Here is a 57,671-nt window from a genome sequence, read left to right as displayed (position 1 = left end):
CGGCACGACCTGTCCGACGACCACGATGTGTACGGCGTGCAGAAGGTCATGGCGGACATCGAGGCGGTACTGCGGCAGCAATCCACGCAGCACGGGGGGACCATGGGACCGGTGACGGCACCGGTGTTCTCCGCCGTGTTCGGAGTCGACAGCCCTCGCCGGGACGACGCCACGCGTGCCGTGCGGACGGCCTTCGCCCTCCGGGACCGGATCGATGACAGCCGGCCGCGTACCAACCCGTCCTTCATCCGTGTGCACGTCGCTGTGGTCACCGGTGATGCCTGCTTGTCGTACCTGCCGGCGCACAGCGGCGTCCCGACAGTCACGGGGGACGTGGTGGACCGGGGCATCCGGCTGCTGGCGATGGCGCCCCGAGGGCAGGTGCGGGTGTGTGAGATCACGCGCCAGGCGACGGAATCGCACATCTCGTACCACCTGGGCCCCGAGCCGCCGGATGGCTGGGAAGCGCTCCGCATCCGGACCGGCGCAGGTCATGGCCTGCAGGATGTGCGTCCACCGGAGCCGTCCGAGCCACCGGACGGACCGGGCCTGCCGCAGCTCACGGCTCGATCTCCCTGAAGAGGTGCCTCGAAGCGGCGGCGCACCTGACGTGCTCTTGGTCACGGTGGGCCGCCGACGCGTCACCTCGTGGTTTTCCCCGGGCCCGGGCGGGCCTCTCAACCAGGCAGTGGGACAGCGGAGAGCCGCTCGGCGACGAAGCCGGTGACATCGGCGACGTTCTCGCTGATGAAGAAGTGACCACCGGGGAACACCCGCAGTGCGAAGGCGCCAGTGGTGTGCTCCTGCCAGGCGGCTGCCTCATCCCGGGAGGTACGGGGGTCGTCGGCGCCGGTCAGAACGGTGACCGGGCAGCGGACGGGCGGTTCCGACACGAACCGGTAGGCGCCCAAGGCTTGGTAGTCGGCGCGCAGCGGCTCCATGATCATTTCAAGCATCTCGTCGTCTCCCAGCAGCCGGGGATCCGTGCCACTCAGCTCCCGGATCTCGGCGAGCAGGCTCTCGTTGCTGCTCAGGTCGACGTTCTCGTCCCGATGGCGGGACGGAGCGCGCCGCCCGGACAGGAAGAGCGCCACCGGTGAGGTGTTGAGTTCCCGCTCGAACCTCCGTGTCACCTCGAATGCCAGGAGTGCCCCCATGCTGTGGCCGAAGAACGCCATCGGGCGGTCCGCGAGTTGCCGCAGCCGGTCGAACAGGAGGTCCGCCAGGACGTGCAGATCGGTCACACAAGCCTCATCGCGCCGGTCTTGACGCCCCGGATACTGCAGGGCGAGCGCGTTGAACCGGTCCGACAGGGAGGTACAGAAGGGCCGGTAATAGCTGGCGGAACCACCTGCATGGGGAAAGTGGACGAGATGGAGCGCCTCGGCGGGGCCCGGTAGATAGCTGCGGATCCATCGGTCCGACTCGGTGGCTGTTTCTGAACTCAACTCATTACACCTTCCGCCGCTGTGGTGAAGTTGCGCCTTGCGTTGAAGTATTCAGAGAATCGCAGTCGCCTTCTGCCGATTCAACCCCCGCCCCGCGGAGCTTTTTAAGTCAGGGGCCATAGGGGGTGGTTAGGGGATTGTCCTGCTGCTGCGGACCGGTGAACCCTTCTTGCGGAACCCGCAGCGTCAGTGGAGAGAACGGATGGTCATGACAGGTGAAGGTCGGTCGGACCAGCTGGTGACCGCGCTCCGGAAGGTCACGCGGGACCTGCGCGATACCCGGCGACGGCTTCAGGTGGAAGAGGACAGGAACGGCGAGCCCATTGCCATCGTGGGAATGAGCTGCCGTTTCCCTGGTCATGTGGACTCCCCGGAAGCGCTCTGGGAGTTGGTGTCGGCAGGGAGGGTAGCGAGCGGCTCGTTTCCTGTGGACCGGGGCTGGGATCTGGACGCGCTCTTCAGCGAGGCGGCGGACGGAAAAGCAGCGTCGTATGTTCGCGAGGGCGGATTTCTCTACGACGCCGGATGGTTCGATGCCTCGTTCTTCGGGATATCTCCGCGCGAAGCCGTGACAATCGATCCCCAGCAGCGACAGCTGCTGGAAGTCGCCTGGGAAGCCTTGGAAAGGGCCCGGATTTCTCCACAGGCCTTGCGCGGCAGCGACGTCGGCGTCTTTGCCGGGGCCATGAACCAGGACTACGCCGTCCGACTGCACGAGTCCATCGAGGATTTCGAGGGTTTCCTGACAACTGGCAACACCGGCAGCGTGGTCTCCGGTCGACTGTCCTACACCCTCGGTCTGGTCGGCCCGGCCGTAACCGTCGACACCGCCTGTTCCTCGTCGCTCGTGACCATGCACCTGGCGGCCCGGTCGCTGCGCAGTCGGGAATGCTCGCTGGCCCTTGCCGGCGGGGTGACGGTGATGTCGATGCCCACGACATTCACGGAGTTCTGCAGGCAACGCAATCTTGCCCCCGACGGCCGGGCCAAGTCCTTCGCCGCCGCTGCGGACGGCACCGCGTGGGCCGAGGGCGTCGGCGTACTCGTGCTGGAGCGGTTGTCCGACGCCGAACGCAACGGCCATCCCGTCCTCGCGTTGATACGTGGATCGGCGGTGAACCAGGACGGGGCCTCCAACGGCCTGTCCGCCCCGAACGGGCCCTCCCAGGAGCGAGTCATCTGGCAGGCCTTGCGCGACGCCCGGCTGACGGCCGATGAGGTCGACGCGGTGGAGGGCCATGCGACGGGGACGCGGCTGGGTGATCCGATCGAGGCGCAGGCGTTGTTGGCGACGTACGGCCAGGGCCGGTCCGCCGATCGGCCTTTGTGGCTGGGGTCGTTGAAGTCGAACATCGGACATGCACAGGCTGCCGCGGGTGTCGGCGGCGTGATCAAGATGGTGATGGCGTTGCGGCACGGGGTGCTGCCGCAGACGCTGCATGTGGATGCGCCGACGCCGAAGGTGGACTGGTCGGCGGGTGAGGTGCGGTTGCTGACACAGCGGCGGGAGTGGCCGCGTGCGGGCCGGCCGCGCCGGGCCGGTGTGTCCTCCTTCGGGGTCAGCGGCACCAATGCCCACCTCATCCTCGAAGAAGCCCCACAAGCTCCTCCACACGACACTGCCAGGGACCGCACGGACACCGGCGGCGGCGCAACGCTGCCGTTGGTCCTCTCGGCCCGTACCGCCGCCGCCGTCCGGGAGCAGGCCCGCAGGCTGCACAGCCACCTGACCGACCACCCCGAGCTCGCACCCGCTCAGGTCGCCGGCTCGCTGGTGACGACCCGGAGCACGTTCGACCAACGGGCCGTCGTCCTCGGCACGGACCGGGCCGAACTGCTGGACGGACTGGACAGTGTCGCCCAAGGCGTTCCGGACGCACGGACGGTCACCGGTTCCGCCGTCGGCGGCCGAGAGGTGGTCTTCGTCTTCCCCGGTCAAGGAGGCCAGTGGGCAGGCATGGCCCTGGAGCTGATGGAGGAGTTCCCGGTCTTCGCCGAGACCCTGCACTCCTGCGCCGACGCCCTCGCCGACCACGTCGACTGGTCCCTGCTGGACGTCCTGCGCGAGGCTGAGGGGGCGCCGGGCCTGGACCGGGTCGATGTGATCCAGCCAGTGCTGTTCTCGGTCACGGTCGCCCTCGCCGACCTGTGGCGTTCCCTGGGCATCGAGCCTTCGGCCGTGGTGGGCAGTTCCCTGGGTGAGATCGCGGCCGCCTACACGGCCGGCACGCTGTCGCTCGCCGACGCGACCAAGGTGGCGGTGCTGCGCAGCCGAGCCCTGCTGGAACTGTCCGGACGCAGCGGCATGGTGTCCGTTCCTCTCGGGCGAGTGCAGGTCGAGGAGTTGCTCGCCGCCTGGCCGGACCGGCTGTTCGTCGCCGGGGTCAACAGCCCGTCCATCAGCGTGGTCTCCGGCGACAACGAGGCGGTGGACGAACTGCTGGCGGTCTGTGCCGAGCGGGGCGTACGTGCCCGGCGCGTCGCCACCGACTGCGCCTCCCACTACCCCGCCGTCGAAGCCCTCGAAGAGCGGCTGCTGACGGACCTGGCGGACGTGGCGCCGACGCCGGCGCGCATCGCCTTCCTGTCGACGGTCTCCGGGGAGTCACCGGAGACCGAAACGGTCCCGGACGCCGCGTACTGGTACCGCAACACCCGCCGGACCGTCGAGTTCGGGCCGGCCATCCAGCGGCTCGCCGCCACCGGGAGCAAGGTCTACATCGAGATCAGCCCCCACCCGGTGCTACAGGTGGCGCTGTCCGAGATCGTGGAGGGAGAGAGCCGGGAGGCAGCCGTTCTCAGCACCTTGCGACGCAAAACGAGCGACCGGCGGGCCTTCCTCACCTCCCTGGCCAAGGCATACGTCAGCGGCGTCACCGTCGACTGGGCGGCGCTGCCGGACCTGGCCGGCGCTGCGCACGTCGACCTGCCCACGTACGCCTTTCAGCGCGAGCGCTACTGGCCCCGTCCGGCGGCCGCTGCGAACGGCGGCCGTGGACCGGGGGCGGGCGCCCCCGCGACCGTCGGCCAAGGGACGGTGGACGCCCACTTCTGGGAGGCCGTGGAGAACGGGGACCTGGGCAGCCTCGGTCCGGACGTACGGTTCGACCACGAGACCCCGCTCAAGGACGTCCTCCCGGAGCTGGCCTCCTGGCACCGCCAGGGGCTCGAACAGGCCAGAGTGGACGGCTGGCGGTACGTCGAGAAGTGGCGACCGCTCGACGTACCCACCACAGGGCCGCACGGCAGGTGGCTGCTGGTCCACCCGGGCGGCACGGAGTCCGACGCCACCACGGAATGGGTGCGGGACGGCCTGCTGGAGGCGGGTTGCTCGGTCGACGACCTCCTGGTCGACACGACGGACACCGACACCGCGGCGGTCACCGAGCGCCTGAAGCAGGCCTGCGCGGGCGGCGGGCCGGAGCCGGTCGGAGTGGTGTCCCTGCTGGCCTTCGACGGGCGGCACGACACCGCGTGTCCCTCGGTGCCCCGAGGCACGGCGGCGACCCTCGCGCTCGTCCGGGCGCTCGGCGCCGCCGGGATCACGGCGCCCCTGTGGTGCCTGACGCAGGGCGCGGTCACCACCGGAACCAGCGACCGGCCCGGTGCTGTCGAACAGGCCCAGATCTGGGGCCTGGGCAGGGTGGTCGCGCTGGAACACCCCGACCGCTGGGGCGGACTCGTCGACCTGCCGAGCACCCTCGACCCGCACGTACGAACCCAGCTGTGCGCGGCCTTGGGCAGCGCGCACACGGGCGAAGACCAACTGGCGCTGCGCCCGGTCGGCATCCTCGGACGCCGACTCGTCCCGGACGGCGGCGATCGCGCGGCCGCTCGGACCGCCCCCTGGCGGCCGGCCGGAACCGTCCTCATCACCGGCGGTACCGGCGCTCTGGGCGCCCACGTCGCCCGCTGGGCCGCCGCCCAGGGAGTCGGCCATATTCTGCTGACCAGCCGACGCGGGGCCGACGCGCCCGGCGTGGCCGAGCTCAGGGCCGATCTGGAGGCGTCGGGCGCCGGCGTGACCGTCGCCGCCTGCGATGTCGCCGACCGCCAGGCCGTACAAGAACTACTCGACGGCATTCCGGACCGGCATCCGCTGACGGCGGTTTTCCACGCTGCCGGAGTACTCGACGACGGCATGACCGCCGACCTGGACACCGAACGCCTGGAAACCGTCCTGGCGCCGAAGACCGAGGGCGCCCGGCTGCTGGACGAACTCACCCGCGACACCGAACTGTCGGCGTTCGTGCTGTTCTCCGGCTTCGCCGCCACCGTGGGCAGCAGCGGCCAGGCCGGTTACGCCGCCGCGAACGCTCACCTCGACGCCCTGGCCCAGCGGCGTCGGGCCGACGGACTGCCCGCCACCTCGATCGCCTGGGGGCCGTGGACCGGAGGCGGTCTCGTGGACGAGGGCATCGAGGAGCGCCTGCTGCGACGCGGCCTCACCGCCATGGAACCCCGTCTGGCCGTCCTGGGGCTGTCCGCGCTGCTTTCCGACGGCCCCGACGGCCCCGCGAACGTGGCGCTCGTCGATGTCGACTGGCGGCGGTTCCTGTCCTCGTTCACCGCCTCCCGGCCGAGCCCCCTGCTGAGGGAACTGACCCAGCCCTCGCAGGCGGACCCCGGCGCGACCGACGGGCGCGACGCCACACCCGGCGGCGGGGCCGGCCCCACGCTGGCCGAACGGCTGCCGGGCCTCACCGGCGCGGAGCGGGACCGGCTCCTGCTCACGACGGTCCGTGCCCAGGTGGCCGGCACGCTCGGGTATCCCGGGCCCGACGCCGTGTCCCCACGGCAGCAGTTCAAGGAACTCGGTATCGATTCCCTCACCGCCCTCGAACTGCGCAACGGGCTGCAGGCCGTGGCCGGAGTCGCTCTCCCGGCCACGCTGGTCTTCGACCATCCGACACCGGAGGCGGTCGCCGGCCATCTGAGCCGGACCCTCCTCGGTGACGGGGCACACACGTCGTCCTCCCTCTTCACCGAGATCGAACGCCTCGGCTCCGCGCTCGGCTCCGCCGACCTGGACGAAGCGGAACGGAACCTCGTCGCGACCCGACTGCGCTCGCTGGCCTCCCGATGGGACGTCGGCCCGTCGAGCGGCGCCGAAGACGTCGCGCAGACGCTGGCGGACGCCGACCAGGCCGAGGTCCTCGCCTTCATCGACCGAGAGCTCGGCCTCTCGTAGCCAGGAACCGTCGTCGGCCCATATTCCAGAGATGAGCAGGACATGCGATCCGAAGAACAATTGCTGGACTACCTGAAGCGCGTGACCGCGGACCTGCACGACACCCGGGTGCGGCTTCAGGCGACCGAGGAGGCGTCCCGCGAGCCGGTCGCGATCGTCGGGATGGGGTGCCGATACCCGGGCGGCGTGTTCTCGCCGGAGGATCTGTGGCAGTTGGTCGCCGAAGGACGCGACGTCATCGGAGATCTGCCCACCGACCGTTCCTGGAACCTTGACACCCTCTACGACCCCGATCCGACGGCACCCGGTACCACGTACGCCCGCGGCGGTGGGTTCGTCGACACCGCCACCCATTTCGACGCGGGGTTCTTCGGGATTTCACCGCGGGAAGCCGCCGCGATGGACCCGCAGCAGCGGCTGGTCCTGGAGACGGGCTGGGAGGCGTTGGAGCGCGCCGGAATCCCCCCGGCGTCGCTCGGCGGGAGCGACACCGGTGTCTATATCGGTACGGGCATGCAGGACCACATCATCCACCTCCAGAAGTCCCGGCAGGAGGCCGAGGGATTCGTCGGCACCGGTAACGCCATCTCGGTGGTGTCCGGCCGGCTCGCCTACACCCTCGGTCTCGAAGGCCCCGCCGTCAGCGTGGACACGGCCTGCTCGTCCTCACTGGTGGCGCTGCACCTCGCGGTCCAGGCACTGCGCGCCGGAGAGTGCTCGCTGGCCCTGGCCGGAGGGGCGACGGTCATCAACACCCCGGTGATGTTCGTGGAGTTCAGCCGCCAGCGCGGACTGTCCCCGGACGGCAGGTGCCGGTCCTTCGCGGCGGACGCGGACGGCACCGGCTGGTCGGAGGGCGTGGGTGTCCTCGTACTGGAGAGGCTGTCGGACGCGCGGCGTCACGGGCACCAGGTGCTCGCCGTCGTCCGTGGGTCGGCGGTCAACCAGGACGGCGCCTCGAACGGTCTGACGGCGCCGAACGGACCGTCGCAGCAACGGGTGATCCGGCGGGCACTGACTGCGGCCCGGCTGACGGCCGATGAGGTCGATGCGGTGGAGGCGCACGGTACGGGAACGCGGCTGGGTGATCCGATCGAGGCGCAGGCGTTGTTGGCGACGTACGGCCAGGGCCGGCCCGCCGATCGGCCTTTGTGGCTGGGGTCGTTGAAGTCGAACATCGGGCACGCGCAGGCTGCCGCGGGTGTCGGTGGTGTGATCAAGACGGTGATGGCGTTGCGGCACGGGGTGCTGCCGAAGACGCTGCATGTGGATGCGCCGACGCCGGAGGTGGACTGGTCGGCGGGCGAGGTGCGGCTGCTGACGGAGCGACGGGACTGGCCGCGTGCGGGCCGGCCGCGCCGGGCAGGCGTGTCCGCCTTCGGGATCAGCGGCACCAACGCCCACCTCATCCTCGAAGAAGCCCCGGAAGAAGCCCCGGAAGAGGCTCCCCAAGATGCGGCTGACCGAGCGCCCCGCCTCCGGGGCATGCCGTGGGTGGTGTCCGGCCGGGGCAGGCAGGCGCTGCGGGCTCAGGCGGCCCGATTGCGGCACTGGGCCGCGGGACACCCGGACGTGGCGCCGGAACAGGTGGGCCTGGCCCTGGCCACGCGGCGGTCGGTGTTCGAGCACACGGCGGTGATCACCGGCGCCGGCCATGACGACATGCTGAGCGGGCTGTCGGCCCTGAGCGAGGGCCGGCCGGCGCCGGGCGTACGCCTGGAGACGGCGGCCGGGGGCGGTCTCGCCTTCGCGTTCACCGGGCAGGGAGCCCAGCGCCCGGGCATGGGACGCGGCCTGTACGAGACCTTTCCCGCGTACGCCGAGGCGTTCGACGAGGCGTGCGCGGCACTGGACCCGCACCTGGAGCGCCCGTTGGCGTCGGTGGTCTTCGCTGACGATCCCGCCGCCGCCGAGGCGCTGAAGACGACGGCGTACGCACAGCCGGCCCTGTTCGCCGTGGAGACGGCGCTGTTCCGCCTGATGCAGTCGATCGGCGTCCACCCGGATCTGCTGATCGGGCATTCCGTGGGCGAGCTGTCCGCTGCGCACGCGGCCGGGGTGCTCTCCCTTCAGGACGCGGCACGGCTGGTGGCGGCCCGTGGGCGGCTGATGCAATCCCTGCCCGAGGACGGACGGATGCTCGCGATCCAGGCGTCGGAGGACGAGGTGCTGCCGTTGGTCGCCGAGCTGTCGGAGAAGGCCGGTGGCTTGGCGGTGGCCGCGGTGAACGGTCCCGAGTCGGTGGTGGTCTCGGGCCGCACCGAGGCCGTGCACGAGCTGGAGAAGGCGTTCGCCGGGCGTGGCCGCCGCGCCCGGTACCTCGACGTGAGCCACGCGTTCCACTCCCCGCTCATGGATCCGGTTCTGGACGAGTTCGCCCGGATCGCGGCGTCGGTCACCTTCCGGCCGGCGACGATCCCCGTCGTCTCCAACGTGACCGGGGACCTGGCCGGCGACGACCGGCTCGCGGACCCCGCCTCTTGGGCGGACCACATCCGCGCCACGGTCCGGTTCGCCGACGGAGTACGGGCGTTGGCCCGCGAGCAGGTGGACACCGTGGTCGAACTGGGCCCGGACGCCGCACTCACGGCGCTCGGCGGCGAGATCCTCGACCAGGACACCGCCGCTTTCGTGCCCACCCTCAGCCGCAAGCACGACGAGACGTCCACGTTCCTGACGGCGCTGGCCCGGCTGCACGCCCGTGGCATCCCCGTCCGCTGGACCGCCGCGACCACGCCGGTCGAATCGCCGGACCTGCCCACCTACGCCTTCCAGCGGGAGCGCCACTGGCTGGACGGCGTGGCGGAGACCGATGTCGCGGGCACGGGCCTGACCGGCATCGGCCATCCGCTCCTGCCGGCGGAGACCGCGCTACCGGGCACGGACGGTGTCGTCCTCACCGGCAGCCTGTCGCTGCGGGACCATGCCTGGCTCGCCGACCACGCCGTGCTGGGCGTGGTGCTGGTGCCCGGCGCGGGGCTGCTGGACATGGCCCTGACCGCCGCCGAGCACGCGGGCTGCACCCAGGTCGAGGAGCTCACGCTGGAGAGCCCGCTGATCCTCCCCGAACAGGGAGCCCGCTCCGTGCAGGTCCTGGTCGGCGCGGCCCAGGACTCCGGGCAGCGCGCGATCACGATCCACTCGCGGCCGCAGGACGGCGACCCGCACGCTGATTGGACGCGCCACGCCACCGGGCTGCTCGCCACAGGCCCGCAGGAGGAGCCGGCCACCTCTTCGGAAGCCTGGCCGCCGACCGGGGCCGTCCCCGTCCCCGTCGACGACCTCTACCTCCGCCTGACCGAGGGAGGCGTCGACTACGGACCGTCGTTCCGGGGACTGCGGGCCGCATGGCGGCTCGGCGAGGACTTCTACGCCGACATCGACCTTCCCCTCCTGTCCGACGCGGAGCGGTTCACCCTGCACCCCGCGCTCCTGGACGCCGCCCTGCATTCCCTTGCCCTGCCCGGCGCGATCCTGCACACGGGCCAGGCACACCTGCCGTTCTCCTGGAGCGGGGTACGGCTGCACGCCTCGGGGGCCGACGCGCTGCGCGTACGGGTCCGGGGCACGGGACCGAGCAGCGTCAGCCTGGAGCTGGCCGACGGTACGGGCCGGCCCGTGGCGACCGTCGGTGAACTCGCCCTCCGTCCGGTGTCCCAGGAGCAGTTGCGGACCCCCGGCGCCGACGCCACCTCTCTGTACACGGTGGAGTGGCCCGTGAAGGAGCTGCCCGAGGGCGCGGACGGCTCCGCGGCGCGGACCTGGGCGCTGATCGCAGCCGCCGAGTCCGACGGGTACGAGGTCAAGGGCGTCGAGCTGAGCCACTGCACGAGTCTCCCGGCGCTCGCCGCCGCCCTCGACGCCACGGACGCACCCGTGCCCGAAGCGGTCCTCGTCCCCTGCTTCCTCCCCCACTCCCCCGGCTGCCCGCCGGACGACTCCGCCGACCTCGTCGAGCGGGCGCACGACTACGCCGCGACCGTCCTCGATCTCGTGCGCACATGGCTGGGGGATGCGCGTTTCGAGGCTTCCCGACTCCTCCTGCTCACCCGAGGCGCGGTCACGCCCGATGCCGGCCACCATCCCCTCAGCGACGCAGTGGGCAGTCTCGCCTGGGGGCTCGTCCGGACCGTGCAGAACGAGCATCCCGGGCGGGTCCTGGTGGCAGACCTCGACGACGATCCGGCGTCCTGGTCCGTGCTGCCCGGTGTACTCGCCCACCAGGAACCCCAGGTGGCCGTGCGCCGTGGTGTCGCCCACGTGCCCCGCCTCACCCCGGCCCGCGCCGCCGCGGAGCGGCCCGCCCCCTTCGACAGCATGGGAACCGTGCTGGTCACCGGCGGTACGGGAGGACTGGGCAGTCTGCTGGCCCGTCATCTCGTGGTCGAGCACGGTGTGCGGCATCTGCTGCTGACCAGCCGACGTGGTCCCCAGGCGCCCGGAGCCGCTGAACTCGCCGCCGAACTCACCGAGTTGGGAGCGCAGGTGACGGTCGCCGCGTGCGACATGGCCGACTCCGCCGCCGTCGAGGAACTCCTCGGCTCGCTCCCCGCCGACCATCCGCTCACCGCGGTGATCCACACGGCCGGCGTCCTGGACGACGGTCTCGTCGAGGATCTGACACCGGAGCGGCTGAACACGGTACTGCGTCCGAAGGCCGACGCCGCCGTCGTCCTGGACCGACTGACACGTCACCTGGATCTGGCCGCGTTCGTGCTCTACTCCTCCGTCGGAGGCACCTTCGGCGGTCCGGGTCAGGGCAACTACGCTGCCGCGAACGCCTTCCTGGACGCGGTCGCCCAGCGCCGCCGCGCCGAGGGGCTCCCCGGGCTCTCGCTGGGCTGGGGGCTGTGGAGCGACACCACCGGCATGGCCGCCGAGATCGGCACCACGCACGTCGACCGCCTGAACCGCTCCGGACTGGTGACGATGTCCCCCGCCGAGGGGCTGGCGTTGTTCGACGCGGCGATCAGCGGGGAGTACGGCCCCGTGGTCCTGCCCGTCCGTCTCGACCTGCCGGCACTCAAGGCCCGCGCCACCTCAGGAGCGTTGCCGTCGGTGCTCGCCGACGTGGTCCGCACACCCGCGGGTCCGGCCCGCGCGGCGAAGAGCGGCACGGTGTCCGGGGCCGCGCTGCGGACGAGCCTGTCGGAGCTGTCGGAGGACGAGCGCCGCCGGATGCTGCTGGACGTCGTACGCGAGAACGTGGCAGCCGTGCTGGGCCACCATCAGGACGGGACGGTCGACGACGAGCAGCCGTTCAAGGACCTCGGGCTCGACTCCCTCACCGCTGTGGAGCTGCGCAACCGCCTCGCCTCCGCCACCGGTCTCACCCTCCCGGCGACCCTCCTGTTCGATCTGCCCTCGCCGTCGGCGCTCGCCCACCATCTGCTCACCCGCATGGGGGCGCAGGAGAGCAAGTCCCCGGTGGCCGAGGCCGTCGATCACCTCACGGCGCTGCTCACCACCCATGACGTGGGGGACCTGGAACGCGGCCGGGTCACCGCCCGACTGCGCTCCCTGCTGTGGCGGCTCGACGACGGCGGGGCGGAGAGTACGGACGACGCCGCGGACCAGGCGGAGACGGACGACGACATCTTCGCGCTCGCCGATCGGGAGCTGGGTCTGGCGTGAGCCCGGCTCCGCGTCCTTCGAGCCCGGCCGCCCTCCGGCTTCCCACCGAAACCACAAGGAGCCCCCCGTGTCCACCGATCCCACCGCGTCCGAGGCACCCGGTCCCTCCCGCGAGTCCGCCGGGTCCACCCCGTCCCCGCAACCGACCGAGGAGAAGTACCGCGACTACCTCAAGCGCGTGACCGCCGATCTGCGGCAGACCAAGCAGCGTCTGCGGACCGAGCGTGAACAGGCCGCCGAACCCCTCGCGATCGTCGGCATGGGGTGCCGTTTCCCCGGGGGCGTGCAGTCGCCCCAGGACCTGTGGGAGCTGGTGGCCGCCGAGGTCGACGCCATCGGCCCGCTGCCCGCCGACCGGGGCTGGCCGCTGGACACCCTTTACGATCCCGACCCGGACCGCCCCGGCAAGAGCTACGTCATGGAGAGCGGGATTCTGCACGACGCCGCCGGATTCGACGCCGAGTTCTTCGGGATCTCACCGCGCGAGGCACGGGCGATGGACCCGCAGCACCGGCTGCTGCTCGAAACCTCCTGGGAGGCACTCGAACACGCGGGAATACCGCCGACCTCGCTACGGGGCAGCACCACCGGCGTGTACGTCGGGCTGTCGCCCTTCGGCTACGGACCCCAGTCGGCGGAGGTCCCCGCCGACGCGGAGGGTCACGTCGTGACGGGCGGTGCGCCGGCCGTCGCCTCGGGACGGATCTCGTACCTCTTCGGTCTCGAAGGACCGGCGATGACCGTCGACACCGCCTGCTCGGCGGGGCTGGTCGCCCTCCATCTGGCCGGTGAGTCGCTGCGCCGGGACGAGTGCGACCTCGCTCTGGTCGCCGGGGCGGCCGTGATCGCCACCCCGATGGTCTTCACGGAGTTCAGCAAGCAGCGAGCGCTGGCCCGGGACGGCCGGTGCAAGGCGTTCTCGGCCGACGCGGACGGCACCAGCTGGTCGGAGGGGTGCGGTGTGCTCGTCGTGGAGCGGCTTTCCGCCGCCCGCCGCAACGGCCACCAGGTACTGGCCGTCGTCCGGGGCTCGGCCCTCAACCAGGACGGGGCGTCGAACGGCCTGACGGCACCGAACGGCCCGTCGCAGCAGCGGGTGATCGAGGCCGCGCTCACCGCCGCCAGGGTCGCCGCCGACCAGGTGGACATGGTGGAGGCGCACGGCACCGGCACCCCGCTCGGCGACCCCATCGAGGCGCAGGCACTGCTCGCGACGTACGGCCAGGGCCGCGGCGCCGACCGCCCGCTGCGGCTCGGCTCGCTGAAGTCCAACATCGGCCACACCCAGGCCGCCGCCGGCATCGCCGGGGTCATCAAGACCGTCCTCGCGCTGCGGAACGGGGTCATGCCCAAGACCCTGCACGTGGACCGGCCGACCACCCAGGTCGACTGGTCGGCCGGCCGTGTCGAACTGCTCCGCGAGGCGCTGACCTGGCCGGAGGTCGACCGGCCCCGCCGGGCCGCGGTGTCCGCGTTCGGTGTGAGCGGCACCAACGCGCACGTCATCCTCGAATACGACGCTCGCCCCGCCGAGCCCGACACCGACACCGGCACCGGCACCGGCACCGGCACCGGCACCGAAGCAGAATCCACCGCACCGCCCGCGTCGCCGGGGCCCGTCCCCGTCGTCCTGTCGGCCAGGACGTCCGCCGGTCTCGCCGCACAGGCGGCCAGGCTCCGCCGGCACCTGCTGGCCACGCCCGACGCGGAGCCGGCCGACGTCGCCTGGTCGCTTGCCATGACCCGCGCGCACCTGCACCACCGGGCCGCGGTGGTGGCCCCGGACCGTACGGCTCTGCTGGCCGACCTGCAGTGCCTGGCGGACGGACTCGACCTGCCGCGGAACGTCGTCACCGGCACGGTGACGGCGAGCCGGAAGGTGGCCCTGATGTTCCCCGGCCAGGGCTCGCAGTGGCCGGGCATGGCCCGCGAACTGCTCGCGTCCTCCCCGGTGTTCGCCGAGTCGCTGCACGAGTGCGCCCGGGTGATCGACGAGATGGTCGACTGGTCGCTGATCGGCGTCGTGACCGGCGCCGACGAACAGCGCCTGGACGAGGTGGACGTCCTGCAGCCCGCGTTGTTCGCGGTCATGGTCTCCCTGGCGAAACTCTGGCGTTCCTACGGCATCGACGTGCACGGCGTCGTCGGCCACTCCCAGGGGGAGATCGCGGCCGCGTACATTTCGGGCGCACTGTCGCTGGCCGACGCCGCACGGATCGTGGTCACCCGGTCCAGGCTCCTGATCAAGGTCGCCGGCCGCGGTGGCGCCCTGGCGGTCGGGCTCTCCGCACAGGCCGCCACGGACCGGATCACGCCGTGGAACGGAAAGCTGTCCATCGCCGCCGTCAACGGGGCGGATTCGGTCGTCGTCTCGGGCGAGGCCGGGGCGTTGCGCGATTTCCAGGAAAGCTGCCAGGCCGACCGGGTGTGGTCCCGGCGCGTCGACGTCGCGGGCATCGCCGCGCACTCGGCCGAGATCGAGTCGGTACGCGACGAACTCGTCGCCGCCCTCCAGGGGATCGAACCGCGCGAGGCGGCCGTGCCCTTCTACTCGACGGTCACCGGCACCCGGCTCACGGGCCGGGAGCTGGACCCGGAGTACTGGTACCGGAACCTGCGGGAGACCGTACGGTTCCTGGACATCACCGAAGCGATGGTGGCCGACGGGTTCGGCTTCTTCGTCGAGGCCAGCCCGCACCCGCAGTTGACGGTCGGCACGAACCAGACGCTCAAGGCCGCCGAGTCCGACGGCACGGTCCTCGGCTCGCTGCGCCGCGACTCGGGCGGTCCGGAGCAGATGCTGCTCTCCTTGGCGGAGGGTTACGTTCACGGCCTCCCGGTGGACTGGACCCGCGTCCTGGAGCCGGGCGAGCGGGTGCCGTTGCCGACGTACGCCTTCCAGCACGAGCACTACTGGCTCACCGCCGCGGACACCGTCGGCGCCGTGACAGAGACCGACGCCCGGTTCTGGGACGCCGTGGAGCGCGAGGACCTGGAGCAGCTGGCCGACGAACTCGGCACGGACGCGGGCATGGCCGAGGTCTTGCCCGCGCTCGCCCGCTGGCGGCGCGAGGGGCGTCGCCGGTCGCGCCTGGACTCCTTGCGCTACCGGATCGCCTGGCGGGCCGTCACCGAACCGCCGTCCGCGGCCAAGGTCCCGGGCCGTTGGCTGCTGGTGGGCGACGACGACCGGACCAAGGAGCTGGCGCGGCTGTACGAGGCGGCCGAGGTGCTGTCCCCGGCCGGCGCGGACCGTGCCGAACTCGTCGAACGGCTCGGCGGGGCGGGCCCGTTCGACGCCGTGGCCTACGTCGGCCGGGACGCCGAACGGCTGCTCGTACTCGTCCAGGCCCTCGGCGACACGGACGTCACCGCACCCCTGTGGTGTCTGACGACGGGCGCGGTCAGCACCGGCCCGTCCGACCCGCCGGCCGACCCCCACGGTGCGGCCCTCTGGGGACTCGGCCGGGTCGTCGCGCTGGAACGGCCGGACCGCTGGGGCGGCCTGGTGGACCTGCCCGACTCGCTGGACGACCGGAGCGCCGGACTGCTCGCCGGGGTGCTGGTGACCGCCGGCGATGAGGACCAGCTCGCCGTCCGGTCGAACGGCGTCTGGGCCCGGCGGCTGGCCCACGCCGCCACCGCCACGTCGCCGGGCGAGTGGAAGCCGTCCGGCACCGTGCTCGTCACGGGCGGGACGGGTGCCATCGGATCGGCGGTGGCCCGCTGGCTCGCCGAGCAGGGCGGCTGCTCGCTGGTCCTGCTCTCCCGCCGTGGCCCGGACGCCCCCGGCGCGGCGGAGCTCGCGGCCGAACTGGCGGACACGGGCACGCCGGTCCGGATCATCGCCGCCGATGTCGCCGACCGCGCTGCCATGGAGCGCGTGCTGGGCGACGTCACCGAGGAGTTCGGGCCGTTGCGGTCGGTGTTCCACGCCGCGGGTGTCCCGCAGAGCACCCCGCTGGAGGACATGACGGCCGACGAGTTCCAGGAGGTCGTCGCGGCCAAGGTCGACGGGGCCCGGGTGCTCGACGAGCTCCTCGGCGACACCGAGCTGGACGCGTTCGTCGTGTTCTCCTCGATCGCCGCGGTCTGGGGCAGCTCCCGCAGCGGCGCCTACGCCGCCGGCAACGCCTTTCTGGACGCCCTCGTCGAGCAACGCCGCGCCCGCGCCGCGGCCGGCACCTCGGTCGCCTGGGGATTCTGGGGCGACGGTGGCATGGTGGACGCCGAAACGGCCCCGCTGCTGCGTCGCATCGGCCTCGTCCCGGTGAGCCCGCAGGACGGCATCGCCTCGCTCCACCTCGCCCTCGCGAACGACGACGTGGCGGTGACGGTGGCCGAGGTCGACTGGGAGCCGTTCGCCGCCACCTACACCGCGGCCCGGCCCCGCCCGCTGATCGAGGACCTGGCGGAGGTGCGGCAGGCCGCCCTGCGCGGTGCGGCCGGGCCGCAGGTGGAGTCCGTACCGGCAGAGGTCTTCCGCCGCGAGATGCGGGCTATGGGACCGGCGGAACGGCTGACGGCGATGACCGACCTCGTGCGCACCGAGGCGGCGGCGCAGCTGGGGTGGAGCGACGCCGAGCGGATCGAACCCCACCGCGCCTTCCGGGACCTCGGTCTGGACTCCCTGGCCTCGGTCGGCCTGCGCAAGCGGCTGGACGGCAAAACGGGGCTCAGGACTCCGGTGACCCTCGCGTTCGACCACCCGACGCCCGCCGAGGCCGCCGCCTTCCTGCTCACACTCCTGCTGCCGGAGGGTGCCGACGGCGACCCGGCGGTGAGCGCCGAGAGCGAACTCGACCGTCTGGAGGCGGCTCTCGCCGGCTGGGACGCGGGATCGGTCGGCCGGGCCCGGATCACCATGCGCCTGTCGAGCATCCTCGCCCGCTGGAAGGAGACCGGGCCGTCCGCCGACGAGGACGCCGCGGACGCGGATCTCGCCGACGCCTCCGACGACGACATGCTCGACGCCCTCGGCCGCGAGTTCGGCATCTCCTGACGCGCCGTCTCCCGGCCCGACATCCGTGTGTCCCGAACAGGCACCGTCACGAAAGGCTTTCCCCGTGCCCCAAGAAGAGAGCGCGTCCGCCGACGGACGGATGCGGCATTTCCTCACCGAGCTCACCGCGGAGCTGCGCCAGGCCAAGAAGCGGATCAGCGCGTACGAGGCCGAGGAGAACGAGCCGGTCGCCATCGTCGGGATGGGCTGCCGGCTGCCCGGCGGCGCGAGCAACCCGGCCGAACTGTGGGAACTGGTCTCCAGCGGCACGGACGCCATCGGAGCCTTTCCCACCGACCGCGGCTGGGACATCGAGCGGCTCTACGACCCGCTGGGCGAACAGCCCGGCACCACCCGGGTCCTGGAGGGCGGCTTCGTGTACAACGCGAGCGGCTTCGACGCGGGGTTCTTCGGCATCTCACCGCGTGAAGCGGTCGGCATGGACCCGCAGCAACGGCTCCTGCTGGAAACGACCTGGGAGGCGCTCGAGGACGCCGGGATCCTCCCCGCCGACCTCCGCGGCAGCCGCACCTCGGTCCATGTCGGCGCCGGCACCCAGGGCTACGGCTGGAACATGTACGCCGACGACCGGGACACCGACACCGAGGACCACAGCATCATCGGCGTCACCACCTCCCTCGTCTCCGGGCGCATCGCTTACACCCTCGGCCTGGAGGGAGCGGCGCTGACCATCGACACGGCCTGCTCGTCCTCGCTGGTGGCGCTGCACCTCGCCTGCCAGTCGCTACGCCGTGGCGAGAGCGACCTGGCACTGGCCGGCGGGGTGACGGTGATGGCGGCACCGAGCGTGTTCGTCGAGTTCACCAAGCAGGGCGGCCTGGCCGCCGACGGCCGGTGCAAGTCCTTCTCCGACGACGCCGACGGTACCGGCTGGGCCGAGGGTTCCGGCGTCCTCGTCCTGGAGCGGCTCTCCGACGCCCGCCGCAACGGCCATCAGGTCCTTGCCGTGATCCGTGGCTCCGCCGTCAACCAGGACGGTGCATCCAACGGCCTGACCGCCCCGAACGGTCCTTCCCAGCAGCGCGTCATCCTCGACGCCCTGGCAAGCGCGCGACTGGAACCGCGGGACATCGACGCCGTGGAGGCGCACGGAACCGGCACGACGCTGGGTGACCCGATCGAGGCCCAGGCACTGCTGGCGACCTATGGCCGGGACCGGGATCCCGCCAAGCCGCTCTGGCTGGGCTCGCTGAAGTCGAACATCGGGCACAGCCAGTCCGCGTCGGGCGTGCTGGGCGTCATCAAGACGGTGCAGGCCATGCGGCACACCACCCTGCCGCCGACCCTCCACGCGGCGACCCCGACCACAGCGGTGGACTGGAGCGCGGGAGCCGTCCGGCTGCTGACCGAGTCCCGTCCGTGGCAGAGCGAGGGGCGCCCGCGCCGGGCCGGGGTCTCCTCCTTCGGGATCAGCGGCACCAACGCGCACGTCATCCTCGAAGAGACCGAAGCCGCACCCGAGGCGCACGAGCCTGCCCCGGAAGGTCCGGTCCCGCTGCTGCTCTCCGGCCGCTCGGAGCAGGCGGTGCGGGACCAGGCGGAGGCGCTGCGCGCCCACCTGCTGCGCCGCCCCGCGGACGAACTGAGCGATGTGGCCAGGTCGTTGGCCACCACGCGGACCGTGTTCGCACACCGCGCCGTCGTCGTCGGCGAGACCCGGGAAGCCCTGCTCGACGCGCTGCCGTCCGTGACCCCGGTGCTCTCGGGCCCCGGGCGGGTGGCGGGCCTGTTCTCCGGTCAGGGTGCGCAGCGGCCGGGGATGGGGCGTGAGTTGGCGAGGCGTTTCCCGGTGTTCGCCGGGGTGCTGGACGAGGTGTGCGCGGTGGTCGACCCGTTGTTGGGGCGGTCGTTGCGGGAGGTGATGTGGTCGGAGCCTGCGGAGGTGTTGGAGCGGACGGAGTTCGCGCAGCCGGCGTTGTTCGCGTTCGAGGTGGCGATGGCTCGCCTGTGGCAGTCGTGGGGCGTGCAGTTCTCGGTACTGGCTGGGCATTCGGTGGGGGAGATCGCCGCCGCGTGTGTGTCGGGGGTCCTGTCGTTGCCGGACGCGGCGCGGATGGCGGTGGCACGGGGCCGGTTGATGCAGGCGCTGCCGGAGGGCGGAGCCATGGTCGCGATCGCCGCGAGCGACGTCGAGGTCGAACTCCTCACCTCGGGGGAGCCCGCGGCCACGATCGCCGCGGTCAACGGCCCGGAGGCGGTCGTGGTCTCCGGTGCCGAGGCAGCCGTCCTGCGGATCGCGGACTACTGGCGCGAACAGGGCCGCCGTACCTCCCGGCTGAGGGTGAGCCACGCCTTCCACTCGCCGCTCATGGAGCCGATGCTCGACGACTTCGCGGCGGTCCTCGGCGAGCTGACCTTCCACCAGCCGTCCCTCCCCGTCAGCCCGTCGGCCGACACCTCGCGGCCCTTCGCCTCCGCGGAGTACTGGCTCGACCACGCCCGCCACGCCGTCCGCTTCGCCGACGCGATCCAGGAGATGCCCGCGGTCGACCTCTTTCTCGAACTGGGACCGGACACCGCACTGACCCCTCTGCTGGACGGGGACCGCCCCGCGGTGGTCACCGCCCGCCGGGACAGGCCCGAGGTGCTCACCCTCCTCCAGGCCGCGGGCCGGGCACACGCCCACGGTGTGGCGCTGGATTGGCCGGCCCTGCTGGGCGCCGGACGGCGGGTGCCGCTGCCCACGTACCCCTTCCAGCGCCAGACGTACTGGCTCGGCGGCACGGCCTCCCCCACCGCCTCGAACGGCGCCCGTTCGGGAGCCCGCAACAGCCAGGAAGAGCGATTCTGGGCAGCCGTCGCGCAGGAGGACGAGCAGACGCTCACCAGCCTGGGCGCACCGGCCGAACTCGCCCCGGCTCTCCCGGCGCTGGCCCGGTGGCACCGTGCGGCCCGGTGGCAGAGCACGCTCGACTCGTGGCGCTACCGGATCGTCTGGCAGCCCATGGCCGAGCCCCGGTCCGTCGCACAGGTTCCGGGTACCTGGCTGGTGGTGGTGCAGTCGGGCGACGACGCCGGGGAGACCACCGCGGCGCTGCGCGTCCTGACGCGGATCCTCGCCGACACGGTGCTCGTGGAAACCGGGACCGACCGCGCGGAAGCAAAGGCAGCGCTGGTCGACGCCCTGGCCGACGCGCCCATGCTGGCCGGAGTGGTCAGTCTGATCCAGCACCCGGACGCGCTCCTGACCCTCCTGCAGGCACTCGGCGACGCGGGGACGGGCGCCCGGCTGTGGTGCCTGACCCAGGGCGGGGTGGGCACGAGCGACGGCGAAGCGCCGCGCAGCGCCCACGCGGGGGCGTGCTGGGGACTCGGTCTGGTCGCCGGCCTCGAACACCCCGACCGCTGGGGCGGTCTGCTCGACCTGCCGGCCCGGCTCGGCGAGCGTGCCACCGGCCGGCTCGCCGGCATCCTCGCGGGCGACGTGGTCGAGGATCAGGTGGCGTTGCGGGACAGCGGCGTGCTGCTGCGCCGGCTGGTGCCGGCTCCCGCCCTGCCCGCGGCCCGTGCCTGGAACCCGTCCGGCACCGTGCTGATCACCGGCGGCACCGGCTCACTCGGCGCGCACGTGGCCCGCTGGCTCGCCGAGCGCGCCAAGTGCTCCTTCGTCCTGCTCTCCCGCAGCGGGCCCGACGCACCCGGGGCCGCCGAACTCGTCGATGAGCTGGAGAGAGCCGGCGCCCGGGTCAGCGTCGTCGCGGCCGACGTCGCGGACCACGCGCGGATGTCCTCCCTGGCGGCCGAACTCGCAGCCAGGGGCGAACCGGTGCGCGCGGTCTTCCACGCCGCAGGCGTCGGCCAGAACACCGCGCTCATGGACATGAGTCTGGAGGAGTTCCGGACCGTCTACTCCGCCAAGATCACCGGCGCCACAGTGCTCGACGAGGTGTTCGACGATGCGGAGATCGACCTGTTCGTCCTCTTCTCGTCCGTCTCCGGGGTGTGGGGCAGCGGTCGCTACGCCGGCTATGCCGCGGGCAACGCCTACCTCGATGCCCTCGCCCAGATGCGCCGCGCCCGCGGGCTGGCCGCGACGTCCGTCGCGTGGGGAGTGTGGGCCGACTCCCACATGGTCACCCCCGAGGCCGAACAGCAGTACCGGCGACGCGGCTTGATACCGATGCCCGCGTCCGAGGCGATCGCCTCGCTGGAACGGGTTCTCGACGCCGACGAGCTCACGGCAGTCGTGGCCGACATGGACTGGGACCTCTTCATGACCGGCTACGGCGCGGCTCGTCGGCGCCCGCTGCTGGAGGAGCTGCCGCAGGTGCGGGCGCGGCGTCCGCAGGAGACGACCACCTCCGCCGCAGACCGGAACGACCTGCGGGGCAGGCTCGCCGGGCTCTCGCCGGCCGAGCGGGGGACCCTCCTGGACGACTTGGTGCGCGCCACTCTCACCGAGGTGCTCGGGCACACCGACCCGTCCGCCATCGCTCTGGACCAGCCCCTGGTGGAACTCGGCTTCGACTCGCTCTCCGCCGTGCAGGTGCGCAACAAGCTGGGCCTCGCCACCGGGCTCTCGCTGCCCGCGATGCTCGTCTTCGACCACCCCACGGTGACCGCCGTACGCGACTTCCTGGCTGCCGAGCTCGACGGCGCGGGCCACGACCGGACGGCACAGAAGACGGGTGAGGGGCACGAGGACCTGGTGTCCGGCGCTGACGAGTCCTTCGCCGCCATTTACCGCAAGGTCGCGCTGCGGGGTCGTATGGAGGAGGTCGAAGACCTACTCGGCAGCGCGTCAGGCCTGCGTGCGCGCTTCTCCGATGCTTCCGAGGCTCCGGACGGCACTCGCTTCGTACGGCTCGCCACCGGCGGGCAGGGGCCCGCTGTCATCAGTTTCCCGCCGTTCGCACCGGTGGAGCAGACCCTGCAGTTCGTCCGCCTGGCCAGCTTCTTCCGTGACCGACGGGATCTGAGCATGGTGACCGTGCCGGGCTTCCTGAAAGGCGAACCGCTGGCCGAGAGCGTCGAGGTGCTCATCGACGTCCTGGCCGAGTCGGCCATTCACTGCGCGGCCGGCTCGCCCTTCGCACTGCTGGGGTACTCGTCGAGCGGCTGGCTCGCGCACTGCGTCACGGCCCGTATGGAAGCTCTCGGCACCCCGGCCCAGGGGCTGGTGCTGCTCGACACCTACCTCCCCGACGGTATGTCGGTGGCACTGCGCCAGGCGATGACGTACGAGGTGAACGAGCGGCGGTCGCGGTTCACCAAGCTGAACTTCACGACGATCACCGCACTCGGTACCTACCGCAGGATGTTCCGCGGCTGGGCGCCGCAGCCGGTCTCCACGCCGACGCTGTTCATCCGGCCCGAGGAGTGCATCCCCGGCGATCCCGGGCTCCCGCCGCTCACCGGGGAGTGGCGCACGCACTGGCCGCTGCCGCACACCGACGCGACGGTCCCGGGCGACCACTGCACGATCGTCGCGGAGAACGCCGACGCCACCGCGGCCCTGGTCCACGACTGGCTGGACGCCCTCTGACCGGCTCCCTGCCTCCGGTCCGGTCCCGTCGCCCTCGCATGGACGACGGGACCGGCTTCCTGCGGCGCACTGATCCACAGACCGCAAAACAGGGCCGCGGGCACGGGAGTTGTTGCGGAGGAGAGCGAGCCCCGGAGGGCGGGTGAGCTGTGCGGGAGCGCCTGGGCGGCCACGGTGCGGATAGCCGCCTCGGAAAGGAAAAGGGAGAAAGGCTAGGGGAAGCTAGGGGTTATCTCCGCCACGACCCGGTCCGTACTGTTTGGCGCCAGGCAGGGAACCCGGAGGTCAAGGCCTATGTCTCCGTCACTCGTTCACCAATGCCCGTCCCGTGCACAGGTGGTGGCGTAAAGGGACCACGGTCCGATACCGCCACCGAAGCCGCCTTCTCCGGTCTGCCGCCGAAGCGGCGCGGGCCCCTCTCGCCACGGCCGGGATCGCTGCCGGGCCACTGACGTAGGTCTTGGCGGCGATGTTGACCCCGGACCCTCCTCAGCGGCGAGGCCCGTCACCGAGGACACCCGCACTCGCCCACACCGGCCGCCCATGAAACGACTCGAAGGACTCAACGGCATGGCTAAGCGCTTCTCCACCATCGCGGTGATAGGTCTCGGGACCACCGGGTCGGTGCTCGCGAGCATGGCCGCCCGCAGCGGCCGCCGGGTGATCGCCGTCGACACCGACGCCTCCGCTCTGGACCTGGCCGGTGCCCGGCTGACCGACACCGGACCGGGCACGATCGACCTCACCACGCGCTCGGCCGACATCGTGTCGGCGGACCTGGTGATCGAAGCGGTACCCGAGCGGATGAAGACCAAGTGCGAGGTGCTCAGTCACGCGCACCACGCGTGCGCCCCGGGCGCGGTGTTCGCGACGACGACCAGCGGACTGGCGGTGACCGACATCGCCTTCGGCTCGGGGCGGCCATGTCGCACGGTGGGGCTGCACCTGTTCCCACAGGGGCCGATGGACCCGGCGACCGCCGTGGAGGTCGTGGGTACGCCCCTGACGGACGGGTCCGTACTCACGGACGTCCAAGCACTGATTCGAGACCTCGGGCAGGTCCCGGTGTCGGTGCCCGATCGCGCGGGCTTCGTCGGCGGGGCCCTGACCATGGCCTATCTCAACGACGCCGCGACGATGTACGAACAGCGCTACGCCTCGCGCGACGGCATCGACACCGCCATGAGGCTGGGCTGCGGGCTTCCGCGGGGGCCGCTGGCCCACCTGGACGCGATCGGGCTGGATGTCGCGCGTGACACGTTGGACGCGCTGCACGAACGCACCGGTGACCGCCGGTTCCTGCCCGCCCCCGTACTGACGCACATGGTCGCCGCCGGCCTGCTCGGGCTGAAGGCCGGGCGTGGCTTCTACCACTACGGTGCCCCGGACGCCGACGGAGCCGCGGACACCAGCGACGAGCTGCCGACGGCCCGCCCCGCACGGCGTATCGGTGTAGTGGGTTCGGGGACGATGGCCACCGGCATCGCGCAAGCCTGCGCACGGGCGGGGTACCCGACGACTCTCGTGGCGCGCAGCGAGGTCCGCGCCAAAGAGGCGCTCGCCACCGTGGAGAACTCGCTGAACCGGGCGGTGCAGCGGGGCAGACTGACACCGGAGCAGCTCACCTCGTCGATGGAGTCGCTGACCGGTGTGTCCCGCCTGGAGGCGGTCGCCGGATGCGATCTCGTGGTCGAGGCGGTCGTGGAGGACATCGACGTCAAGCGGACGGTGTTCCGGGAACTCGACGCCGTATGCGGGGCGCAGACCGTGCTGGCGACCTCCACATCGAGTCTGCCGGTCATCGAATGTGCCATGGCGACCGGTCGGCCCGAGGCCGTGGTCGGGATGCACTTCTTCAATCCGGCACCGGTGATGAAACTCGTGGAAGTGGTGCGGACCGCGCTGACCTCGCGCGAGACACTCGGCGTGGCGCACGCGACCGCCACCGCGCTCGGCAAGCGTCCCGTGGGCTGTTTGGACCGGAGCGGGTTCATCGTGAACGCGTTGCTGTTCCCGTATCTGAACAGTGCGGTGGCCCTGCTCGACGAGGGGGTCCTCACCGCCGAGGGCATCGACACGGTGATGGCCCTGGGGCAGGGCCATCCCATGGGCCCGCTCCAGCTGCTGGACGTGATCGGTCTGGATGTGTCCGTGGCCATCCTGCGCACGCTGCACACCACGTTCCGGGAGCAACGCCTCCTGCCCTCGCGCCCTCTTGAACAGCTCGTGGCGGCCGGCCACCTGGGCCGCAAGCGGGGCAAGGGACTGCGGAACCACGAGCTCTGAGCCGGTTCGCACTTCGCGTCCGTTGGCGACACCAGTGAAACACCGTACTTGTGGAGGAAACATCATGCGGGACATCGTGAGCGCTGCCCTGTCGGACGATGCGGTCGGTGCGGATTTCGCCGCGTTGCCGGTTCCGCAGTCCTACCGCGGTGCCGTAGTCCTGCGGGACGAGTCGGAGATGTTCCAGGGTATGGCGACCGCCGACAAGGAACCCACGAAGTCCCTCAGCGTGCGCGAGGTGCCGACTCCCGAGCCCGCTCCGGGCGAGGCCCTCATCGCGGTGATGGCCAGCTCCATCAACTACAACACCGTGTGGACCTCCCTCTTCGAGCCGATGCCGACCTTCGGTTTCCTGCAGCGGTACGCGCGGTCCAACGAACCTGGCGCGGAGCGACACGATCAGCCCTACCACGTGGTGGGTTCCGACCTGGCGGGCATCGTGCTGCGTACCGGGCCCGGCGTGCACCGCTGGAAGCCGGGCGACCGGGTCGTGGCGCACTGCCTGTCCGTCGACCTGCAGTCCCCGGACGGGCACGACGACACCATGCTCGACCCGGAGCAGCGCATCTGGGGGTTCGAGACCAACTTCGGCGGGCTCGCCGAGCTGTCCCTCGTCAAGTCCAACCAGCTCATGCCGATGCCCAAGCACCTCACGTGGGAGGAGGCCGCTGCCTCCGGGCTGGTCAACTCCACCGCCTACCGGCAACTCGTCTCGCGCAACGGTGGGCAAATGAAGCAGGGCGACGTGGTTCTCGTCTGGGGCGCGGCGGGCGGCCTCGGCTCGTACGCCACGCAGCTCGCCCTCAACGGCGGCGCGACTCCGGTGTGCGTCGTGTCCGGAGAGCGCAAGGCCCAACTCGTCCGGTCCCTGGGCGCCGAGCTCGTGATCGACCGGGCGAAGGAGGGGTACCGGTTCTGGAAGGACGAATCCACCCCCGACCCCAAGGAGTGGAAGCGCCTGGGCTCCCACATCCGGGAGCTGACAGGGGGTGAGGACTCGGACATCGTCTTCGAGCACCCCGGCCGGGAGACCTTCGCCGCCAGCGTGTACGTGGCGCGGCGCGGCGGCACCGTGGTCACCTGCGCCTCGACCTCCGGATTCCGGCACGAGTACGACAACCGCTATCTGTGGATGTCGCTCAAGCGCATCGTCGGCAGCCACTTCGCCAACTACCGGGAGGCCTGGGCGGCCAACCGCCTCATCGGCCGGGGGATGATCCATCCGACCCTGTCCACGGTGTACCCACTGTCCGACGTCGGCATCGCCACGCAGGCCGTGCACCGCAATCAGCACGCCGGCAAGGTCGGAGTGCTGGGCCTGGCGCCCGCGGAGGGGCTCGGCGTCCAGGACGAGGCGCTGCGGGAGCGCCACCTGGCAGCTATCAACCGCTTCCGCAGCCATGGCAGTTGAGGCCGGACCCGGGCTGCCCGCCGCGCATGACGAGAAGGAGACAGAGATGGCGTTTGCGCGTGTGCACCTCGACGAATCGAAGTGCGTCACCTCGGGGCAGTGCGTCCTGACCGCCCCCGAGGTGTTCGATCAGCGGGAGACGGACGGTGTCGGCGTCGTGCTGACCGACTCCCCCGCCCCGGAACTGCGCGACAAGGTGCAGGAGGCCGCGGCCGGCTGCCCCGCGGCGGCGATCCGACTGCTGCACCAGCCCCCCGGACGGGTGGCCGGCGGCTGATTGAGGGGGCATAGGGGGGTGTCCGACAACGCCGCGGGCAGGCACGTTGGTCGAGGTGACCTCACCACATGCCGACGTGACCGCCGCTCCGCACCGCTGCCGGGGTGGCGGAGGACGGCCGCGAGCGGATTCCTGAACCACCCTCGTCGTGGCCCGAGTTCCGGTTTCCGACAGACATACTCACTCACCGAGTACGGAGCATAAAGACATTGGCAGCCAACAGTTCTCTACCAGCCGAGCCGCTCACCGACGAGATCCCGCTCTCCCTGTGGGGACGGAACGATCTACGGGTCCTGCCATGGGAACGCGATCCGGTCGACCTGGGCTTCCACTCCTATACGTATCTGGTCGGATCCGACTCGGACATGTATGTCGCCAAGTGCGTGCCCGCCGCCCAGGGGCCGAAATTCACCAGCGGCCTCACGGTCGCCCTGGTGGTCGAGGAGCACGGCATCCCAGCCGGCGGGCCACTGCCGACCGCCCGGGGCGAGATCACCGCCTACCACGGTGAATGGTGCTGGGCATTGCTGCGTCACCTCGACGGCGGGCGGGCCGACGAGAACGATCCCGTGCACATGCGCCGGGCCGGCGAGACGCTGGGAGCCATCCATACCGCACTGGTCGGCACCCCTCCTCCGCCGGACATCCTGAGCTGGGACCACCTGGACGTCATGATGGTCGACGAGGCGCCGTTCCTCGAGGACAAGCCATGGATCCAGCAGGCCATATGCGAGGCGTACGAGACGGTGGCCGGCAACGTCACGGTGGGCCTGCTGCACGCCGATGCCAGCATGAACACGTTCCGGGTGAAGCCCGATTCGATGGGGCTCTTCGACTGGGGCGAAGTCATGTACGGCCCCCTCCTCTTCGATGTCGCCACCGCCCTCAGCTATCTGGACAGGTCCGTGGACGTCGGCCCGCTGCTGCGGGGATACATGGCGAAGTCCCCGGTGTCCCCGTCGGAACTTCCCCACCTCGGAGCCCTCCTGAAGTTCCGTGCGGCCGCGGAGGCCTGGATCTACGCCCGACGCGAGTGGGTGGGCAATGACATCGGGAACATCGGCGATCTCAGCAATGCGAACCTCCTCGACCGGGCACGGAAGAACCTCGCGTCGGCCGAGCAGGACGGCGAGCGTTTCCTGCGCCAGTACGAGTGAGTACCCCAGCGTCCGGACCGACAACTCCTCATTGCCTACGCTAGGAGACGGAACACCCATGTCACAGCTCTCGTCCGAACTCCCCGCCTTCCCCATGCCCAAGGCGAAGGGCTGCCCCTTGGACCCGCCCCCCGAATACGCTCAGTTGCGGTCGGACCGGCCGGTCGCGAAAGCGAGGCTGTGGGACGGCAAGGAAGTGTGGCTGATCACCGGGTATGACGAGATCCGCTCGATCTTCACCGACCCGCGCATCAGTGTCGACAACACGCAGCCCGGTTATCCCTGGCTGAGTGAGCAAGCGCGGACCGTCGTGCTGACCGGCGGCGTGAAGCCGGTGGGCCGGATGGACCCGCCCGAGCACACCGCCATGCGGCGCATGCTGGGCCAGGGCTTCCTGGTCAAGAAGATCCAGAACATGCGCGGTGACGTGGAGGCCCTCGTCAACGAGCTCATCGACGACATTCTCGCGGGTCCTCGGCCGACGGACCTGGTGCCGTCGTTGGCCATGCCGGTGCCGTCCACCGCACTGGGATGGGTGCTGGGTGTCCCCCCGGCCGACAAGCGCCTCATCAGCCTGGTTCCCCGGCTGTTCGACGAGGACTCCGGGCTGGAGGGCGCCATGGAGGCACGCGCCGAACTGTTCGCGTACATCGACGAGTTGATCACGCACCGGGAGAACGAACCGGGCGACGACATCATCAGCCACCTGGTCGGCTACTACCAGAAGGGGGAGCTGTCGCGCGTCTCCGTGCTCACCCAGTCGGTCACGCTGATCGCGGCGGCACTCGACACCACCAGGAGCATGATCACCAACGGGATCCTGGCCCTGCTGCAGCATCCCGAGCAGGCGGCGGCACTGATCGAGGACCCGGACCTCGTACCGGCGGCGGTCGAGGAACTCCTGCGCTACACGGTCGTCACGGAGTTCTCGTCCAAGCGCGTGGCCGCCGCGGACATCGAGATCGCGGGCGAGACCATCAAGGCGGGCGACGGCATCATCTGCCTGATCAGTGCGGGCAACCGGGACGAGAAGGTCTTCACCGATCCCGACACCCTGGACGTCCGGCGGGACGCCAAACAGCACTTGGGCTTCGGGGCCGGCATCCACACCTGCATCGGGAAACAACTGGCCCGCATGGAGCTGGAAGTGGTCTACGGAACCCTGTTCCGCCGGATCCCCGAGCTGCGGCTGGCGGTCCCCTTCGACCAGCTGGTCTTCCGCAACACGTTCGACGTGCAGGGCGTCCGGGCGCTTCCCGTCACGTGGTGAGGCACGGCTGTTGACGGTGGTCCCCGAAGCATCGCACCTCCGCGCGCTTCGTCCGCTGTCGCTCCTCGGCAGGGCGCACCCGAGCGCCCTGCCGGTCGCGTTGATGTTCCCCTCTCGGGCCGCACGCGTTGGTGTCCCGGTCCGTACGCGTTCCTGCGTGGCCGGGGCGCCGGCCGGACCGCGGCCCTGATGAGTCGACCGAGGACTACCGTCATGATGGAAAAGACCATTCCTGCCAGGTCCATGTCCCGGGCCTGGATAGGCCGATACTCCCTGGCATGGCTCGGGCTGTGGATGGCCTACCTGGTGCCGCAGCAGTTCGCCATGCCCGACCAGCTGGCCCGGGTCGACCCGGCCGGCCGGATCACCGACTTCGGCGTCATCAACGCCGTGTGCGGCATCGTCGCCCTGTTCACGCTGCCGCTGTTCGGGACGCTGTGCGACCGGACCCGATCCCGGTTCGGCCGCCGGCGGCTCTGGGTCGCCGGCGGCGCGACGCTGTTCGCGGGCGGCCTGGTCGCCACCGGCCTGCAATCCGGCTGGACCGGGATCGGCCTGTCCTGGCTGGCGTGTTCGATCGGCTTCTGCATGGCCACGGTCGGCTTCACCGCGCTGGTCGCCGACCAGGTCCCCGAGGCTCAGCGCGGCACCGTCTCCAGCGCGATGTTCGGACCGCAGACGGTCGGCGTGGTGCTCGGCCTGTTCTGCCTGACCGCGATCCCCGGCGACCTGCCGCGCTACCTGCTGCTCGCGGCGGGCGTGCTCGTGCTGGCCGCGCCGTTCGTCCTCAAGCACCGCGACACCACAACGACCCGGTCCGACGGTGGTGTCGGCCTCCGCGAGTTCGTGGCCAGCGTTCGGGACAACCCCGCGTTCGCCTGGACCTTCGGCACCCGGGTGCTGATGAATCTGGCCAACGCGCTGGCCACCAGCTACCAGCTGTACTTCATCACCGACGTGCTGCGGGTGGCTCACCCCGAGCAGGTGCTTCTGCTGCTGACCCTGGTCTACCTGGGGTGGACGCTGGTCTCGGTCTACTTCTGCGGGGTGCTGTCCGACCGGCTCGGCCGGCGCCGGGCGTTCGTGGCCTGCGGCGCGATCGGCCAGGCGCTGGGCTGCGCGGTCGTCGCGATCGCGCCGGGCATGGGCACCGCGCTGGCGGCGACGTCACTGTTCGGTGTCGGCGTCGGCGCCTACCTGGCCGTCGACCAGGCGATCATCACCGCGGTGCTGCCGGCGGCCGAGAACCGCGCCCGGGACCTGGGCATCATGAACATCGGCCTGTTCGGACCGCAGACCCTGGGGCCGCTGCTGGCCGGCCTGGTCATCGGCGCGCTGGGCGGATACCAGGTCCTGTTCGCACTGGCCGGGGTCACCAGCCTCGTCAGCGGCGTGCTGATCTACCGCGTGTCCTCGGTACGTTGAGCGCGCCGTCCGCAGCGGACGCCGGGGCACGGGGGGTGAGCGCGATGCGGGTTGTCGTTCTCGGGGTGACCACCGGTCTCGGCGGCCGGCTCGCGTCCTCCCTGCTGGCCGGCGGGGACATGCCGGTCGGGCTGGTCCTGCGGGACAGCGACGCCGAGCGCATGCGGGCCGCCCGCATCGAACCGTTCGTGCTCGACACCGACGGATCCGACCTCGACGTGCAACTGAAGCGGGCCTTCCGCGGCGCGGACGCCGTCGTGCTGGCGGCCGGTACCGGCACCGGCCCGGGTTCGCTCGGCGCGGCGGTGTCCTCGCCGGCGGCTCAATTGTGCGCCGCGGTCGAGGACTGCGGCGTCCGCCGGTTCGTCATGGTGAGTGCGCATCTGCCCGGCGCCCGGGACCGCGCCGCCCTCGGCGACCAGCTCGATGCCTACCTGGCCGAGAAGCGCGCCGCCGAACAGGTGGTGCGCGAGCAGGACCTGGACTGGTGCGTGCTGCGCCCTGGCATGCTGACCGACGATCCCCCGCTGGGGACCGTGCGGGCCCGGCCCGACGGCGTCCCGACGGTCGGCGACGAACTCTCCCGCGGCGACTGCGCCGAGGCGATCCGTACCGTGCTGACGCAGGGAATCACGGGTGTGTGGCACGCCACGACCGGGGCGACACCCATCGAGCACGCGTTTCGCGCTTGATTTCGCTTTCCTGCTCCCCGGGGCCCGCGAGAGAAAGTCACCCTGCTGCCCCGGGGAGTTGTTCACCGGTCTTCCACCCGGCTCACGCGGAGAACGGCTACTGGTCATGCTCCAGCCGGAAATTCGCCGCCGTGGCCAGAAAGAGATCGTTGGATTCCCGGGCGCCCACAGTGACCCGGACCCCGTCCTCGGCAAGCACCCGTACCCCGATACCTGCACGGGCACAGACGCCGGCGAATTCCGCACTGCGCCCGCGGAGCGGGAGCCAGAGGAAGTTGGCCTGGGAGCATGAGACCGGCCAGCCCTGCTCGATGAGGGCGTCCTCCATCCGGTGCCGCTCGGCAATGACCAGGTCGACCCGCTTCATGACGTCGTCCGATGCGGCCAGGGAAGCGATTGCCGCCTCCTGCCCGATCTGGCTGACCCCATAGGTCGCCATTGTGCGCAGCGCCGCTGCGACGGCTTCCGGGGCGATGGCGAAGCCGATCCTCAATCCAGCCAGGCCGAATGCCTTGGAGAAGGTCCGCACCACGGCGACATTGGGGTATTCGCGGCATACGGTGATGCCGTCCGCCGCGTCCTTGTCGGACACGAACTCGGCGTAGGCCTCATCCAGGACAACGAGCACGTCCTCGGGAACGCGGGCGAGGAAATCCACCAATTCGTCGCGGCCCACCGTCCTGCCGGTGGGGTTGTTGGGGGTGCAGAGGAAAATCAGCCGAGTCCGTGCGGTGACACGCTCCGCCATGGCGTCGAGGTCGTGGTACCCCTCGTCGGTCAACGGAACCGCGACCGGGGTCGCGCCGCAGATGGCCTTGGTGATGACGGGGTAGGCCTCGAATGACCGCCAGGCGTACATCACTTCGTCCCCTGGGGCGGCCATCGCCTGGATGAGCGACTGGATCACGCCCACCGATCCCGCGCCGGCTGCGAATCGGGTGGGCGGCAGGTCAAACCTGTGTGCCAGTGCGGCTATCAGTCGTGCGCAGCCGATATCCGGGTAGCGGTTGAACCGCCTGGTAGCCGCGATCGCCGCGTCCAGGACGCCGGGCAGCGGATCGTAGGGGTTCTCGTTCGCCGCCAGCAGGTGCGTGAATTCCGCAGTGGGCGCGCCGCCCGACCGGCTCGCCGCGTGCACGGCAATGGAGTGCAGTTCTGGACGCGGCCGTGGTCCTGGCATATCAGAACACACACCTTCCCTGAGATCGAATGGAGTGGAAGACACGTAAGGGGACGCTGAGCCAAGGGAATGGCGTTGAGGATTCCGCTCGCTTCCGCACAGGGTGGAATGGGCACGTGGCCGGCGGCGTCCGGTGCTGACGGCCCGTTCGCTTTCACCCCCGCCGTCCCGGCAGCGGTATCGCCAGACCTTGTCAACAAGCTGCCGGTCGGCTCCGTTGCCGGGCAACCCCCTATGCCCCCCTCACGTCACGTACTGCCGCCACGTTTTCCGGCCCGCGCCGGAATTCGCTCCGCGGCACGCCTGATTTCCTGGCAGCGCATTACCGACCGGTGAATCAGCACCCCGCAGCCCCGCGCACCGCATTCGGGGGTGATAGGGGTGTTGCGGCCAGGCGCCTCTTGCTTGGGTTGTTCGGTATGACAGCAGGAATGCAGCGCGTCGTCGTCGTGGGTGTGGGCCGCCAGGAGGAATTCGGCGTCGCTTCGGTGTCGTCGACGCTCTGGGCCGCGATCGAGGACGCCCACGTGGTTCCGTCCGCCCGCAGCCGTGTGGTGGTTCTGCTCGCACGGACGGACGAGAAGGACCAGCCGGACTGGGACGACGTCCCCGGTGTGAGCGTGCGTGCTCCGCGGGACTCCGGCTCGATCTTCGCGACGGCCGAGACGTGTCTGCGCGCGGATCGCCCCGCGCTGGTCGTCGTCCACGACGAGACCGGCGGCGTGGCGGTGGCGCTGGCTCTGGAGACGGCCGGTGCCGAGCACTACGGCCCGCTCTGCGACGACGCCGAGGAGCGCGCGGCGCAGCTGCGCGCGCTCAGGCCCCGGGACCGCACGAGCGCCCCGGATGCCACGACTGCCGGCACCGTCCCGCTGCTGCTGTCCGGCCGTACCGAGGCCGGTCTGCGCGCCCATGCCGGCCGTCTGGCGGCTCACCTCCAGGAGCGTACGGACATCTCCGTGGCCGACGCCGCCTTCACCCAGGCCACGGCACGCACGCTCTGGCCGCACCGGGCGATGGTCGCCGTGGCCGACCGGGATGCCGTCGTCTCAGCTCTTCGCGCGGTGGCCGAGGGCCGGGCGGGCGACGCGGCGGTTCGGGCCGGGAGCGGTGGACCACAGTCCGCGGTGTTCGTCTTCCCGGGCCAGGGCGCCCAGTGGGTGGGGATGGCGCGCGAACTCGCCGCGACGACCCCGGTCTTCCGCGACAAACTGGCCGAATGTGCACGGGAGTTGCGCCCGTTCGTGGACTTCGAGCTCGACGACGTGCTCTCCGGGGCCCTCCCGCTGGAGCGGGTCGAGGTGATCCAGCCGGCCCTGTTCGCCGTCATGGTCTCGCTCGCGGAGCTGTGGCGGTCGAACGGCGTCACGCCCGCGGCGGTCGTGGGCCACAGTTTCGGCGAGATCGCGGCGGTGACCGCCGCCGGAGCGCTCACCGTGGCGGACGGCGCGCGGCTGGTCGCCGCCGTCAGCAAGGCGCTGGCGCGGCTCCAGGGCAACGGGGAGATGGTCGCCGTGGCGCTCCCCGCCGAGCAGGTCACCGCGCTGGTCGCCGAGTGGGATCTGGACCTGGACATCGCGGTCGTCAACGGCCCCGGCTCCACGGTCGTCGCGGGCACCACCGAGTCCGCGACGGCCTTGTTGGAGCGGCTGCGCGCCCGGGACGTGCGGGCCACACTGCTGCCCATCGGGATCGCCGGGCACTCGTGGCGCATGGAGCCCGCCCACGAGTACCTCGTGCAGGAGGCCGCTGCGGTACGGCCGCGCGTCACCGGGATACCCGTGTACACGTCCACCACGACCGATCCGCTCGACACCGGCGACCTGGATGCCGAGCACTGGTTCCGCAGCCTTCGCGAGCCCGCCCGGTTCCAGCAGGTCATCGAGGAACTGCTCGGCCAGGGCCACCGGGTGTTCGTGGAGATGAGCCCGCACCCGGTGCTCACCCTGCCGATCGAGGAGACCGCCGCGCACCTCGGCCGCGACGTCGTCGTCCTCGACACGATGCGTCGTGACGACGCGGGCCACGACCGCTACCTGCGCGCCCTGGCCGAGGCGCACCTGCACGGCGTCGCCCCCGACTGGAGCACCGTCCTGCCCGTCGCCCGCCGCGTCTCGCTGCCTCCCTACCGGCTCGACCTGGACACGGCGGACGCCACCGGCAGCGGCGGCACCGGGCCCGGCACCGGACTGCGTGAGCGACTGCTCGGGTGCGCCCCGGCACAACGCGTCGACGAGGCCCTCCGCCTCGTGACGGACGCCGTGGCCGCGCACATCGAGCCGATGGCGCGGGCCATCGGCACGGACGAGGCGTTCTGGTCGCTGGGGGTGGACTCCGCGGGTGCCCTGCGGGTCCGCAACCGGCTGGTCGAGGTGACCGGGCTGCGGCTGCCCGTGACGGTCTTGTTCGACCACCCCACTCCGCGCGCGCTGGCGGAGGAACTGGTGCGCGCGGTGCTCGGCGGCGACGCACCGGCCCCGGCCCCGGCCCCGGCCGCGACGACGACGGCGCCGGCCGACCCCGACGAGCCGCTCGCCATCGTCGGCATGGCCTGCCGGTTCCCCGGCGGGGTCAGGTCCCCGGACGAGTTGTGGCAGCTGGTGCACGAAGGGCGGGACGCGGTCGCGGCCTTCCCGGCCGACCGCGGCTGGGACCTCACCGCGCTGTACGACGCCGACGCCTCGCAGCCGGGCACCTCGTATCAGCGCGAAGCCGCTCTGCTCGACGGCGTGGCCGAGTTCGACGCCGCCTTCTTCGGCATCTCCTCGCGTGAGGCACGGGCGATGGACCCGCAGCAGCGGCTGCTGCTGGAGACGTCGTGGGAAGCGCTGGAGCGCGGCGGGATCGACAGTGCGACCCTGCGCGGCAGCCGGACCGGTGTCTTCACCGGCGTCATGAGCCTGCCGTACGGCCGGCCGCTGCACCAGGCACGGCCCGACCTGGAGGGCTATGTGATGACGGGTACCACCTCCAGCGTGGTCTCCGGCCGGCTGTCCTACGTCCTGGGCCTGGAAGGTCCCGCCCTCACCCTCGACACGGCCTGCTCCTCCTCCTTGGTGGCGCTGCACCTGGCGGGTCAGTCGCTGCGCCGCGGCGAGAGCGACCTGGCGCTGGTGGGCGGGGCGACGGTGATGGCCGAGGCCGGACTGTTCATCGAGTTCAGCAGGCTCCGCGCGCTCGCGCCCGACGGCCGTTCCAAACCGTTCTCCGCCGATGCCGACGGCTTCGGCATGGCCGAGGGCGTGGCCGTGCTGGTGGTGGAGCGGCTGTCCGACGCGCGGCGACTGGGCCATGACGTGCTGGCGGTGGTCAGGGGGAGCGCCGTCAACCAGGACGGCGCCTCCAACGGCCTCACCGCGCCCAGCGGCCCCGCCCAGCAGCGGGTGATCCGGGCCGCGCTGGACAGTGCCGGCTTGCGCGCCGCGGACATCGACGTGGTGGAGGCGCACGGCACCGGGACGCGGCTGGGCGACCCCATCGAGGCACAGGCGCTGATCGCGACGTACGGGAGCGATCGCCCCGCCGAACGTCCGTTGTACGTCGGTTCCTTGAAGTCGAACATCGGGCACGCGCAGGCGGCGGCCGGGGTGGCCGGGGTGGTGAAGATGGTGCAGGCGCTGCAGCACGGTGTGATGCCGCGCAGCCTGTACGCGGACCATCCGACGACGGAGGTGGAGTGGTCGTCGGAGACGGTCGAGCTGCTGGCCGAGGAGCGCGCGTGGGATCGTGCCGACGGTCGCCCGCGCCGGGCCGGTGTGTCCGCCTTCGGGATCAGCGGGACGAACGCGCACATCATCCTGGAGGAGTGCGCGCCGCAGACTCCTGTGACCTCCCGGGGCGCGGAGTCCGGCGTCCCCTGGGCGGACGTGGCGATGCCGCTGGTGCTCTCCGGCAAGACTCCGGACGCCGTACGCGAGCAGGCGCGGGCGCTGCGGGAGCACCTCGCGTCGCACCCGGAGCTGCCGCTGGCGCACGTCGCCCGGGAGCTGGCCACGCGCCGTACGGCGTTCGAGCACCGCGCCGTGGTCACGGGCGACCGGGAGGAGGTCCGGGCCGGTCTCGGCGACGTCTCCCCGGTGCTCGCCGGGTCCGGCAGGGTGGCGGCCGTGTTCTCCGGCCAGGGCGCGCAGCGCGCGGGGATGGGCCGGCAACTGGCCGCGGACTTCCCGGTGTTCGACGAGGCGTTGACGGAGGTGTGCGGCCACCTCGACCCGATGCTCGGACGTGGACTGCGGGAAGTGATGTGGTCCGACGATCCGGAACTACTGGGCCGGACGGAGTTCGCACAGCCCGCGCTGTTCGCGTTCGAGTGGGCGCTGGCCCGGCTGTGGCAGTCCTGGGGCGTGTCGTTCACGGCTGTCGTGGGTCACTCGGTGGGCGAGATCGCCGCCGCCGTGGTCGCCGGGGTGCTGACGGTGCCGGACGCGGCGCGGCTGGTGGTGGCCCGCGGCCGGCTGATGCAGTCCCTGCCCGGCGGGGGCGCCATGCTCGCCGTCGCCGCGGGCGAGGACGAGGTGGCGGCCACACTGGGCGATTCCGCGCTCGTCGGAATCGCCGCGGTCAACGGGCCCGAGGCGGTCGTCGTCTCCGGTGCCCGCGACGAGGTGGCACGCGTGGGCAAGGTCTGGCGCGCACGCGGCCGACGTGTCGCCGAGCTCCGGGTGAGCCACGCCTTCCACTCACCGCTCATGGAGCCGATCCTCGACGAGTTCCGCTCGGTGGTGGAGGAGCTGCGCTTCCGGCCGCCGACCGTCCCGCTCCGTGCCACCGCCGACACCACCTGCCCCGTCGACACCGCCGCCTACTGGGTCGACCACGTGCACAACGCCGTACGGTTCGGCGACGCCGTAGGGCAGCTCGCCGAGGCCGACATCCTGATCGAGGTCGGCCCGGACGCCGCCCTGGCCCCGCTGATCGAGACCGGTCACACCGTCCTGGCCAGCACCCGGCGCGACCGGTCCGAGACGCACACCGTCCTCACCTCGCTGGGCCGGGCCCATGCCCATGGCGCCGACGTCGACTGGGCCGCGCTCCTGCCGCCCGCTCCCCGTGCCGACCTGCCCACGTACGCCTTCCAGCGGCAGCGCTACTGGGACTCCGCGTCGGACGCCACCGCCGGTGCCGCGGGAGCGGATCCGCAGCCGCACCCGATGCTCACCTCGCGCACGGATCTGCCGGGTGACGGCGGCCTGCTGCTGTCCGGCAGGCTGGCACCCGGCAGCGATCCGTGGCTGTCGCATCACGTCGTCATGGGCACGGTGCTGCTGCCCGGCACGGGCTTCGTCGAGCTCGCGCTCGAAGCGGCCCGCGCGGCCGGCGCCGGGTCGGTCGACGAACTCGTCCTGCGCGCGCCGATGGTGTTCGCCGAGGGCAAGCCCCGCGACCTCCAGGTGTGGGTGGGGCCGGGCCAGGACGCCGAGCGTGAACTGCAGATCCGTACCAGGGAGACCGGCGGCGACTGGACGCTGCACGCCACCGGTCTCCTCGCGGCGCGGACCGCCGACACCGCAGGCTTCCGCGACGGCGACTGGACCGGCGGGGTCTGGCCCCCGGCCGGTGCGCGGCAGCTTGTCGGCCGCTCGTTCTACGAGGAGCTCGCGGCCCGTGGCTACGAGTACGGCCCGGCTTTCCGGGGCACCAAGGCCCTCTGGGAGCGTGCCGGCGACCTCTTCGCGGAGGTCATGCTCCCCGCGCGGCAGCCGCGCGGGTTCGGTATCCACCCCGCACTGCTGGACGCCGCCCTGCATGCCCTGCCGATCACCGGCAGCCTCTACGAGGCCGGCGAGGTCCGGCTGCCGTTCTCCTTCAACAGCGTGTCCCTGTTCTCCTCGGATGCCCGGCGGCTGCGGGTGCGAATCCGGGCGGACGCCGACTCCGCCGCCGTGTGGATCGCGGACGACGCCGGGTCCCCCGTCCTCGCCATGGAGGGCCTCATCCTGCGCTCCATCGAGCGCGCACAGCTGGAAGCGGCGGGGGCGACCGGCCGCACCGGGTGGTTCTCAGAGACGTGGCGGCAACTGGGGCGGGCCGCCACGGCCGACCGGGTGCCCGGGAACTGGCTCCTGCTCGGCGAGGTGCCCCCGGCGCTCGGCTCCCTCTTCGAAGACCCGCTCACCGCCGCTTCCTGGGACCGCTCGACCGCGCCGGACGGGGTGCTCGTCGGCGCCGGAGCCGCGGAGGATCTGCTCGCCGCCCTGCACGAGGTCGCCGGGCACCCGACCGGCCCGGTCTGGTGCGTCACGAGCCGCGCCGTCGGAGTGGGGACGGTCGACGACCCCACCGCCGACGTGCGGGCGGCGGGTGTCTGGGGGCTCGGCCGGGTGGCCGGACTGGAACTGCCCGACCGCTGGGGCGGACTGGTGGATCTGCCCGAGCGGATCGACGACGCGACGCGGCGGGCGCTGGCCGGGATCCTCACCGACGACGGCGCCGACGACCAGGACGACGAGGACCAACTCGCCGTTCGCGACGGACAGCTGTGGGCTCGTAGGCTCGTGACCACGCCCGCGCCGCAGGCCGGTACCTGGACGCCCAAGGGCACCGTGCTGATCACCGGCGGGACCGGCGGTCTCGGCGGGCACGTCGCCCGCCGGATCGCCGAGCAGGGCAGCGCCGACCGTATTCTCCTCCTCTCCCGTCAGGGCTCGGCGGCCCCAGGCGCCACCGAACTGCTGGAGGGCATCCGCGCGTTCGGCGCCACGGCGGAGGCCGTCGCCGTCGATGTGACGGATCGTGCCGCGATGAGCGGCCTGATTGACGCCCTGGCAGCGGAGGGAGCCCCGGTACGCACCGTGGTCCATGCCGCGGGCGTGGTCCGGGACGTGCGGATCGCGGAGACCGGGGCCGAGGAGCTGGCGGCCCAGATGGCGGCCAAGGTCGAGGGTGCCCTGCTGCTCGACGAACTACTGCCGGACCTCGACGACTTCGTCCTGTTCTCCTCCATCTCCGGCGTCTGGGGCGCCGCGGGCCAGGCCGGGTACGCCGCCGGCAACGCCTGCCTCGACGCACTCGCCCGGCGCCGCCGCGAGCAGGGCAAGCGCGCGGTCTCCGTCGCCTGGGGGCCGTGGGCGGGCGGCGGCATGCTGACCGAGCACGACGAACGGGAACTGCGCAAGCGTGGTCTGACCCCGCTCCTGGTGCCCGCCGCCCTCCAGGCCATGGAGCAGGCCATCATGTCGGACCGCACGGGGGACCCGGTGGTGGCCGACATCACCTGGTCGCGCTTCCTGCCCGCGTTCACCGCCTCCCGGCCCAGTCCGTTGCTCGGCTCGTTCGAGGAGAAGGCCGCCCCCGAGCACCAGGCACCGTCGGACGGCCGGCGTCCCGAGGGTGAGACGCAGGGCCTCACACAGCGGCTCGCCGCACTGCCGGACGCCGAGCGGCTCCCCGCCCTGACCGAGGTCGTGCAGACCCATGTGGCGGCACTCATCGGCGAGTCCGGACCCGAGCGGGTCAGTCCCGACCGTGCGCTCAAGGAGATCGGGTTCGACTCCCTGATGTCCGTGGAACTGCGCAACAGGTTCGCCGGTCTCATCGGCGTCAAGCTGCCCGCCACGCTGGTCTTCGACCATCCGACGCCGAACGCGCTGGCGCGGCATCTTCTGGGGCACCTCGATTTCGGCGCGGCCGGCGCCGCACCGGCCGACCGGCCGCTGCTGGAGGTGGTCGAGGACCTCCAGAACCGGGTCCTGTCGCCGCTCACCGATGCCGCCACCCGCCAGGCCCTGGCCGGCCGTCTCACCGAGCTGCTGGACCGGCTGGCCGCACTCGACGCCCGGCCGGTCGCCGAGGCGGACGGGCTCGCCTCGGCCAGCGCCGCCGAGCTGATGCAGTTCATCGACACCGAGTTGGGGGACATCTGACGCCGGGCGGCCCCGCCGGCCCCGGGCGGGGCCGCCACCGATCCTCTGCCACCACTCCTGTTCCCGTCGCGCCCTGTTCCGGGCGGACAGCCGCGAAGCCGATAGGTGCTAGACATGACAACTGACGACAGCCAGCTCGTCGCATACCTGCGCAAAGTCACCACCGATCTGCAGAAGACCCGACTGCGGCTGCGGGACGCCGAGACGAAGCACCACGAGCCGATCGCGATCGTGGGCATCGGTTGCCGCTACCCGGACGGGGTGCACGGCGCCGATGACCTGTGGCGGCTCGTCACGGAGGGGCGCGACGCCATCAGCGGCTTCCCGCAGGACCGCGGCTGGGACGTGGCCGGCCTCTACGACCCCGACCCGGACGCCGTCGGGAAGTCGTACACCCGCGAAGGCGGCTTCCTCAGCGACATCGACCTCTTCGACGCCGACTTCTTCGGACTCAGCCCACGAGAAGCGCTGGCCATGGACCCGCAACAGCGGCTGCTCCTGGAGACGTCCTGGGAGGCGCTGGAGAGCGCGGGCATCCGCCCCGCCACCCTGCGCGGCAGCCGCACGGGCGTGTTCACGGGTGTCATGCACCACGACTACGGCAGCCGTTTCACCACGGCCCCCGACGGGTTCGAGGGCTACGTCCACATGGGCAGCGCGGGCAGCATGGCCGTCGGCAGGGTCGCCTACCACTTCGGCCTGGAGGGTCCCGCCGTCACCGTCGACACGGCGTGCTCGTCCTCGCTCGTCTCCCTGCACCTGGCATGCCAGTCGCTCCGTGCGGGCGAGTGCGATCTGGCGCTGGCCGGCGGGGTCGCGATCATGGCCGGCCCCACCTTCTTCGTCGAGTACAGCCGTCAGCGGGTGCTGTCCACCGACGGCCGTTGCCACTCCTTCGCCGACGACGGGGACGGAACCGGCTGGTCCGAGGGTGTGGGCGTGCTGGCCGTGGAGCGTCTGTCGGACGCGCGGCGGCTGGGACACGAGGTCCTGGCGGTGGTGCGGGGCAGCGCGGTCAACCAGGACGGTGCCTCGAACGGGATGACGGCGCCGAGCGGCCCCGCCCAGCAGCGCGTCATCGACGCGGCTCTGCGCAATGCCCGTCTGAGCGCGGACGAGATCGATGCGGTGGAGGCGCACGGGACGGGAACGCGGCTGGGCGACCCCATCGAGGCACAGGCCTTGATGGCGACGTACGGCCGGGGTCGTTCGGCACAACGGCCGCTGTGGCTCGGTTCGTTGAAGTCCAACATCGGGCACACCCAGGCGGCCGCGGGCGTCGGTGGCGTGATCAAGATGGTGCAGGCGCTGCGGCACGGCGTCCTTCCGCGGAGCCTGTATGCGGAGCGTCCGTCGACGGAGGTCGACTGGTCCGCCGGGACGGTCGCGCTGCTGGCGCGGGAGCGGGCGTGGGAGCGGGTCGGGGACCGCCCGCGGCGGGCCGGGGTGTCCTCCTTCGGGATGAGCGGCACCAACGCGCATGTGATCGTGGAGGAGTTCGTCCCCGAGCCCGCCGGGGAGAGTGCGGCAAAGCCCTCGGCCCCGTGGGATCGGACCTCGGTACCGCTGGTGCTGTCGGGCAGGACGCCGGGGGCGGTGCGGGCACAGGCGGCGGCGCTGCGGGAGCACCTGGCGGCCCGGCCGGAGCTGTCCCTCGTGCGGGCGGCGCGGGAGTCGGCGGTGCACCGGACGGCGTTCGAGCACCGCGCGGTGGTCACGGGTGACCGCGACACCGTGCTGGCCGGGCTGGGTGAGGTCACTCCCGTGGCCGCCGGCGGCGGCCGGGTGGCGGCTGTCTTCTCCGGCCAAGGCGCTCAGCACGTCGGGATGGGCCGTCAACTGGCGCAGGACTTCCCGGTGTTCGCCGGGGTGCTGGACGAGGTGTGCGCGGTGGTCGATCCCCTGTTGGGGCGGTCGCTGCGGGAGGTGATGTGGTCGGGGCCCGCCGAGCAGCTGGAGCGGACCGAGTTCGCACAGCCCGCCCTGTTCGCTTTCGAGGTGGCGATGGCGCGCCAGTGGCAGTCCTGGGGCGTGGAGTTCTCCGTGCTCGCGGGGCACTCCGTGGGAGAGATCGCCGCCGCGGTGGTGTCCGGGGCACTGTCCCTGGACGACGCCGCCCGGTTGGCCGTGGCGCGCGGCCGGCTGATGCAGCGGTTGCCGGAGGGCGGAGCGATGCTGGCCGTCGCCGCGGGCGAGGAGGAGGTCGCCGCGACGCTGGGCGACCCGGCGCTCGTGGGCATCGCCGCGGTCAACGGCCCGGAGGCGGTGGTCGTCTCCGGTGCCCGTGCGGAGGTCGAGCGGGTCGCCGGGACATGGCGCGAGCGTGGTCGGCGCACGAGCCGGCTACGGGTCAGCCACGCGTTCCACTCGCCGTTGATGGAGCCGGTGCTGGACGAGCTGCGTGCGGTGGCGGACGAGCTGGACCGGAGGGAGCCGACGCTGCCGGTGAGCGCGTCGGCCGAGACCACGCATCCGTTCGCCACCGCGGCCTACTGGGTCGACCACGCCCGTCGGGCGGTGCGGTTCCACGACGCGGTCACGGGCCTCGCGGAGGCGGACGTCGTCATCGAGATCGGCCCCGACACGGTCCTGGCACCGCTGATCGACAGCGGTCATACGGTGCTGCCGAGTTGCCGCCGTGAGCGGAGCGAGACCCTGACGCTGCTGACCGCGCTCGGCGAGGCCCACGCGCACGGCGTCGACGTCGACTGGACGGCCCTCTTCCCGGCCGCTCCCCGTGCCGACCTGCCCCCCTACCCCTTCCAGCACCGGCGCTACTGGCTCGCGCCCCCCGCCCTGACGGGTGACGGTACCGACGCGCTGGACCACCCCCTGCTGTCCGGCATCGTGGAACTGCCGGGCCAGGGCGGCGTGGTGCTCAGCGGCAGGATCGCGCCCGACCGGGACCCCTGGCTCGCCGACCACGCGGTCTCCGGTGCCGTGCTCTTCCCCGGCACCGGCTTCCTGGAACTCGCCCTGCGGGCCGCCCATCAGGTGGGATGCCGCCAGGTCGCCGACCTCGTCGTCCAGACCCCGCTCGTGCTGCCCGCCGCGGGCGCCGACATCCAGGTCTGGGTCGAACCGCCGGGAGAGCCGGAGCGCGCGCTGGTCATCCGGGGCCGGAGCGGCGACGGCGACTGGGTGGAGTACGCCACGGGACGGCTCGCGGAAGAGCCCCCCGAGCCCTCCCCTCAGGGGAATCCTCCCGCCGACGCCGAGTGGGCGGTGGGCCAGTGGCCGCCGCGGGGCGCCGAGGAGATGCCGGTCGAGGAGCTCTACGACACCCTCGCCGCCCGTGGCTACGGCTACGGCCCGGTCTTCCGCGGCCTGCGGGCGCTGTGGCGCTCCGGCGACGAGCTGTACGCCGAGGTCGCCCTCCCCGAGGGGGCCCACGACGGCCGCTACGGCTGCCATCCCGCGCTGTTGGACGCCGCCCTGCACCCGCTGGCAGCCGCCGACGACTCCGGTCAGCAGGTCCGGCTGCCGTTCGCCTTCGGCCGGGCCACCGTGCACTCCCCCGGCGCCCGCGAAGTGCGCGTACGTCTGAGGACCGGCACCGAGACCCTTCGCCTGGACGCGGCCACCAGCGCCGGGGACCCGGTCCTCACTCTCGGGGAACTGGTGCTGCGGGCGGCCGACACCACCCTGCCGACGGCACGGGCGGACGAACACCTCCACCGCCTCGGTTACGAGGTCACCTGGCGGCTGCTGCCCGACCCGCCGCGCGCCGACCGGCTCCCCGGCACCTGGATCGTCCTCGCGCCACCGGCGACGGACGTCTCCTGGACCCGCGACCTGGCCGCGCACACGCTCGCCGTCGACCTCGACGCCACCTTGGACCGCCCCGGTCTCGCAGCACGGCTGATCGACGTCACACACACCGCCACCGACCCGGACGGTGTGCTGCTCTTCGCCGCCCACCCGGACATCCTCGTCACCGTGCTGCAGGCGCTCACCGACGCCGGTGTGGACGCCCCGGTGTGGTGCCTGACCCATGAGTCCGACGACGCGCTCGACACGGCCGCCGTGTGGGGCGCGGGCCGGGCGGCAGCCCTGGAACTCCCGGACCGCTGGGGCGGCCTGGTCGATCTGCCCCCGGCCGGTGTACGGCCCCAGCTCGACTGCCTGGCCGGGCTGCTCTCCGCGGACACCGGCGAGGACCACCTTCGCCTGCGGCCCGACGGGGTGTCCGTACGCCGCCTGGTCAAGCCGGACCGGCCGGTCCAACCGCCCGCCGACTGGACGCCGTCCGGCACCGTGGTGATCACCGGGGGCACCGGTGCGCTGGGCGGTCATGTCGCGCGCTGGGTCGCGGGGCTGGGCGGCTGCTCCCTCCTGCTCGTCTCCCGCCGGGGTCCGAAGGCGCCCGGCGCGCGGGAACTGCTGGCCGAGCTGGCCGCCACCGGCACTCCGGTACGGATCGTCGCCGCCGATGTCACCGACCGGTCCGCCATGGCCGAGCTGGTGCGCGAGGCGGCGGAGTCGGGCGCCCCCGTCCGCGCGGTGTTCCACGCGGCGGGCGTCGCCGACGAGACACCGCTGCTGGAGACCACCCCCGACCGGTTCCACGCCGTCCTGGAGGGCAAGGCGGGCGGTGCCCGGGTCCTCGACGAGGTGCTCGGCGAAGCCGACTTGGACGCCTTCGTCGTCTTCTCCTCCGTCTCCGGCGTCTGGGGAGGTGCGGGGCAGAGCGCGTACGGGGCGGGCAACGCCGTGCTGGACGCGCTGGCCGCCCGGCGCCGGGCACGCGGTCTGGCCGGCACGGCGCTCGCCTGGGGCCCCTGGTCGGGCGGCGGCATGGTCGACGCCGACCTGGAGCGACGGCTGCGACGGCAGGGCCTCACCCCGCTCCGGGTCGACGACGCCATGGCGGCGCTGTCGACGGCGGTGTCCCTCGGCGCGAACCGGGTCCTGGCCGACGTGGCGTGGCCACGATTCCTGCCGCTGTTCACCGCCGCCCGGCCCGCCCCGCTCTTCACGGCGCTGCGTCCCGCGCCGCGCCGCACGACGGCGTCCAGCGCGACGGCCGCGCCCGGATCGACGGCCGAGAAGCTGGCCGCCCTTCCGGCCGCGGACCGCGGCAAGGCACTGTCCGACCTCGTACGGACCGAGATCGCCTCGGCGGTCGGGCACCACCACATGAGCGCGGTCGACGCGGAGCGCCCGCTGGGCGAGTTCGGTTTCGACTCCCTCATGTCCGTGCGACTGCGCAACCGGCTCTCGGCCGCGACCGGTGTCCGTCTGCCGGCGACACTGGTCTTCGACCATCCGACCGCCGGCGCGCTCGCCCGGCACCTGGAGAGCGCGCTGGCCACCGAGCCGTCGCCACGCCCCCGGCAGCCCGCCACGCCCGGGACGGCCGTCGCCGACGAACCCGTCGCCATCGTCGGGATGGCCTGCCGCTACCCGGGTGGCGTCGCGTCCCCCGAGGATCTGTGGCAGCTCGTCGCGCAGGGCCGGGACGCCGTCACCGGGTTCCCCACCGACCGGGGGTGGGACCTGGCGAGCCTCCACCACCCGGACCGCTCCCGGGCCGGTACCACCTACGCCGGCGAGGGTGGATTCCTAGACGACCCCGCCGGGTTCGACGCGGACTTCTTCGGTATCTCGCCCCGTGAGGCGCTGGCCATGGACCCGCAGCAGCGGCTGCTCCTGGAGGCGTCCTGGGCAGCCGTGGAGCACGCGGGGATCGCACCCGGCACACTGCGCGGCAGCCGTACCGGTGTGTTCGTCGGCACCATGTACAACGACTACCTGTCGCGTCTGAGCAGCACGCCGGCGAGCCTTGAGGGGATCATCGGCATAGCCAACAGCAACAGCGTGATGTCGGGGCGGATCTCCTACCTTCTCGGGCTGCAGGGCCCGGCGGTCACGCTCGACACCGCCTGCTCGTCCTCGCTGGTCGCCCTGCACCTCGCCTGCCAGGCGCTGCGCCGGGGCGAGTGTGATCTCGCGCTGGCGGGCGGAGCCACCGTGATGGCGTCACCGCACATCTTCGTCGAGTTCAGCCGGCAGGGCGGCCTGGCCGCGGACGGCCGGTGCAAGTCGTTCTCCGCCGACGCGGACGGCACCGGCTGGTCGGAGGGCGCAGGCCTGCTCGTCGTGGAACGGCTGTCCGACGCGCGCCGGTCGGGACACGAGGTCCTCGCCGTGGTCCATGGCTCCGCCGTGAACCAGGACGGTACGTCCAACGGCCTGACCGCCCCGAGCGGTCCCGCCCAGCAGCGTGTCGTGGAGGCCGCGCTCGCGCAGGCGGGTATCGCGGCCGCCGAGGTCGACGCCGTCGAGGCGCACGGCACCGGCACCCGGCTGGGCGACCCGATCGAGGCCCAGGCCCTGATCGCGACCTACGGCCGGGAGCGCGCGGTGGAGCGGCCGCTGTACCTCGGGTCGCTGAAGTCGAACATCGGCCACGCACAGGCGGCGGCCGGGGTCGGCGGTGTGATCAAGATGGTGCAGGCGCTGCGGCACGAACTGCTGCCCCGCACGCTGCACGCCGAATCGCCGTCACCCGAGGTGGACTGGTCGTCGAAGGCCGTGCGGCTCCTCACCGAGGAACGCCCCTGGCCCCGGGGCGACCGGCCGCGCCGGGCCGGCGTGTCGTCGTTCGGTATCAGCGGCACGAACGCGCACATCGTGCTGGCCGAGGGCGATCCCCTCGACGGCGAGCCCGCCGCGGAAGCACCTGTGCACGGCACGTCCGCGCAGAGCGGCACTCCCGTGGACACGCCGGACTCCGCCGCGGCCCGGACCCCGCTGCCGTACGTGCTCACCGCCCGCAGCGCGGCCGGACTCCCGGCACAGGCCCGCGCCCTGCACTCCCACCTGCTCGGCCACCCGGGGCTCGAACCGGTCGATGTGGCCCGGTCGTTGGTCACCACCCGATCGCTTCACGACCATCGGGCGGTCCTGGTGGCCGAGGACCGGCAGGAGCTGCTCGACGCGCTCGCCGCACTCGCGGACCCGGCCGCGGCGACGCCGAGCCGGGCGGTATCCACGGGAACGGCCGGCCCCGGGCGGGTGGCGGGCCTCTTCTCCGGTCAGGGCGCACAGCGGCCGGGGATGGGGCGTGAGTTGGCGAGGCGTTTCCCGGTGTTCGCCGGGGTGCTGGACGAGGTGTGCGCGGTGGTCGACCCGTTGTTGGGGCGGTCGTTGCGGGAGGTGATGTGGTCGGAGCCTGCGGAGGTGCTGGAGCGGACGGAGTTCGCGCAGCCGGCGTTGTTCGCGTTCGAGGTGGCGATGGCCCGCCTGTGGCAGTCGTGGGGCGTGCAGTTCTCCGCGCTCGCGGGGCATTCGGTGGGGGAGATCGCCGCCGCGTGTGTGTCGGGGGTCCTGTCGTTGCCGGACGCGGCACGGATGGCGGTGGCACGGGGCCGGTTGATGCAGGCACTGCCGGAGGGCGGGGCCATGGTCGCGATCGCCGCAGGTGAGGATGAGGTGGCCGCCGGCCTCGCGGACGTACCCGACGTGGCGATCGCCGCCGTCAACGGCCCCGAAGCCGTCGTCGTCTCCGGGACGGAGGCCGATGTGCTGCGGATCGCCGACCACTGGCGTGAACAGGGCCGCCCTACCTCCCGGCTGAGGGTGAGCCACGCCTTCCACTCGCCGCTCATGGAGCCGATGCTCGACGACTTCGCGGCGGTCCTCGGCGAGCTGACCTTCCACCAGCCGTCCCTCCCCGTCAGCCCGTCGGCCGACACCTCGCGGCCCTTCGCCTCCGCGGAGTACTGGCTCGACCACGCCCGCCACGCCGTCCGCTTCGCCGACGCCCTCGGCGCCCTGGACGACGCCGACGTGCTCGTCGAACTCGGCCCGGACGCCGCACTGGCGCCCCTGGCAGGGCCGGACAAGCCGGCCCTCCCCTCCGCGCGACGCGATCACCCCGAGGTACGCACCGTGGTCACGGCGCTCGGCTCCGCGCACGCCCACGGCGTATCCGTCGACTGGACGGCGGCGCTCGGGGCGGGCAGGCAGGTCAGGCTCCCCACTTACGCCTTCCAGCACGAACGCTACTGGCTGGACGACGACACCACGGCGGACCGGGGCACCGGCTCCGTGGGCGACCCGACGCAGGCACGCTTCTGGCAAGTGGTCGAGGACCAGGACCTCGACGGCCTGACCCGCACCCTCGGTCTCGATGCGGAGACGCCCCTGCGGGCCGCGCTGCCGGTGCTGCACGACTGGCACCGCACCAGCACCACGCTCGCCCGGGCCGCCGGCTGGCGCTACCGCGTCGCCTGGGACCGGTTGCCCACGGACGCCCCGACCGTCGCGCTCGACGGCACCTGGTGGATCGTCGTCCCGGGGGATGCAGCCGACACCACGACGGCCGACGCCGTGCGGCAGGCACTCGCGGCCGCAGGTGCGAACCCCCGTATCCTCACCGTCGACCCGCACGGCACGGACCGCGCGGCGCTGGCCAAGGAACTCCAGGAACGTGCCGCGGCCGACGGCACGGTGGCGGGGACGGTGTCCCTGCTGGCGGAGTCCGGCGGCGAGGACACCGGGCACCGCGGCGTCGCGGCCGGGGCCCTGGCCACCCTGGTGCTCCTGCAGGCCCTGCACGACGCGGACATCTCGACCCGTCTGTGGACGCTGACGCGGGGCGCGGTACGCAGCGACCCGGAGGACGCCGCACCGGACCCCTGGCAGGCCCAGGTCTGGGGCCTGGGTCGCGTCGCCGCCCTCGAACACCCGGCGCTGTGGGGCGGTCTGATCGATCTCCCCGCCGAAGGGGAGCCGGCCGGCTTGGCCGCCGTCCTTTCCGGGACCGCCGGGGAGGACCAGGTGGCGCTGCGCGGGGACGGCGCACGCGCACGTCGCCTCGCCCCTGCCGACACGCACGACGCCCCGGGGGCCGACGCCCATGCATCCGGTGCGTACCGGTGGACGGACGGGGCGGTACTGATCACCGGCGGTACCGGAGCACTCGGTGCGCACACCGCCCGCATGCTCGCCTCGCGGGGGGCGTCCCGGCTGGTCCTCGTCAGCCGTCGCGGTCCCGCCGCTCCCGGCGCCGAGGCGCTGCGCGCCGAACTGGAGGCGCTCGGCGCGACGGTCGACCTGACGGCCTGTGACGTGACCGACCGCGACGCCGTCGGCCGGCTGGCCGAGGGCCTCGCCGCCGCCGGCACCCCCGTCCGCGCGGTGGTGCACGCGGCGGGTGTCGCCGCCGAGCAGCCGCTGACGGAACTGGCCGGGGACGGCTTCTCGGCGGTGACCGACGCGAAGGTCACCGCCGCGGAGATCCTCGACGACGTGCTGGGGGACGACCTGGCGGCGTTCGTCGTCTACTCCTCCATCGCCGGCACCTGGGGCAGCGCGGGCAACGGCTCGTACGCCGCCGCCAACGCCCACCTGGACGCACTGGTCGAGCGGCGTCGCGCACGCGGCGCCGTCGGCACGGCCGTCGCGTGGGGACCCTGGAGCGGGGGCGGCATGGCGGACGACCGCTTCCAGGAGGAGATGCTGCGCCGCGGAGTCCGCGCCCTCTCCCCCGAAGGTGCCACCGCCGCCCTCGCTCAGGCCCTGGAGCACGACGACACCACGGTCACGGTCGTCGATGTCGACTGGGACCGCTTCGCCCACGTCTTCGCCAGCAACCGCCCCAGCCCGCTGCTCGGGCACCTGACGGAGCCCGCCGCCGCTGCCGATGAGGCGCCCGCCCGGACGGAACTGGCCGAGCGTCTCGCGGCCCTGGATGCCGAGGCGCGGCGCGGCGCGGTGCTGGATCTGGTGCGCGCGGAGGTCGCGGGGGTGCTGGGGCATGCCACGTCGCAGGCCGTCGCCGTGGACCGCGCCTTCACCGACATGGGGTTCGACTCCCTCATGGCCGTCGAACTGCGCACCCGGCTCGGCGTGGTCAGCGGCCTCGCGCTGCCGACCACCCTCGTCTTCGACCACCCGAGTCCCGCTGAGGTCGCCGACTTCCTCTGCGCACGGTTCGAACCCGATCGGGACGCCCTCACCCACGAGATCCTGGAGAAGCTCGACTGGCTGGAGAACACCCTGCTGGACGCCGCGCACAGCCAGGGCGCCCGCGCACGGTTCGGCTCCCGGCTCGATGCCCTGCTCGCCCGACTCGACCGTACGACGGCCCCGCCCGAGAGCCGGCTGTCGGACCCGGCCGCGGACGCCATCGAATCGGCGACCGCCGAAGAACTGCTCGCATTCGTCGAGGAGCATTTCGACTAGTTCCCCGGCCCCGCATATGGCGGGCCAACCCCCGTAGCTTTAGGGGCCGTTAGGGGATAGTGAATCGATCCGATACTGGAGAACATTCATCAAGAGGATTTGCGAAATGTCTAGGAGTGAACAGATCCCATGCATCTTCTCGTCAAGGGAATTCAGCACCGGATTTCCAGCGAAATCCTCGTACCGAACTCCAAATATCATGCACACCGTGCGCTGATCCTCGCCTCGCTCGCGGACGGGGAGAGCCGGATCCACGGCCTGTCCGACGCCCGGCACGTCGAGTACACCGTGCGGCTGCTGCGCCGCCTCGGCGTACAGATCGTCCGCGAGGGCGACACCTTCGTGGTGCGGGGGCTCGGCGGCCACTACCGGCCGGTCCAGGACACCGTCTCGGCCGGCAGCTCCGGCACCACCCTCTATTTCATGACCGGGCTCGCGTCCCTGTCGAACCGCGCGGTCACGATCACCGGGCAGAAATACTTCCGTAACCGCCCCGTGGGCCCGCTGCTGCGCGCGCTGGAACAGATGGGTGTACGCCTGGAGTCGGCGAATGACTGCCCGCCCGTCCAGGTCCGCAGCCATCGACCCACGGGCGGCGAGGTGACCATTCCGGGCACCTTGTCCCAGTGGATATCCGGACTGCTGCTGCTCGCGCCGTTCGCCACCGGCCCCACCACCATCACCGTGTCGGACACCCTCAACGAACGCACCTATCTGGAGCTGACCGTCGCGATGATGCGGCAGTTCGGCCTGGAAGTGACCGTGGCGCCCGACTGGCGGCGCTTTGACGTGGCGCCGCATCAGAGCGTGCGGCCCACCGAGCTGACGTTGCCCCCCGACATCGGTTCCGCGGCCTTCGGCATCGCCACCGCCGCGCTCCACCCCTCCGACGTACTCCTGCGCGGTATGCCGAGCCTGACCGGGGGCCCGGCCGACCACCCCGAGTTCCACTTCCTCGACATCGCACGCTCGATGGGCGTCCCCATGGAACTGGACCCGGTGGCCGGCGGTGTCCGGATCCAGCAGGACGCCCCCCTGCTGAAGGCCGTCGACGTCGACTGCCGCGACATGCCGGACATGCTTCCCGTCCTTTCCACCCTCGCCACCTTCGCGCACGGCGAGTCGGTGTTCCGCAACGTCGCGCACACGCGGCTGAAGGAGTCCGACCGGGCCGGCGTGATGGTCCAGCTCAACTCCATGGGCGCCGAGCTGGAGTTGTCCGACGACACCCTGCGGGTGACCGGGGTGGACTCTCTGGTCGGCGCGGAGCTGTCCTCGTACAACGACCACCGGGTGCTGATGTCGCTGGCCGTCGCCTCCTCCCGCGCCCGGGGCCACTCCACGCTGTCGTACCCGCACGCCTACCGCATCTCGTATCCGGGCTTCCTCGACATGATGAACAGCGTCGGCGTGCCGACCTCCGTGGAGAAGGGCCCCGCACGCTCCGCCAGGAGCCGTGCCCGCCAGCCCGTCCGGGAACCCGTGCGGTCTGTCGCGGATCCGGACCACGCCTGCGAGGTCACCCTGCCGGAGTGGCTGGCCCGGCACGCCGCGTCCCGCCCCGGTGACACCGCCCTCGTGGACGTGCGCCCGGACGGCGACTCCGTCGTCACCTGGAGCGACCTGGCCGGCCGGGTGGACAAGGCCGCCGCGCTGCTGCTCGAACTCGGTGTGCGGCCGGGCGAGAACGTGGCGTACCAGCTGCCCAACCGCCTGGAGTTCGTGGTGCTGTCGCTGGCGGCGCTGCGGATCGGCGCCGTCTGCTGCCCGGTCATCCCGTTCTTCCGGGAACGCGAACTCGGCTTCGTCCTGCGCCGCTCGCTCGCCCGCGTCCTGGTCGTCATGGACGAGTACCGGTCCCGGCACCCCGCGCAGGAGGCACTCGCCCTCGCCGCCACCGGTGGCCCGGACACGGCGCACCTGGAGCATGTCGTGGTGCTGGCCCGGTCGGGCGGCGGCAGCCGACCGCCACAGCCGCCCCCGGGCGGCGTCCGCCTGCACGACTGGGAGAGCGCCCTGCGGACGACGACGGTCGACCGGGCGGCCCTCGACGCGATCCGTCCGACGCCCGGGGCGACGGCGCAGCTGCTGTTCACCTCGGGCACCACCGGCGAGCCCAAGGGGGTCATGCAGTCGTCCTCGAACCTGGTCCGGGCCGTGTCGATGGAGATCCGGCATCTCGGCCTCGGTCCCGAGGACGCCGTCTGGGTGCCCTCTCCGCTCGCCCACCAGACCGGGTTCCTGTACGGGATGACGCTGGCGACCGTGCTGGGTGTGCCCCAGATCCTGCAGTCCGACTGGGACGCGCGGCGCGCCCTGGTCTCGCTGAACACGCACCGGGCGACGTTCGTCCAGGCCGCCACGCCGTTCCTGGCCGATCTGGTGAAGGCGGTCGAGGAGATCGGCGAGGCGCCCCGGCATCTGCGGATCTTCGTGGCCACCGGCGCCACCGTGCCCCGCTCGCTGGCCGAGCACGCGAGCGAGGTGTTGGGCACGATGGTGTGCGGCGCGTTCGGCACCACCGAAACCTGCCTCGGCGCGCTGTCGAGGCCGACCGACACACCGGAGCGGCGCTGGGGCACCGACGGGCGCGTCCTGGACGGCGTACGGCTGCGGGTCACCGACGATCGGGGCGCGGTGCTGGCGCCGGGCGCCGAGGGCAACTTCGAGATCCTCTCGCGGACGACCTTCGAGGGCTATCTCGACCGCCCCGACCTGACCGCGGAGGCCTTCACCCCGGACGGCTGGTTCCGCACCGGCGACCTCGCGGTGCTCGACGAGTCGGGCTACGTCCGTATCACCGGCCGGGTCAAGGACGTGATCAACCGCGGCGGCGAGAAGATCCCTGTCGGCGAGATGGAGCAGCTGCTGTTCCGCCACCCCGCCGTCGACGACGTGGCCATCGTGGCCATGCCCGACGAGCGTCTCGGCGAGCGCGCCTGCGCGTTCGTGGTGCTCAAGGACGGCGCGCTGCTCGGCTTCGAGGAGATGTGCCGCTACCTGGACGGGCACCAGGCAGCCAAGCAGTACTGGCCGGAACGGCTCCAGCTCGTCCCGGATCTCCCGCGCAACCCGATCGGCAAGGTCCAGAAGTTCGAACTGCGAGCCAGGGCGCGCCACCTGCGCCCCCACATGCAGTGACAGGAGAAGACGGAGTGCGAAAGATGATGGACGAGCAGCAGTTCGGACAAGTCCGTGACATGGTCGAGCGGTGGGTGGAGGGCCCGGGCGAGCGCTGGGCCGAACGCATCGAGGAGACCGGCGAGGTGCCCGAGGCGGTGTGGAGCGAGCTCAACGAGCTCGGGTTCCTGCGGCTCGCCGCCCCGGTGGAGTACGGCGGCCAGGGCCTCGGGTTCACCCAGTGGATGGAGCTGATGGAGATCTTCTCCCGCTCCCACGGTTCCCTGCGCATGATCGTGCACGTCGTCAACGGCATCTGGCGGTCGATGGACGGTCACGCCTGCGACGAACAGCGCAAGCGGTTCGTGGCGCCGTCCGTCCTGGGCGAGATCAAGATCGCGTTCGCGCTGACCGAGCCGGGCAACGGCACCGGGGCGGACATCACGACCTCGGTGGTCCGCGAGGGCGACACCTACTACCTTTCGGGCCGCAAGCACCTGATCACGTTCGGGATGCGCTGTGACTACTACCTCCTGGCGGCGCGCGTCGCGGGCTCCGCGGGCCACGAGGGCACCGTCGCCCTGCTGGTGCCGCGCAACGCGCCCGGAGTGAGCGCCGAGGACACCTCCCGCACGATGGGCGTCACCGGCACCGACCACGCCTCGATCGTCTTCGACCGCACCCCCGTGCCCGTGGACCACCGGCTCGGCGAGGAGGGCCAGGGGCTGGAGGTGTTCCTCGGGGGGTTCCTCACCCCGTCGCGGATCTCCGTCGCGATGAGCTGCGTCGGCCTCGCCCAGCGCGCCCAGCAGCTCGCCGTCGACTACGCCCGCTCCCGGGTGACCTTCGGCAAGTCGCTGACGGAGCGTCAGGCCATTCAGTTCATGCTCGCCGAGAACGCGGCGGACATCGAGGCGGCCCGACAGCTCGTGCTGCACGCCGCACGCCGCTTCGAGGAGGGCGCCGACGACGCGTCCATGCAGTCCTCGATGGCCAAGATGCACGCGGTGACGATGCTGACCACCGTCACCGACAAGGCGCTGCAGGTCCACGGCGGGCTCGGCTACTGGAAGTCCCAGAAGATCGAGCGCGTCTACCGCGACGCCCGCGCCCAGCGCTTCGAGGAGGGCCCCAACGAGGTGCAGAAAGCCGTGGTCTTCCGCGAACTGCTGCGGCAGGCCCGGACCGTCACCGCGGGAGGCGCGCGATGAACGACATCCGACACGACGACGCGGCCGGCGGCAGCAAGATCTCCCTCATCACGGGCGCCTCACGCGGCATCGGACGCGCCCTCGCCCTCACTCTGGCCCGCCAGGGCGGCACCGTGGTCGTCAACTACAAGAAGAACGCCGAACTGGCCGAGAAGACCGTCGCCGACATCGAGGAGGCCGGCGGCCGGGGCATCGCCGTGCAGGCCGACGTCGAGACGACGGAAGGCGTCACGGCACTGTTCGACGAGGTCGGACAGCGCTACGGACGCCTGGACCACTTCGTCTCCAACGCCGCCGCCAGCGCCTTCAAGAACATCCTCGACCTGGGCGAGCACCACTTGGACCGCTCCTACGCCATGAACCTGCGCCCCTTCGTGCTCGGCGCCCAGCAGGCGGTCAAGCTCATGGACGACGGCGGCCGGATCGTCGCGCTGTCGTCGTACGGATCGGTCCGCGCCTACCCGACGTACGCCGCGCTCGGCGGGATGAAGGCGGCGATCGAGGCGTGGGTGCGGTACATGGCGGTCGAGTTCGCGCCGTACGGCATCAACGTCAACGCGGTGAACGGCGGCCTGATCGATTCCGACTCGCTCGCCTACTTCTACGGCATCGAGGGCATGCCCGACATGCGCGGCGTCCTGGACCGCATCCCCGCCGGGCGGCCCGGCACGGTGCAGGAGATGGCCGACACCGTCGCCTTCCTGCTGGGTGAGGGGGCCGGCTACCTCACGGGCCAGACCCTGGTCGTCGACGGGGGCCTGAGCGTCGTCGCCCCGCCGTTCTTCGCGGACGCCGGCGAGGCACTGCGTCTGCCGCCCCGCCCGACACGGGAATCCTGAGAGACGAGGGGCGTGCGACGTGTACGACCATGTCTTCCGGGCCGGCGCCATCGGCACCATGAGGCTTCCGCATCGCATCGTCATGGGCGCCATGCACCTCAATCTGGAGACCGGGGACGATGACGGCGCGGCCCTGGCCGCGTTCTACGCCGAGCGCGCGGCCGCGGGCGCGGCGCTCATCGTCACCGGAGGCGTGGCGGTCAACGCCGTGGGCGCGGGCGGCCCGGGGTACGGGGTGATCGGCGACTCCCGGGACAGGGCGGCCCTCTCGGCGGCGGTGCGTGCGGTGCACGAGCACGGTGGACGGATCGCTCTGCAGCTCTTTCACGCCGGGCGGTACGCTCGGCCCGGCGCCCGCGAGGGAGCCGGGCATCCCGTCGCCCCGTCGCCGGTGCACAGCGCCTTCGCCCGCTGCACCCCCCGGGTGATGTCCCCCCGGGACATCACCACCACGATCGACGACTTCGCCGAGGGAGCGCGCGCCGCACGCGCCCTCGGATTCGATGCCGTGGAGGTGATGGGCTCCGAGGGCTATCTGATCAACCAGTTCACGGCACCGCTGACCAACCTGCGCGACGACGCGTGGGGCGGTGACGCCGAACGGCGGCGCCGGTTTCCGCTGGAGGTGCTGCACGCGGTCCGCGCGGCCGTGGGCCGGGGCTTCCCGGTGCTCTTCCGCATCTCCGGGAACGACCTGATGGCCGGGGGCACTCCGCCGGGCGAGGTGACCGCGCTCACGGTGGCGCTCGCCGGGGCCGGGGCCGACGCGCTCTCCGTCGGCGTGGGCTGGCACGAGTCACCGGTGCCCACCGTGCAGTCCGAGGTCCCCGCCGGTACCTGGGCGGCCTGCGCCAAGGCACTCAAACGCACGCTGCTGGCCGCCGGCCACACGGATGTCGCGGTGATCGCCGCCAACCGCTTCCCGCACCTCGCGCAGGCCGACGAAGCCCTGTCCGGTGGTGAGGTGGACTTCGTGGCCATGGCGCGGCCGTTCCTGGCCGACCCTCAGCTCGTCGCCAAGTCGGCCGCCGGCCACCCCGACCGGGTAAATGCCTGCATCGCCTGCAACGAGGCGTGCATCGACCGCTCCTTCGGCACCGAAAGGGTCTCCTGCCTCGTCAACCCCAGAGCCGGACACGAAAGGCAGTTCCCCCCGCCGCAGCCGGCCCGCCACCGCAGTGGGCCGTTCGGCCGCTACGCCGTGATCGGCGCGGGCATCGCCGGACTGGAGGCCGCCCGCACGCTGGCCGGCCTCGGCCACCGTGTCGAGGTGTACGAAGCCGCGGCCCACGCCGGCGGTCAGTTCCGGCTGGCCTCCCAGGTGCCGGGAAAGGCGGAATTCGCCGGGACCATCCACCACCACGTACGGGAACTGCGGGATGCCGGTGTGCCGTTGCACCTGGGCCGTCGCATCGGCGGTGCGGACGTCCCGGAGCTGCGGTCGTTCGACGGTGTGGTGCTGGCCACCGGTGTGCTCCCCGCCGGGTTGTCCCTCTCCGGCGCGGAGCTGCCCCATGTCCGCAACTACGCGCAGGCGTTCGCCGATCCCGAAGCGCTCGGCGGCCGGATCGTCATCATCGGCGGGGGCGGCATCGCCATCGATCTGGCGCACACCCTGACCACCGACCCGGATGCCGAGGTGACGCCGGAGGAGTTCCTGGCCCGACACGCCGTGGCCGGGAGCACTCCGCACTCCGGGAGGGAACCCGCCGTCCGTGACGCGCCGCGCGAGGTGACGCTGCTGCGGCGTGGCCGGCGGATCGGGGCGGGCATCGGCCCCAGCACCCGCTGGGTCGTCATGCGGAATCTGAGGGCCGCCGGTGTACGGATGCTCACCGGCGTGACCTACCGGGAGATCACACCCACCGGCGTCCTCCTCACCGACGCGGAAGGCACAGAGCGCTCCCTGGACGCCGACCATGTCGTGCTCGCCGTTGGCCAGGTCCCGGTGGACGAGCTGGCCCCG

Annotated in this window: 20 protein-coding genes and 1 pseudogene (2 of these 21 cut by a window edge); 19 read left to right on the top strand and 2 right to left on the bottom strand. The window is 72.1% G+C overall.

Annotation, left to right across the window (positions count from 1 at the left end):
• Window positions 1-579, top strand: partial view of an AfsR/SARP family transcriptional regulator gene (locus tag BKA18_RS34865; RefSeq protein ID WP_366044907.1) — the 3' end only. 1,023 nt of this gene lie to the left of the window's left edge; 579 of the gene's 1,602 nt are visible here — the last part of the coding sequence; its start codon lies beyond the left edge, outside the window; its stop codon occupies window positions 577-579.
• 98 nt (window positions 580-677) lie between these two features.
• Here BKA18_RS34865 and BKA18_RS34860 read toward each other — a convergent pair whose 3' ends face one another.
• A complete protein-coding gene (locus BKA18_RS34860) occupies window positions 678-1,448 on the bottom strand; it encodes a thioesterase II family protein (protein ID WP_366044906.1) in 771 nt (256 codons plus the stop codon).
• Between the two features lie 238 nt (window positions 1,449-1,686).
• Between BKA18_RS34860 and BKA18_RS34850 the strand changes: the two genes are divergently transcribed.
• The 11 genes from BKA18_RS34850 to BKA18_RS34800 all read left to right on the top strand — a co-directional run bounded on the left by BKA18_RS34850 (window position 1,687) and on the right by BKA18_RS34800 (window position 31,299).
• On the top strand, window positions 1,687-6,639 hold the full coding sequence (locus tag BKA18_RS34850; RefSeq protein WP_488169149.1) for a type I polyketide synthase: 4,953 nt from the start codon (window positions 1,687-1,689) through the stop codon (window positions 6,637-6,639).
• 42 nt (window positions 6,640-6,681) lie between these two features.
• The gene (locus tag BKA18_RS34845; RefSeq protein ID WP_366044905.1) at window positions 6,682-12,273 is read left to right on the top strand and encodes a type I polyketide synthase; all 5,592 of its coding nucleotides are present in this window, start codon (window positions 6,682-6,684) and stop codon (window positions 12,271-12,273) included.
• A 67-nt stretch (window positions 12,274-12,340) separates the two neighbouring features.
• Window positions 12,341-17,275 carry a type I polyketide synthase gene (locus tag BKA18_RS34840; protein ID WP_366044904.1) on the top strand — a complete coding sequence of 1,645 codons (4,935 nt, stop codon included), beginning with the start codon at window positions 12,341-12,343 and terminating at the stop codon, window positions 17,273-17,275.
• A gap of 64 nt (window positions 17,276-17,339) precedes the next feature.
• Window positions 17,340-22,781, top strand: coding sequence for a type I polyketide synthase (locus BKA18_RS34835; protein WP_366044903.1), 5,442 nt, complete (start codon window positions 17,340-17,342; stop codon window positions 22,779-22,781).
• A gap of 570 nt (window positions 22,782-23,351) precedes the next feature.
• Window positions 23,352-25,067, top strand: a complete 1,716-nt coding sequence (locus BKA18_RS34830; protein WP_366044902.1) for a 3-hydroxyacyl-CoA dehydrogenase family protein — start codon at window positions 23,352-23,354, stop codon at window positions 25,065-25,067.
• Between the two features lie 64 nt (window positions 25,068-25,131).
• Window positions 25,132-26,478, top strand: coding sequence for a crotonyl-CoA carboxylase/reductase (ccrA, locus tag BKA18_RS34825; RefSeq protein ID WP_366044901.1), 1,347 nt, complete (start codon window positions 25,132-25,134; stop codon window positions 26,476-26,478).
• A 46-nt stretch (window positions 26,479-26,524) separates the two neighbouring features.
• Window positions 26,525-26,755, top strand: coding sequence for a ferredoxin (locus BKA18_RS34820; protein WP_366044900.1), 231 nt, complete (start codon window positions 26,525-26,527; stop codon window positions 26,753-26,755).
• A 209-nt stretch (window positions 26,756-26,964) separates the two neighbouring features.
• Window positions 26,965-27,912, top strand: coding sequence for a phosphotransferase enzyme family protein (locus BKA18_RS34815; protein WP_366044899.1), 948 nt, complete (start codon window positions 26,965-26,967; stop codon window positions 27,910-27,912).
• 58 nt (window positions 27,913-27,970) lie between these two features.
• Window positions 27,971-29,182, top strand: coding sequence for a cytochrome P450 (locus BKA18_RS34810; RefSeq protein ID WP_366044898.1), 1,212 nt, complete (start codon window positions 27,971-27,973; stop codon window positions 29,180-29,182).
• A gap of 213 nt (window positions 29,183-29,395) precedes the next feature.
• Entirely contained in the window at window positions 29,396-30,607 is a 1,212-nt protein-coding gene (locus BKA18_RS34805) for an MFS transporter (protein ID WP_366044897.1), read from the top strand.
• A gap of 44 nt (window positions 30,608-30,651) precedes the next feature.
• Complete coding sequence (locus tag BKA18_RS34800) at window positions 30,652-31,299, top strand: NAD(P)-dependent oxidoreductase (protein ID WP_366044896.1); 648 nt, start codon at window positions 30,652-30,654, stop codon at window positions 31,297-31,299.
• Between the two features lie 97 nt (window positions 31,300-31,396).
• Here BKA18_RS34800 and BKA18_RS34795 read toward each other — a convergent pair whose 3' ends face one another.
• Complete coding sequence (locus tag BKA18_RS34795) at window positions 31,397-32,479, bottom strand: histidinol-phosphate transaminase (RefSeq protein WP_366044895.1); 1,083 nt, start codon at window positions 32,477-32,479, stop codon at window positions 31,397-31,399.
• 419 nt (window positions 32,480-32,898) lie between these two features.
• Between BKA18_RS34795 and BKA18_RS34790 the strand changes: the two genes are divergently transcribed.
• The 7 genes and pseudogenes from BKA18_RS34790 to BKA18_RS34760 all read left to right on the top strand — a co-directional run.
• Window positions 32,899-40,341: an SDR family NAD(P)-dependent oxidoreductase gene (locus BKA18_RS34790; RefSeq protein ID WP_366044894.1), complete on the top strand. Its 7,443-nt coding sequence runs from the start codon at window positions 32,899-32,901 to the stop codon at window positions 40,339-40,341.
• A gap of 114 nt (window positions 40,342-40,455) precedes the next feature.
• Window positions 40,456-43,965 (top strand): annotated as a pseudogene (locus tag BKA18_RS34785) (type I polyketide synthase); the annotation flags it as partial.
• Window positions 43,963-50,535, top strand: coding sequence for a type I polyketide synthase (locus BKA18_RS34780; RefSeq protein ID WP_429638791.1), 6,573 nt, complete (start codon window positions 43,963-43,965; stop codon window positions 50,533-50,535). The pseudogene BKA18_RS34785 and the gene BKA18_RS34780, both read left to right, overlap by 3 nt.
• 129 nt (window positions 50,536-50,664) lie before the next feature.
• Window positions 50,665-53,676, top strand: a complete 3,012-nt coding sequence (aroA, locus tag BKA18_RS34775) for a 3-phosphoshikimate 1-carboxyvinyltransferase (protein WP_366044892.1) — start codon at window positions 50,665-50,667, stop codon at window positions 53,674-53,676.
• A gap of 23 nt (window positions 53,677-53,699) precedes the next feature.
• A complete protein-coding gene (locus BKA18_RS34770; protein WP_366045102.1) occupies window positions 53,700-54,866 on the top strand; it encodes an acyl-CoA dehydrogenase family protein in 1,167 nt (388 codons plus the stop codon).
• Window positions 54,863-55,705, top strand: coding sequence for a 1-cyclohexenylcarbonyl-CoA reductase (chcA, locus tag BKA18_RS34765; protein WP_366044891.1), 843 nt, complete (start codon window positions 54,863-54,865; stop codon window positions 55,703-55,705). Before BKA18_RS34770 ends, chcA begins: the two co-directional genes overlap by 4 nt.
• Before the next feature lie 19 nt (window positions 55,706-55,724).
• Window positions 55,725-57,671, top strand: partial view of an oxidoreductase gene (locus BKA18_RS34760; RefSeq protein WP_366044890.1) — the 5' portion only. It continues 132 nt past the right edge of the window; 1,947 of the gene's 2,079 nt are visible here — the first part of the coding sequence; the start codon lies at window positions 55,725-55,727; the stop codon falls past the right edge of the window.

Origin of the sequence: Streptomyces auratus, assembly GCF_050433025.1 — a bacterium.
Lineage (GTDB): Bacteria > Actinomycetota > Actinomycetes > Streptomycetales > Streptomycetaceae > Streptomyces > Streptomyces sioyaensis.
Note: the sequence above shows the minus strand (reverse complement) of the source record. Positions and strands in the feature narration are given on the sequence as shown.

Excerpts from the sequence above, each read along its gene's own strand:
- BKA18_RS34845 (WP_366044905.1), top strand. The coding sequence starts at position 6,682 with ATGCGATCCGAAGAACAATTGCTGGACTACCTGAAGCGCGTGACCGCG.
- BKA18_RS34830 (WP_366044902.1), top strand. The coding sequence starts at position 23,352 with ATGGCTAAGCGCTTCTCCACCATCGCGGTGATAGGTCTCGGGACCACC.
- ccrA (WP_366044901.1), top strand. The coding sequence starts at position 25,132 with ATGCGGGACATCGTGAGCGCTGCCCTGTCGGACGATGCGGTCGGTGCG.
- BKA18_RS34820 (WP_366044900.1), top strand. The coding sequence starts at position 26,525 with ATGGCGTTTGCGCGTGTGCACCTCGACGAATCGAAGTGCGTCACCTCG.
- BKA18_RS34810 (WP_366044898.1), top strand. The coding sequence starts at position 27,971 with ATGTCACAGCTCTCGTCCGAACTCCCCGCCTTCCCCATGCCCAAGGCG.
- BKA18_RS34805 (WP_366044897.1), top strand. The coding sequence starts at position 29,396 with ATGATGGAAAAGACCATTCCTGCCAGGTCCATGTCCCGGGCCTGGATA.
- BKA18_RS34800 (WP_366044896.1), top strand. The coding sequence starts at position 30,652 with ATGCGGGTTGTCGTTCTCGGGGTGACCACCGGTCTCGGCGGCCGGCTC.
- BKA18_RS34795 (WP_366044895.1), bottom strand. The coding sequence starts at position 32,479 with ATGCCAGGACCACGGCCGCGTCCAGAACTGCACTCCATTGCCGTGCAC.
- BKA18_RS34790 (WP_366044894.1), top strand. The coding sequence starts at position 32,899 with ATGACAGCAGGAATGCAGCGCGTCGTCGTCGTGGGTGTGGGCCGCCAG.
- aroA (WP_366044892.1), top strand. The coding sequence starts at position 50,665 with ATGCATCTTCTCGTCAAGGGAATTCAGCACCGGATTTCCAGCGAAATC.
- BKA18_RS34770 (WP_366045102.1), top strand. The coding sequence starts at position 53,700 with ATGATGGACGAGCAGCAGTTCGGACAAGTCCGTGACATGGTCGAGCGG.
- chcA (WP_366044891.1), top strand. The coding sequence starts at position 54,863 with ATGAACGACATCCGACACGACGACGCGGCCGGCGGCAGCAAGATCTCC.